The 54429-nt window shown below is 62.5% G+C and carries 62 protein-coding genes and 2 tRNA genes (1 of these 64 only partly in view); 33 read left to right on the top strand and 31 right to left on the bottom strand.

What is annotated here, in order from left to right; genetic code table 11:
- The 4 genes from LMTR3_RS09715 to LMTR3_RS09700 form a co-directional block, all read left to right on the top strand.
- Nucleotides 1-48: the 3' end of an LL-diaminopimelate aminotransferase gene (locus LMTR3_RS09715; protein WP_065744855.1), read on the top strand. Its footprint begins 1173 nt before the window's first position; the window shows 48 of its 1221 coding nt (coding positions 1174-1221); its start codon lies beyond the left edge, outside the window; its stop codon occupies nt 46-48.
- Between the two features lie 27 nt (nt 49-75).
- A complete protein-coding gene (locus LMTR3_RS09710) occupies nt 76-1395 on the top strand; it encodes a homoserine dehydrogenase (RefSeq protein WP_065744854.1) in 1320 nt (439 codons plus the stop codon).
- A 77-nt stretch (nt 1396-1472) separates the two neighbouring features.
- Nucleotides 1473-2474, top strand: coding sequence for a class II fructose-bisphosphatase (glpX, locus tag LMTR3_RS09705; RefSeq protein WP_065729535.1), 1002 nt, complete (start codon nt 1473-1475; stop codon nt 2472-2474).
- Between the two features lie 132 nt (nt 2475-2606).
- The gene (locus LMTR3_RS09700; RefSeq protein ID WP_065744853.1) at nt 2607-3326 is read left to right on the top strand and encodes a haloacid dehalogenase type II; all 720 of its coding nucleotides are present in this window, start codon (nt 2607-2609) and stop codon (nt 3324-3326) included.
- A 130-nt stretch (nt 3327-3456) separates the two neighbouring features.
- On the opposite strand, the gene LMTR3_RS09695 is transcribed toward LMTR3_RS09700, so the two are convergent.
- Nucleotides 3457-4551, bottom strand: coding sequence for a methyl-accepting chemotaxis protein (locus tag LMTR3_RS09695; protein WP_065745562.1), 1095 nt, complete (start codon nt 4549-4551; stop codon nt 3457-3459).
- Between the two features lie 303 nt (nt 4552-4854).
- On the opposite strand from LMTR3_RS09695, the gene recJ reads away from it, so the two are divergent.
- Complete coding sequence (recJ, locus tag LMTR3_RS09690) at nt 4855-6696, top strand: single-stranded-DNA-specific exonuclease RecJ (RefSeq protein ID WP_065744852.1); 1842 nt, start codon at nt 4855-4857, stop codon at nt 6694-6696.
- Nucleotides 6697-6729: 33 nt separating this feature from the next.
- Nucleotides 6730-7539 carry an SDR family NAD(P)-dependent oxidoreductase gene (locus LMTR3_RS09685; protein WP_065744851.1) on the top strand — a complete coding sequence of 270 codons (810 nt, stop codon included), beginning with the start codon at nt 6730-6732 and terminating at the stop codon, nt 7537-7539.
- Between the two features lie 46 nt (nt 7540-7585).
- Here LMTR3_RS09685 and LMTR3_RS09680 read toward each other — a convergent pair whose 3' ends face one another.
- On the bottom strand, nt 7586-8482 hold the full coding sequence (locus LMTR3_RS09680; RefSeq protein WP_065744850.1) for a LysR substrate-binding domain-containing protein: 897 nt from the start codon (nt 8480-8482) through the stop codon (nt 7586-7588).
- Nucleotides 8483-8592: 110 nt separating this feature from the next.
- Here LMTR3_RS09680 and LMTR3_RS09675 point away from each other — a divergent pair, with 110 nt between their 5' ends.
- Nucleotides 8593-9282, top strand: a complete 690-nt coding sequence (locus LMTR3_RS09675) for an FMN-dependent NADH-azoreductase (RefSeq protein WP_065744849.1) — start codon at nt 8593-8595, stop codon at nt 9280-9282.
- Between the two features lie 189 nt (nt 9283-9471).
- Here the strand turns inward: LMTR3_RS09675 and LMTR3_RS09670 are convergent, their stop codons facing one another.
- Together LMTR3_RS09670 and LMTR3_RS09665 are read right to left on the bottom strand one after the other, a co-directional pair.
- A complete protein-coding gene (locus LMTR3_RS09670; protein WP_065744848.1) occupies nt 9472-10698 on the bottom strand; it encodes a lytic murein transglycosylase in 1227 nt (408 codons plus the stop codon).
- A 68-nt stretch (nt 10699-10766) separates the two neighbouring features.
- Nucleotides 10767-11216, bottom strand: a complete 450-nt coding sequence (locus LMTR3_RS09665) for a MarR family winged helix-turn-helix transcriptional regulator (protein ID WP_502686616.1) — start codon at nt 11214-11216, stop codon at nt 10767-10769.
- A 191-nt stretch (nt 11217-11407) separates the two neighbouring features.
- Here LMTR3_RS09665 and LMTR3_RS09660 point away from each other — a divergent pair, with 191 nt between their 5' ends.
- Entirely contained in the window at nt 11408-11887 is a 480-nt protein-coding gene (locus LMTR3_RS09660) for a carboxymuconolactone decarboxylase family protein (RefSeq protein WP_065744847.1), read from the top strand.
- A gap of 137 nt (nt 11888-12024) precedes the next feature.
- On the opposite strand, the gene LMTR3_RS09655 is transcribed toward LMTR3_RS09660, so the two are convergent.
- The 3 genes from LMTR3_RS09655 to efp all read right to left on the bottom strand — a co-directional run bounded on the left by LMTR3_RS09655 (nt 12025) and on the right by efp (nt 15761).
- On the bottom strand, nt 12025-13482 hold the full coding sequence (locus tag LMTR3_RS09655; protein ID WP_065744846.1) for a restriction endonuclease: 1458 nt from the start codon (nt 13480-13482) through the stop codon (nt 12025-12027).
- Between the two features lie 71 nt (nt 13483-13553).
- On the bottom strand, nt 13554-15047 hold the full coding sequence (locus LMTR3_RS09650; RefSeq protein ID WP_502686615.1) for a M23 family metallopeptidase: 1494 nt from the start codon (nt 15045-15047) through the stop codon (nt 13554-13556).
- Between the two features lie 147 nt (nt 15048-15194).
- Nucleotides 15195-15761: an elongation factor P gene (efp, locus tag LMTR3_RS09645; protein ID WP_065745560.1), complete on the bottom strand. Its 567-nt coding sequence runs from the start codon at nt 15759-15761 to the stop codon at nt 15195-15197.
- 440 nt (nt 15762-16201) lie between these two features.
- Between efp and epmA the strand changes: the two genes are divergently transcribed.
- The 4 genes from epmA to LMTR3_RS09625 are packed head-to-tail and all read left to right on the top strand — an operon-like array spanning nt 16202 to nt 18839.
- Entirely contained in the window at nt 16202-17254 is a 1053-nt protein-coding gene (gene epmA / locus LMTR3_RS09640; protein WP_065745559.1) for an EF-P lysine aminoacylase EpmA, read from the top strand.
- Nucleotides 17251-18342 carry a lysine-2,3-aminomutase-like protein gene (locus LMTR3_RS09635; RefSeq protein ID WP_065745558.1) on the top strand — a complete coding sequence of 364 codons (1092 nt, stop codon included), beginning with the start codon at nt 17251-17253 and terminating at the stop codon, nt 18340-18342. Before epmA ends, LMTR3_RS09635 begins: the two co-directional genes overlap by 4 nt.
- A 6-nt stretch (nt 18343-18348) precedes the next feature.
- On the top strand, nt 18349-18561 hold the full coding sequence (locus LMTR3_RS09630) for a hypothetical protein (RefSeq protein ID WP_065744844.1): 213 nt from the start codon (nt 18349-18351) through the stop codon (nt 18559-18561).
- 26 nt (nt 18562-18587) lie between these two features.
- Nucleotides 18588-18839 carry a hypothetical protein gene (locus LMTR3_RS09625; protein WP_065744843.1) on the top strand — a complete coding sequence of 84 codons (252 nt, stop codon included), beginning with the start codon at nt 18588-18590 and terminating at the stop codon, nt 18837-18839.
- Between the two features lie 126 nt (nt 18840-18965).
- Here LMTR3_RS09625 and LMTR3_RS09620 read toward each other — a convergent pair whose 3' ends face one another.
- From LMTR3_RS09620 to LMTR3_RS09590, 7 genes are all read right to left on the bottom strand, one after another.
- Nucleotides 18966-19157 carry a hypothetical protein gene (locus LMTR3_RS09620; RefSeq protein WP_035725866.1) on the bottom strand — a complete coding sequence of 64 codons (192 nt, stop codon included), beginning with the start codon at nt 19155-19157 and terminating at the stop codon, nt 18966-18968.
- Nucleotides 19158-19992: 835 nt separating this feature from the next.
- The gene (locus LMTR3_RS38395; protein ID WP_156908475.1) at nt 19993-20169 is read right to left on the bottom strand and encodes a hypothetical protein; all 177 of its coding nucleotides are present in this window, start codon (nt 20167-20169) and stop codon (nt 19993-19995) included.
- Nucleotides 20170-20397: 228 nt separating this feature from the next.
- On the bottom strand, nt 20398-21486 hold the full coding sequence (locus tag LMTR3_RS09610) for a 3-deoxy-7-phosphoheptulonate synthase (protein ID WP_065744841.1): 1089 nt from the start codon (nt 21484-21486) through the stop codon (nt 20398-20400).
- Nucleotides 21487-21708: 222 nt separating this feature from the next.
- The gene (locus LMTR3_RS09605) at nt 21709-22287 is read right to left on the bottom strand and encodes an HdeD family acid-resistance protein (RefSeq protein ID WP_065744840.1); all 579 of its coding nucleotides are present in this window, start codon (nt 22285-22287) and stop codon (nt 21709-21711) included.
- A gap of 112 nt (nt 22288-22399) precedes the next feature.
- Nucleotides 22400-23443, bottom strand: a complete 1044-nt coding sequence (locus LMTR3_RS09600; protein ID WP_065744839.1) for a PrsW family glutamic-type intramembrane protease — start codon at nt 23441-23443, stop codon at nt 22400-22402.
- Nucleotides 23444-23552: 109 nt separating this feature from the next.
- On the bottom strand, nt 23553-24767 hold the full coding sequence (locus LMTR3_RS09595) for an MFS transporter (protein ID WP_065744838.1): 1215 nt from the start codon (nt 24765-24767) through the stop codon (nt 23553-23555).
- A gap of 18 nt (nt 24768-24785) precedes the next feature.
- Nucleotides 24786-26018: a Zn-dependent hydrolase gene (locus LMTR3_RS09590; protein WP_065744837.1), complete on the bottom strand. Its 1233-nt coding sequence runs from the start codon at nt 26016-26018 to the stop codon at nt 24786-24788.
- 66 nt (nt 26019-26084) lie between these two features.
- Here LMTR3_RS09590 and LMTR3_RS39770 point away from each other — a divergent pair, with 66 nt between their 5' ends.
- A complete protein-coding gene (locus LMTR3_RS39770) occupies nt 26085-26213 on the top strand; it encodes a hypothetical protein (protein ID WP_283809277.1) in 129 nt (42 codons plus the stop codon).
- A gap of 704 nt (nt 26214-26917) precedes the next feature.
- Here LMTR3_RS39770 and LMTR3_RS09585 read toward each other — a convergent pair.
- Nucleotides 26918-26992, bottom strand: a tRNA-Glu gene (locus tag LMTR3_RS09585).
- A gap of 251 nt (nt 26993-27243) precedes the next feature.
- Here LMTR3_RS09585 and LMTR3_RS09580 point away from each other — a divergent pair.
- Together LMTR3_RS09580 and LMTR3_RS09575 are read left to right on the top strand one after the other, a co-directional pair.
- A complete protein-coding gene (locus LMTR3_RS09580; protein ID WP_065745557.1) occupies nt 27244-27504 on the top strand; it encodes a PilZ domain-containing protein in 261 nt (86 codons plus the stop codon).
- Between the two features lie 36 nt (nt 27505-27540).
- Nucleotides 27541-27804 carry a porin gene (locus LMTR3_RS09575; protein WP_065744836.1) on the top strand — a complete coding sequence of 88 codons (264 nt, stop codon included), beginning with the start codon at nt 27541-27543 and terminating at the stop codon, nt 27802-27804.
- Nucleotides 27805-27816: 12 nt separating this feature from the next.
- On the opposite strand, the gene LMTR3_RS09570 is transcribed toward LMTR3_RS09575, so the two are convergent.
- Together LMTR3_RS09570 and LMTR3_RS09565 are read right to left on the bottom strand one after the other, a co-directional pair.
- Entirely contained in the window at nt 27817-28488 is a 672-nt protein-coding gene (locus LMTR3_RS09570) for a glutathione S-transferase family protein (RefSeq protein ID WP_065744835.1), read from the bottom strand.
- A 440-nt stretch (nt 28489-28928) separates the two neighbouring features.
- The gene (locus LMTR3_RS09565) at nt 28929-29381 is read right to left on the bottom strand and encodes a VOC family protein (protein ID WP_065744834.1); all 453 of its coding nucleotides are present in this window, start codon (nt 29379-29381) and stop codon (nt 28929-28931) included.
- 582 nt (nt 29382-29963) lie between these two features.
- On the opposite strand from LMTR3_RS09565, the gene LMTR3_RS38390 reads away from it, so the two are divergent.
- Complete coding sequence (locus LMTR3_RS38390) at nt 29964-30119, top strand: hypothetical protein (RefSeq protein WP_156433807.1); 156 nt, start codon at nt 29964-29966, stop codon at nt 30117-30119.
- Nucleotides 30120-30288: 169 nt separating this feature from the next.
- Here LMTR3_RS38390 and LMTR3_RS09560 read toward each other — a convergent pair whose 3' ends face one another.
- The 3 genes from LMTR3_RS09560 to LMTR3_RS37400 form a co-directional block, all read right to left on the bottom strand.
- On the bottom strand, nt 30289-30483 hold the full coding sequence (locus tag LMTR3_RS09560) for a hypothetical protein (RefSeq protein WP_028346212.1): 195 nt from the start codon (nt 30481-30483) through the stop codon (nt 30289-30291).
- Nucleotides 30484-30805: 322 nt separating this feature from the next.
- Nucleotides 30806-30952, bottom strand: a complete 147-nt coding sequence (locus LMTR3_RS38385; protein WP_176721851.1) for a hypothetical protein — start codon at nt 30950-30952, stop codon at nt 30806-30808.
- Nucleotides 30953-31579: 627 nt separating this feature from the next.
- Complete coding sequence (locus LMTR3_RS37400; RefSeq protein ID WP_141686539.1) at nt 31580-31885, bottom strand: hypothetical protein; 306 nt, start codon at nt 31883-31885, stop codon at nt 31580-31582.
- A 38-nt stretch (nt 31886-31923) separates the two neighbouring features.
- On the opposite strand from LMTR3_RS37400, the gene LMTR3_RS09550 reads away from it, so the two are divergent.
- From LMTR3_RS09550 to LMTR3_RS09520, 7 genes are all read left to right on the top strand, one after another.
- The gene (locus tag LMTR3_RS09550; RefSeq protein ID WP_065744832.1) at nt 31924-32163 is read left to right on the top strand and encodes a hypothetical protein; all 240 of its coding nucleotides are present in this window, start codon (nt 31924-31926) and stop codon (nt 32161-32163) included.
- A gap of 169 nt (nt 32164-32332) precedes the next feature.
- Nucleotides 32333-33094 (top strand): SIR2 family NAD-dependent protein deacylase, encoded by a 762-nt coding sequence (locus LMTR3_RS09545; RefSeq protein ID WP_065745556.1) that lies wholly within the window; start codon nt 32333-32335, stop codon nt 33092-33094.
- 198 nt (nt 33095-33292) lie between these two features.
- Nucleotides 33293-33958, top strand: a complete 666-nt coding sequence (locus LMTR3_RS09540) for a cold-shock protein (protein WP_065744831.1) — start codon at nt 33293-33295, stop codon at nt 33956-33958.
- 130 nt (nt 33959-34088) lie between these two features.
- Nucleotides 34089-34589 (top strand): DUF192 domain-containing protein, encoded by a 501-nt coding sequence (locus tag LMTR3_RS09535; RefSeq protein WP_502686614.1) that lies wholly within the window; start codon nt 34089-34091, stop codon nt 34587-34589.
- A 62-nt stretch (nt 34590-34651) separates the two neighbouring features.
- Nucleotides 34652-34728 (top strand) — tRNA-Pro (locus tag LMTR3_RS09530).
- A gap of 115 nt (nt 34729-34843) precedes the next feature.
- The gene (locus tag LMTR3_RS09525; protein WP_502686629.1) at nt 34844-35389 is read left to right on the top strand and encodes a CAP domain-containing protein; all 546 of its coding nucleotides are present in this window, start codon (nt 34844-34846) and stop codon (nt 35387-35389) included.
- Nucleotides 35390-35603: 214 nt separating this feature from the next.
- Entirely contained in the window at nt 35604-35828 is a 225-nt protein-coding gene (locus LMTR3_RS09520) for a hypothetical protein (protein ID WP_065744829.1), read from the top strand.
- Between the two features lie 382 nt (nt 35829-36210).
- On the opposite strand, the gene LMTR3_RS09510 is transcribed toward LMTR3_RS09520, so the two are convergent.
- Nucleotides 36211-36786 carry a UbiX family flavin prenyltransferase gene (locus LMTR3_RS09510; protein WP_065744827.1) on the bottom strand — a complete coding sequence of 192 codons (576 nt, stop codon included), beginning with the start codon at nt 36784-36786 and terminating at the stop codon, nt 36211-36213.
- On the bottom strand, nt 36783-38279 hold the full coding sequence (locus tag LMTR3_RS09505) for a UbiD family decarboxylase (protein ID WP_245319818.1): 1497 nt from the start codon (nt 38277-38279) through the stop codon (nt 36783-36785). The genes LMTR3_RS09510 and LMTR3_RS09505 overlap by 4 nt, the downstream gene beginning before the upstream one ends.
- Nucleotides 38280-38509: 230 nt before the next feature.
- On the opposite strand from LMTR3_RS09505, the gene ubiT reads away from it, so the two are divergent.
- The 4 genes from ubiT to LMTR3_RS36155 are packed head-to-tail and all read left to right on the top strand — an operon-like array spanning nt 38510 to nt 41288.
- Nucleotides 38510-39025, top strand: coding sequence for a ubiquinone anaerobic biosynthesis accessory factor UbiT (ubiT, locus tag LMTR3_RS09500; RefSeq protein ID WP_245319817.1), 516 nt, complete (start codon nt 38510-38512; stop codon nt 39023-39025).
- The gene (gene ubiU / locus LMTR3_RS09495) at nt 39016-39993 is read left to right on the top strand and encodes a ubiquinone anaerobic biosynthesis protein UbiU (RefSeq protein WP_065744825.1); all 978 of its coding nucleotides are present in this window, start codon (nt 39016-39018) and stop codon (nt 39991-39993) included. The genes ubiT and ubiU overlap by 10 nt, the downstream gene beginning before the upstream one ends.
- Before the next feature lie 39 nt (nt 39994-40032).
- The gene (gene ubiV, locus LMTR3_RS09490) at nt 40033-40953 is read left to right on the top strand and encodes a ubiquinone anaerobic biosynthesis protein UbiV (protein WP_065744824.1); all 921 of its coding nucleotides are present in this window, start codon (nt 40033-40035) and stop codon (nt 40951-40953) included.
- Nucleotides 40953-41288 (top strand): DUF2249 domain-containing protein, encoded by a 336-nt coding sequence (locus LMTR3_RS36155; protein WP_084029505.1) that lies wholly within the window; start codon nt 40953-40955, stop codon nt 41286-41288. The genes ubiV and LMTR3_RS36155 overlap by 1 nt, the downstream gene beginning before the upstream one ends.
- On the opposite strand, the gene LMTR3_RS09485 is transcribed toward LMTR3_RS36155, so the two are convergent.
- Genes LMTR3_RS09485 through LMTR3_RS09465 form a run of 5 tightly spaced genes read right to left on the bottom strand, consistent with a single transcriptional unit; the run spans nt 41212 to nt 45176 of the window.
- Nucleotides 41212-41979, bottom strand: a complete 768-nt coding sequence (locus LMTR3_RS09485; protein ID WP_065744823.1) for an ABC transporter permease — start codon at nt 41977-41979, stop codon at nt 41212-41214. The two genes, LMTR3_RS36155 and LMTR3_RS09485, sit on opposite strands and share 77 nt — an antisense overlap.
- Entirely contained in the window at nt 41976-42740 is a 765-nt protein-coding gene (locus tag LMTR3_RS09480; RefSeq protein WP_065744822.1) for an ABC transporter permease, read from the bottom strand. The genes LMTR3_RS09485 and LMTR3_RS09480 overlap by 4 nt, the downstream gene beginning before the upstream one ends.
- The gene (locus tag LMTR3_RS09475; RefSeq protein WP_065744821.1) at nt 42737-43540 is read right to left on the bottom strand and encodes an ABC transporter ATP-binding protein; all 804 of its coding nucleotides are present in this window, start codon (nt 43538-43540) and stop codon (nt 42737-42739) included. Before LMTR3_RS09475 ends, LMTR3_RS09480 begins: the two co-directional genes overlap by 4 nt.
- A 4-nt stretch (nt 43541-43544) precedes the next feature.
- A complete protein-coding gene (locus LMTR3_RS09470; RefSeq protein WP_245319816.1) occupies nt 43545-44210 on the bottom strand; it encodes a GntR family transcriptional regulator in 666 nt (221 codons plus the stop codon).
- 42 nt (nt 44211-44252) lie between these two features.
- Nucleotides 44253-45176, bottom strand: coding sequence for an ABC transporter substrate-binding protein (locus LMTR3_RS09465; protein ID WP_245319815.1), 924 nt, complete (start codon nt 45174-45176; stop codon nt 44253-44255).
- A gap of 88 nt (nt 45177-45264) precedes the next feature.
- Between LMTR3_RS09465 and LMTR3_RS09460 the strand changes: the two genes are divergently transcribed.
- The 3 genes from LMTR3_RS09460 (at nt 45265) to LMTR3_RS09450 (ending at nt 48210) form a co-directional block, all read left to right on the top strand.
- Complete coding sequence (locus tag LMTR3_RS09460; protein ID WP_065744819.1) at nt 45265-46248, top strand: fumarylacetoacetate hydrolase family protein; 984 nt, start codon at nt 45265-45267, stop codon at nt 46246-46248.
- A gap of 48 nt (nt 46249-46296) precedes the next feature.
- On the top strand, nt 46297-47073 hold the full coding sequence (locus LMTR3_RS09455) for a cyclase family protein (protein WP_065745552.1): 777 nt from the start codon (nt 46297-46299) through the stop codon (nt 47071-47073).
- Nucleotides 47074-47202: 129 nt separating this feature from the next.
- Nucleotides 47203-48210: an amidohydrolase family protein gene (locus tag LMTR3_RS09450; RefSeq protein ID WP_176721850.1), complete on the top strand. Its 1008-nt coding sequence runs from the start codon at nt 47203-47205 to the stop codon at nt 48208-48210.
- Between the two features lie 131 nt (nt 48211-48341).
- Here the strand turns inward: LMTR3_RS09450 and LMTR3_RS36150 are convergent, their stop codons facing one another.
- Complete coding sequence (locus LMTR3_RS36150; RefSeq protein ID WP_084029503.1) at nt 48342-48626, bottom strand: hypothetical protein; 285 nt, start codon at nt 48624-48626, stop codon at nt 48342-48344.
- A 335-nt stretch (nt 48627-48961) separates the two neighbouring features.
- On the opposite strand from LMTR3_RS36150, the gene LMTR3_RS09445 reads away from it, so the two are divergent.
- Nucleotides 48962-50773, top strand: a complete 1812-nt coding sequence (locus LMTR3_RS09445) for a carbamoyltransferase family protein (protein ID WP_065744818.1) — start codon at nt 48962-48964, stop codon at nt 50771-50773.
- Between the two features lie 177 nt (nt 50774-50950).
- Here the strand turns inward: LMTR3_RS09445 and LMTR3_RS09440 are convergent, their stop codons facing one another.
- Entirely contained in the window at nt 50951-52096 is a 1146-nt protein-coding gene (locus LMTR3_RS09440) for an OpgC domain-containing protein (protein ID WP_065744817.1), read from the bottom strand.
- 229 nt (nt 52097-52325) lie between these two features.
- Between LMTR3_RS09440 and LMTR3_RS09435 the strand changes: the two genes are divergently transcribed.
- Entirely contained in the window at nt 52326-52631 is a 306-nt protein-coding gene (locus LMTR3_RS09435; protein WP_065744816.1) for an ETC complex I subunit, read from the top strand.
- A gap of 255 nt (nt 52632-52886) precedes the next feature.
- On the opposite strand, the gene LMTR3_RS09430 is transcribed toward LMTR3_RS09435, so the two are convergent.
- The gene (locus tag LMTR3_RS09430; RefSeq protein WP_065745550.1) at nt 52887-53384 is read right to left on the bottom strand and encodes an Lrp/AsnC family transcriptional regulator; all 498 of its coding nucleotides are present in this window, start codon (nt 53382-53384) and stop codon (nt 52887-52889) included.
- Between the two features lie 7 nt (nt 53385-53391).
- On the bottom strand, nt 53392-54060 hold the full coding sequence (locus tag LMTR3_RS09425; RefSeq protein ID WP_065744815.1) for a TetR/AcrR family transcriptional regulator: 669 nt from the start codon (nt 54058-54060) through the stop codon (nt 53392-53394).
- Between the two features lie 185 nt (nt 54061-54245).
- Here LMTR3_RS09425 and LMTR3_RS09420 point away from each other — a divergent pair.
- Nucleotides 54246-54429, top strand: a 184-nt coding sequence (locus tag LMTR3_RS09420) for an acyl-CoA dehydrogenase family protein (protein WP_176721849.1), incomplete at its 3' end; no start/stop codon positions are given.

Below are 54429 nucleotides of genomic sequence, written 5' to 3'. Positions count from 1 at the left end.
GGCATTGAAACGTTGCACAACGTGGTTCCTCTCGCCAACCGGCGCTAATTCCTTTTATTGCAGGTTCTCTCATTCATGGTCGCACCCCTGAGAGTGGGTATCGCGGGGCTCGGCACTGTTGGTGCCGAAGTCGTCCGCCTCATCGAAGAGCAGTCGCGGATGCTTGCCGAGCGCAGCGGGCGCGGTGTGCGCGTCGTTGCCGTCACCGCGCGCTCGAAAGCAAAGAAGCGTTCGCTCGATCTGCGCGGCATCGATTGGGCGAAAAGCCCGCTTGATCTGGCAAACGATGCCAACATCGATTGCTTCGTCGAACTGATGGGCGGCTCCGGCGAGCCGGCGCTGTCGGCGATCGAGGCTGCGCTGAAGGCCGGCAAGTCGGTGGTAACAGCCAACAAGGCGCTGATAGCCAAGCACGGCGTGCGGCTGGCGAAGGCGGCCGAGAAGCACGGCGGCGCGTTCAACTACGAGGCGGCGGTCGGCGCCGCCATTCCCGTCATCAAGACCTTGCGCGAAGGGCTTGCTGGCACCGGCGTCAACCGCGTCTATGGGATTCTCAACGGCACCTGCAATTACATCCTGACCCGGATGGAGCAGGAAGGCCTGTCGTTCGCCGAATGCCTGAAGGACGCGCAGCGGCTGGGCTATGCCGAAGCCAATCCGTCCTTCGATGTCGATGGTCATGACACGGCGCAGAAGCTCGCGATTCTGGCGAGTCTTGCCTTCGGCACCAAGGTGGCGCAGAGCGCGGTCTATGTCGAAGGTATCTCCTCGATCGCGCCGGAGGATCTTCGCGCCGCCGAAGAGCTCGGCTACCGCGTAAAACTGCTCGGGGTCGCGGTGCGCACCGCCAAAGGCATCGAGCAGCGCGTGCATCCGACCATGGTGCCGAAATCGTCCTCGATCGCGCAGGTGATGGGCGTCACCAACGCGGTGACCGTCGACGGCGAGGGCATTCCCCCGATCACCCTGGTGGGGCCGGGCGCCGGTGGCGCCGCGACGGCGTCCGCCGTCGTCGCCGACATCGCCGACGTGGCGCGCGGCATTCGCGCAAAACCGTTCGGACGCCCGGTGGAACGGCTGCGCGACACCACCAAGGCGCCGATGGAGCGGCACGAGGGCGGCTACTACATCCGCCTGATGGCGCGCGATCTCGCCGGCACCGCCGCCACCATCGCCACCCGCCTTGCCGAGCAGAAGATTTCGCTGGAATCGATCGTGCAGCGCCACCCCGAGGGCGTCGATGCGAACGGCGCGCCGAAGAAAGCCGCACCGGTTCCGGTCATCCTGATCACCTACGCGACGTCCGAGGACGCGGTCTATCGTGCGCTGGAGGCGGTGCAGCGCGACAAGGTGATCAGCGGCCGGCCGCAGGTGATACGAATAGAAAAGAACTGACGCAAATCCGAACGGATTGCGTGCCAAAGGATTGAATGCGGGCCGAGAGGCCTGTGCAGGTTTAAAGGAGTGAGCCGATGTCGACCCATATTTCCGTTCCGCCGCAATTGCTGCTCGAGCGCATCCTCACGCTTGAAATCGTGCGGGTGACGGAACGTGCAGCCGTTTCGGCCGCGCGGCTGCGCGGCCACGGCCAGGAGAAGGCGGCGGACCAGGCCGCAGTGGACGCGATGCGCCGCGAGCTCAACAAGCTGCCGATCGAAGGCACCATCGTGATCGGCGAGGGCGAGCGCGACGAGGCGCCGATGCTGTTCATCGGCGAGAAGGTCGGGCTGAATGCCGGTCCGCAGGTCGATATTGCCGTCGACCCGCTGGAAGGCACCACGCTCTGCGCCAAGAACATGCCGGGCGCGATTGCCACCATGGCGATGGCCGATGGCGGCACGCTGCTGCACGCACCCGACGTCTATATGGAGAAGCTTGCGATCGGCCCAGGCTACGACAAGGGCGTGGTCGAACTCGATGCGTCGCCTGCTGACAATGTCCGCCGGCTTGCCAAAGCCAAAGGCGTCGAGCCTGGGGCGATCACGGTGCTGGTGCTCGATCGGCCGCGCCACGCCGACATCATCGCCAGCATCCGCTCGACCGGCGCAGCGGTGCGGCTGATCACCGACGGCGACGTGGCCGGCGTGATCCATTGTGCCGATCCCGATAATACCGGCGTCGATATGTATATCGGCACCGGCGGCGCGCCCGAGGGCGTGTTGGCTGCGGCCGCGCTGCGCTGCATCGGCGGCCAGATGCAGTGTCGGCTGATCCTCGACAGCGAGGAGAAGCGCGAGCGCGCGCACAAGATGGGCGTAACCGATCCGAAAATGATCTACGGCATCGAGGACATGGTGCGGGGCGACTGCCTGTTCGCGGCAACCGGCGTCACGACCGGCTCGCTGCTGACGGGCGTCAAATTCCGCAAGGATGACGTGATCGAGACCGAAACGGTGGTGATGCGCTCGGTGACGGGCACGGTGCGCTATATCAAGGCGGAGCACCGGCAGTTGGATAAGTTTCATCTGGATTGAGGGATGTCATTCCGGGACGCGCCTCTTGGCGCGGGCCCGGAATCCATTCATCCGTGGAGTCAGAGGCCGAATGGATTCCGGGTTCGCGCTGCGCGCGCCCCGGAACGACAACAAGAAAAACGGGAGGCCCGCATGTCCGACATTTCCGCAGTAAAAGCGCTGGTGTTCGACGTGTTCGGCACCGTCGTCGACTGGCGCACCAGTCTCATCAACGATTTCACACAGTGGTCGAAAACCTCCGGCATCAAGGCCGACTGGACCGCGCTGGTCGACGGCTGGCGCGGCGTTTACATGGCCTCGATGGATGAGGTGCGCAAACATCCCGAACGCGGCTATCAGATCCTCGACACGCTGCACCGGCGCTCGCTGGAAAAACTGGTCGCGCAATTCGCGATCAAGGGGCTGAGCGACGCCGATCTGCACTACCTGACGATGGGCTGGCACCGCCTGCATCCGTGGCCCGACAGCGTGCCCGGGCTGACACGGCTGAAGACAAAATACATCATCTCGCCGCTCTCCAACGGCAACGTCGCGCTATTGACCAACATGGCAAAATTCGCCGGCCTGCCGTGGGACCTCATCATGTCGGCGGAGTTGTTCGAGCACTACAAGCCCGATCCCGAAACCTATCTCGGCGCCGCCAAGCTGCTCTGCCTGCCGCCGGAGCAGGTGATGATGGTCGCCGCCCACAACGGCGATCTGAAAGCCGCGCAGCAGAACGGCCTCAAGACCGCCTTCGTCGCGCGACCGACCGAATACGGCCCGCACCAGAAGTATGATTTCGAGGCGACGGGCGACTGGGACATCGTTGCCGAGGATTTCGGCGGCATCGCCGACCGGCTGGGGTGTTAGCGATTTCCGTAGGGCTTAGCTCGTAGGATGGGTTGAGCCCTTGCGAAACCCATCACCTTCGCGCACCGCAGTTGATGGGTATCTCTTCGCTCCACCCATCCTACGCGCTACGCTGTCGCAATCGCGCTGCCTATCCCGCGCCGGCCTGGATCACGCCGAACCAGCCGAGGCCCCTGTAGGTCTCATAGCCGGGCGTGGCGTGGAAAGCGACCATCGCTCCGGAGCGGTCCTGGTAGAAGCCGGAGCGCTTTCCTTCGAGCTGCAGTGAAATACGTTCGGTGAGGAGGCCCTGGCCGTCGGACGCCGCGATCACCCGGAAATTCGAATCGACCAGCAGCACGCGCGCCCTGTCGGCCGCGCCGACGCGCACGCCCTGGACGATGGCGCGGGCTTGGGGTTCCCAGTCGAAATGAATCGCCAGCACGCCGGTCGGTTTGCCGTTCGCCTTGCCGCCTTCGCGGACGCTGGCGCAGTAGGTCACGACCTGAGCGTTGCCGAGCAAAGGCTGGCATTCGACGTCGCCGACGGCGTAGTCGTCGCCGGAGCGCAAGGCGCGCGCGGCGCGAAACCACTTGGTCTGCGCCACGTTCTGGCCCACGACGCCAAAGCGATCGGCGCGGCCGTTGGCCAGTACATTGCCGTCGAGATCGCAGAGCCAGAGATCGAGATAGACGGTATAGGCGCCGAGGATCACCGCCATCCGTTCCGACACATGGTTGACGGCGGCAGCCTGCGGCGCGGCCGCGCAATCGACCACGGCGGAATCGGTTGCCCACCAGCGCACGTCGCAGGTGCGCTCATAGAGGTTGCGGTCGATCAGCTCGATGGCGTTGAGCGACAGATCGACCATGCGCTCGCCGCGCGAACGGTCGGCCATCTGCGCGATCGAATTCATCAGATTGCCGGTCCGGTTGGTGAGCTGGCTTTCCAGCTCGCGGGCAATCGTCTCGACCTGCTGGCCGACGTTGCGGACTTCCTGCGCCACCACCGCAAAGCCCGCACCTTGCGCGCCGGCGCGCGAACTCTCGATCAGCGCGTTCAGCGCCAGCATCTTCATCTGGTTGGTGATCTTCTGGATCGACTTGGTCTTCTCGCAGGCGACCTGGTTGACCTCGGCGGTCAATCTCGCGATCAGCGCGGAAACGTCGGATTCGTCCTCGGTGCCCGCTGATTTGGCCGGCTGTTTTGCGGTCGTTGCGGTGTGGGAGCGAAGCGCGACGGACATTGGCGGGAATTCCTCAGTCTTTGTGCGGATGTCGATCTTCTGCGGATCGGCGGGACTCAAGCGAAGCGTATTCGACTCCTTTGTCGGGGATCATGGCTAACGATTGGTTTAAGTTCCGGCGGCTTGCGGGTAGTTTTACCTGATGAAGTTGCATCTTCTTTGTGCAAGTCGCATTTGTCGGCATGGCCCAGGGCCGCGGTGCCCGAGGCTGTGCCGGCGTTGCCGCATACGATTCGTTTGCCTGCCATCGTCGCCGTTTGCGTTTGCCGACAGCCCGCTTAGCCCCTATCTCTCGAAGGCATCATGATCCTTCCCGCATCCGCACTTCCCGTTGAATTGCCGCCGGCGTTTCTCGGCGTCTTGCGTTCGGCGACAGGCAAATTGTGGCGCGACCGGCTTGACGTCAGGGGAGCTGCGCGGGCGCTGGCGGTCACCCAGCGCTATCAGTTGCCGGAAATGCTGGCCCGCGTGCTGGCAGGCCGCGATGTCGGAATCGACGAGGTTCAGGACTTCCTCGATCCGACCATCCGCAAACTGATGCCCGATCCACACACCGTGACGCAGATGGAACAGGCGGCCAAACGCATCGCCGATGCCGCGATGCGCGGGGAAAAGGTTGCGATCTTCGGCGACTACGACGTGGATGGTGCCACGTCCGCGGCGCTGCTGGCCTGGCATCTGCGCCATTGCGGGCTCGATCCACTGATCCACATCCCGGACCGAATCTTTGAAGGCTATGGCCCCAACGTCGAGGCGGTGCGGGGGCTGGCCGCCAAGGGTGCAACGCTGCTGGTAACCGTCGATTGCGGCACCACCAGCATCGAGCCGCTGGCGGAAGCGCGAAAGCTCGGCCTATCCGTCGTCGTCATCGACCATCACCAGACCGGCGATGAGTTGCCGGAGGTCGACGCGCTGGTGAATCCGAACCGGCCGGACGATCTCTCCGGGCTTGGACATCTCGCCGCCGTCGGTCTCGTGCTGATCACACTGGTGGCGGTGAACCGGGAATTGCGCGGCCGCGGCTTCTGGAGCGCGGAGCGGCCGGAGCCGGATCTTTTGGGCATGCTGCATCATGTGGCGCTCGGCACCGTGGCCGACGTCGCGCCGCTGACCGGGCTCAACCGCGCCTTTGTCGCCAAGGGCCTGATCGCGATGCGCCGGCGCGACCATGTCGGGCATACCGCGCTGATGGATGTGGCGCGGCTGAACGGCCCGCCCGAAGCCTGGCATCTCGGCTTCATGCTGGGGCCGCGTATCAATGCGGGCGGCCGGATCGGGCGCGCCGATCTCGGCGTGCGGCTCTTGCTGGAGGGCGATGTCTCGGAGGCCGCGCGGATCGCGGCCGAACTCGATCGTCTCAACGGCGAGCGCCGCGTCATCGAGCAGGCGGCAGAGGCGCAAGCCGAGGCCGAGGCGCTGGCCTCGCTCGGGCTCGAAGACAAGGGCGCGGTGATCGTCACCGCCGCCGAAGGCTGGCATCCCGGCATCGTCGGTCTCGTTGCCTCGCGGCTGAAGGAGAAATTTGCGCGTCCCGCTTTTGCCATTGCGCTCGAGCCCGGCGGCATCGGCACCGGATCGGGCCGCTCGATCTCGGGCGTCGATCTCGGCAAGGCCGTGCGGCAGGCGGTGAAGGAGCGGCTTTTGATGAAGGGCGGCGGCCATGCCATGGCCGCGGGTGTGACTCTGCGCAAAGAGAAGCTCGCGGAGTTTCGTGCCTTCATGGAAAACGCGCTGGCCGAGGACGTCGCCAAGTCACGCCATGAGAACGAGCTGTTCATCGATGGCGCCGTTAGCGCGCGCAGCGTGACCGTGGAATTCGCCAATACGCTGAACCGCGCCGGGCCGTTCGGCGCAGCCAATCCGGAGCCGGTGATCGCGCTGCCGGCGCATCAGCTCGTCTATGCCGACGAAGTCGGCCAGGCGCATCTGCGCGTGCGCTTCAAGTCCGGCGACGGCGCCATCGTCAACGGCATCGCGTTCCGCGCGGTCGGACAGAAGCTCGGACACGCGCTGACGCAGAACCGCGGCCAGCTTCTGCACGTGGCAGGATCGCTCGCGGTTGACCGCTTCCAGGGTTCGGAGCGCGTGCAATTGCGCGTGCTCGACGTCGCCGTGCCGGATCCGGGACCGGCCGTGATCCGGTAATTCGAAAATCAATAACAACAAACGGGAGAAGAAATGGCTGGACAGGTTCAGGGCAAAGTCGCGCTGGTGACGGGCGGCGCATCGGGTATTGGCGAAGCGATTTGCGAATTGCTGGCGCGCGAGGGGGCGTCGATCGCGGTGACTGATGTCGACGATTTGAGAGGCCCCGAGGTTGTCGCGCGTATCAGGAAGGCCGGTGGCGAGGCAAGCTTTTGGCATCAGGACGTCACCAGCGAGGAACGCTGGATCGAAGTCGTGGCCGAAATCATGAAGCGCTACGGCCGGCTCGACGTGCTGGTCTCGAACGCCGGCATCGGCATTTCAGTGCCGTCGATCACCGAGATGACGCTGGCCGACTGGCGGCGGCAGACCGCGATCAATCTCGACGGCGTGTTTTTGTCGGTGAAGCACTGCCTGCCCGTGATGCGCAAGACCGGCGGCGGCTCCATCATTATGATGTCGTCGCTGGCGGGCCTCCGCGGCGCGGCCGGTCTTTCCGGCTACTCCGCAACCAAGGGCGGTGTCCGGCTGTTCGCCAAGTCGATCGCGATGGAGTGCGCGACATTCGGCGACGGCATTCGCGTCAACTCGGTGCATCCCGGCATCATCGACACGCCGATCTGGGGCAAGATTCCGGTTGGAGCCACCGGCAGCGGGCAGAACGCGCCGATTGATCCGGAGGAGCGCGCGAAAGTGGCAACGCCGCTCGGCCGCGCCGGGCAGGCCGAAGAGATTGCGCAGGGCGTGCTGTATCTGGCGTCCGATGCGTCGCGCTATGTGACGGGAACGGAGCTTGTTATCGACGGCGGCATGAACGCGGGTGGCGTCGCGCGACGGGCATAGACGAAAACGCGGGCAGCCGTGATCCACTGCGCTACGCGCGCGTGCATCAGCGTGGAGGTGAGCTTTTGGCGAATTGCGCGCGCAACCAGGCTTGCGTTGCTTCGATCGGTTCGGTCAGGGGTCTGCGGGAGCCGCGCGCAAGATGCAGGGTGAAGCCTTCGATTTGGGGGCCGAACGGTACGACCAGCGTTTTGGTCGCCAGTTCCTCCGACACCAGCAGCAGACTGTGCAACGCAACCCCGGTGCCGGCGACGGCGGCCTGGATCGCATGGGTCTCATCGCTGAAGCGGAGCCCGGCCCGTGCATCGATACCGTCCATGCCGGCGATCTTCAGCCAGCGCCGCCAGGTCGGATTGCCGCTATCGCTGCGGCGCCAGTCAAAATGCAGCAAGGTCGCTGACTGCAGATCGGCCGGCTTCCTCAGACCAAGACGCGGACTTGCCACTGGCGCAAAACGATCGATGGCCAACGGTTCGGCGCTCAGATCGGGATAAGGGCCAGGGCCATAGCGCAACGCGAGGTCCGCGACACCCGAATTAAGGTCCACGACCTCCAGGGTCGCCAGCAGCGTGAGATCGATGTCAGGTCTTGCGTTGTGAAAGCCCGCGATGCGCGGCACCAGCCACTTGGCGGTGAACGCGGGAGTGGCCGAAAGTGTCACCGTCGCGCGGCGCTGCCTGCGGCTCAATCCTTCGATGACACGTGCGAAGGAATCGAATCCGTCGCGCAGAACCGGCAGCAAGACTTGCCCTTCCGCGGTCAGCAGGACCTGACGCGTCCGCCGCTCGAACAGCGTCACGCCGATCACCTCTTCCAACTGCCGAACCTGATGGCTGATGGCAGTCGGCGTCACGTGCAGTTCCTGAGCCGCACGCTTGAAACTCAGATGCCGCGCGGCGGCTTCGAACGCCCGCAGCCCGGACAGCGGTGGAAGACGTCTCATCGGCAGGCCCCGATAGATGAATGTAGTTCATCCATGTGATGAGCAATTTGCGTTTGTCAATGCATTCTGCCCGATCCATCTAACCGAACAAGGATGAAAGGAAATATGCCATGAACCTGCTACAGATTAACGCCAGTGCGCGACCTTACCGATCGGACCGGTTCCCTCGCGGGTCGCACACGCGCCGCCTCACCGAACGCTTCGTGCAGCGTTGGCTGCGATACCGACCGAATGATCGCGTGACCGATCGGGATGTCGGCCAATCGCCACCACATCCCGTCACCGAGAAATGGATCGGTGCGGCCTTCACCAAACCCGAGCTGCGCGAGTCGTGGATGAATGATGTGCTGGCGGAAAGCGACGCATTGGTCGATGAACTCATCGCCGCAGATTTGATCGTGGCTGGCGTGCCGATGTACAATTTTGGAATGCCGGCGCAGTTCAAGGCGTATGTCGACAATGTCGTGCGGGTCGGTCGCACTTTCGGCTTCGACCGTGCCCGGCCAGACGATCCTTATTCGCAGCTACTGGCTGGTAAGGGTAAACGTCTCATCATGCTCAGTTCGCGGGGTGATTACGGCTACGATCCGGGCGGACGGATCGCGCACATCAACCATGTCGAAGGGTCGGTGCGTGACGTGTTCGGCTTCCTCGGCGTCACTGACTTCCACAGCATCGCGATCGAATATGACGAGTTCGGGGACGAACGTTTGAAGGCGTCGATCGCTGCGGCCGAACGCGCAGTGGATAATCTTGTGGATCGGCTGGCGAAGGAAGCCGAACCGCTGGAAGCAGCTTGAATGCAGACTCGATGGAGAGGGATCCTCGTCATTGCGAGCGAAGCGAAGCAATCCATCTTTCTTTTCGCGAAGGGATGGATTGCTTCCGCCTTCGCGCAAAGCGCTTCGGCGGACTCCCAGCCCTGCGAAGCTTGCGCAGCAAGCGGAGAAGGGTCGTCGCTACGCTCCTCGCAATGACGGGTGGGAGCGCTATCCACCCTGCCGCAATCGCGCCAGCACCTTCAGCCCGCCGTAGCCATCCGCCGGCAGCAGGCTCATCTTGGTCTGATAATCCTTCACCGCCTTCATCGTGTCGTTGCCGACGCGGCCGTCGGTGCCGCCGGTATCGAAGCCTGCCTTGGTCAGCCGGGTCTGCAGCTCCTGCACTTCGGCGAGCGTCAGGGCGCGCTCCGAGCCGGGGAAGGGCTGGATGAAGGGCGGCGCGCCCAAGATGCGATCGCCGAGATGGCAGATCGCCAACGCGTAATTCATCGAGGGGTTGTAGCTCTTCACCGAATAAAAATTCGGGCCGAGCAGGAACGAAGGTCCTCCGGCGACCGGCACCCACATCTGCGCCGACGCGTTCGGCTGCGGGAACGGCTTGCCATCGGCGCGCGTGACGCCGGCGCTGGCCCATGCCGCATAGGTACGGCTGCCGCTCGAAGCCCCTCCGGATGGGCGCACCTCATAGCCCCAATGCTCGCCGCGGTGATACTTGCCGCGGCTGAGCAGATAGCGTGCGCTGGAGCCGAGCGCATCGTCGGGCTTGCCGAACGGCGAGACGCGGCCGTCCTTGTCGTAGTCCATGCCGACATTGAGCCAGACTTCCGGCATCCATTGCGTGTGACCCATCGCGCCGGCCCAGGATCCCCGCATTTCCTCCGGCGTGCCCCAGCCGCGGTCGACGATCTTGAGCGCGTTGATCAGCTCGGTCTCCCAATAAGCGCGGCGGCGCGGCTCGTTCCAGGCAAGCGCGGCGAGGGCCGGAAAGATCGGGCGCATATGGTTCTGCTGCACCAGGGGATCGCCATAGGCGGACTCGACGCCCCACAGCGCCAGCAGCGTGCCGCGCTCGACGCCAAAATCCTGCTCGATCCGCGCGAACAGCGCCTCGTGCTTCTTCAAGGCTTCGCGGCCGTTGATGATGCGCCAGTCCGAGACGCGGCGGTTGACGTATTGCCAGATCTGCTCGTGGAATTCCGGCTGCTTCTGCATCTGCCGGAACACCGTCATGTCGGGCTCGATGCGCCCCATGACCCGGGTCCAGGTCGCATCCGAAATGCCTTTTGAAGTTGCACGCGCGCGGAAATTGTCGCGCCACTGGTCGAAGCCGGCCGGCGCGGCCCAAGCGGGAAGCGTCGTCGCGAGCAGAGCGCCGGTACCGAGGCCCAATACCGCGCGACGGGTTGGTGCTTTCTGGGAATCAGGCTGTTTCATGCCCCCCAGTCTAACGGCACGGCGGGCCTGCGCCAAAAGCCATGACGTCGCGGGAACCGGCGCTTTCTTCACAAATCCGCGGCGATTCTGGCTAGCCAGCGGCGGATCAGGCGCTGGGCGTTGGCGGAGAGCCCCGCCGCCAGCCGCCGCTCGATCGCCTGCGCGTGCCGCCGGCATTTGTCGAGTAGCGCAGCGCCCCGCCGCGTCACCGTCCATTGCAGCACCCGGCCATGGACCGGGTGCGGGGTCTTCTTGATGGCCCCGTCGCGCTCGAGATTGCGGATGATGACGCCGACCGTCTGCGGCGTCAGCATCGCCACCCGCGCGAGCTCCGCGCCGGACAGGCCGGGATAGGCGCGCAGCATCGTCAGGACGACGAATTGCGGCGAGGTGACGCCGAGCTCAGCCAGCGACCGCTCCATCGCCAGCCGCGTCGCGCCCTGCGCCTGCCGCAGCAGATAGGCGAGATAGCCTTGCTCGCCGCGCTTGCCCTCGCCAGGCGGCGGCGGCCGCAGCATCAACGGCGCGGGATTTTCGGCAGATTTTTGCCGCGACCGTCGGCCGGCTTTTCCGGCGGTGGGCTTTTGCCTCGCTTGTGGTTTTTTCGTCGATACGTTTTGCGATCGCGCTGCCGTGTTTCGTGGTGCCTTGCGCAGCATATCAGTACTCTTATAATCAATCAGAGCACTGATAACATGAGGCACAAAAGATGTCACACGCCCGCAAGGAGTACAAAGATTTCATGTCGCTGACGCCGGACGCCTACGCGGCGGTGCTGGCGCTTGGCCAGGTCGCGGGCAAGGCGGGCATGGACAAGCAACTGCTCGAGCTGATCAAGCTGCGCGCCTCGCAGATCAACGGCTGTGCCTTCTGCGTGCAGTATCACATCCTCGAGGGCGAGAAGCTCGGCGTGCCCACCGACAAGCTCAATCTCGTGGTGGTCTGGCGCGAGGCGCCACAGTTTTCCGCGCGCGAGCGCGCCGCGTTGGCCTGGACGGAAGCGTTGACGTTGCTTAGCGACGGCGTCAATGACGAGGTCTACGCGCAGGCGAGCGCGGAATTTTCCGAGAAAGAACTCGCCTATCTCACCTCCGCGGTCGCCTCGATCAACGTCTGGAACAGATTCGGCGCCGCGTTTCGCTGGACACCGCCGGCGCGGAAGACGGCTGTGGGCGTGGCGGCGTCATGAGACCATAGCAAGAATTTATAAAGTAGACCCTGCGAAGGGAGACGTTCGATACCCGATATCTCCTTAACAGCGGCGCGGAAAAGGGACATCACCAAAGGTCCCAGTCGGGCCAAACGCGAATGGAGAGAGAAAGTTGCTTATCTATGAGATGGGTGCTTCGCGCCAAGGCTGTGGAAGATGAGCCCGTGGCGTTCGGGATAGCTAATGATCGCTACGTCATCGACGACCACAACTGCCCTCGGGCCGTTTGGGGCATCACCTAGGAATGTTGCGCTTTCAACGCGTCCTAACTGCTTGTCGAGCACAACGAGTTCGCAGTTGTTTCGGTTTATGGAGAGGAGCTTGTCGCGATAAAGCGCTTGAGAGAGTGGGTCGACCCATGCGAAGTGCCTGTTTATAGCGTTTGGTGCAAAGCGAAAGTTCGTTAAGATTTTTCGACCATACTCATCTACGCGGCAAATACCTCGCTGCGATTGAAACATCCCCACAAAGAGGCATTCGTCGTTAGCATCGTAAGTCAAACTAGCCGGTGTTGAATCGTCGCTTCGGTCATTCTCGACCTCTGCAAGATAGAGATAGCCGACGTACCGTCGCTCGGTCAGATCGTAAGTTGCGAGGAAACAGTTGCCGCCAGTGTGGTATCTACCGTCAAGGCTACCGCCGCGCTGGATGCCAATGTAAACCAACGGCTTTGATGGATGGCAAAGAACGCAAATACTACCTCGCCCGCCTGCTGGGTAGTCAACTTCCTGATATTCGTACGTAGCGCTGTCGATAATGAATAGGCGGTTGACTCGGTTGCTCGCGAAGTAAATAGACCTACCATCATTTGAGGCCGCCATCGCGCCTTCGCCGCCGCCAGGAATGACGATTCGTCTGACAATGGATTGTGTGCCTATGTCGATGACGAGAACGAATTCGGAAAAGACCTGTCCAACGAAGAGTTTACCGTCTGCGCATGCCATCTCGCCAGCTGGATACTGCCTGATCGTCCGGCCGCCATCGGGTCTAGATGCGGTTTCATACTTATCTAGATCGATGACGTGCTCGATCGATTTAGTGGTGGGATTGATCAGCGCGATGTTTCCGGTTTGCCAGTTGGCCACGAACACACGGCCGCCATATGACAGAAGATGCTGCGGACAGTCGTTATTCGGGAATACATGGATCGGCGGTGCTCCGAGTTGGTCGGAATTCCGATAAACGAACTCTATACGCGCTTCGTTCAAGCTAACAGTGCGCTTGAATTCTTCGAAGGACGTTACAAGCAAGATGTTTGTGTGACGAGTAGCGTTTCGTGCACCAAGTTGGAAACCATTCTCGCAGAAAATGATTCCCCGATCGGCCCCGACATCTTCAACGACCGCCTTCAACGCCAGAACGTTTTGTTTTTCTACGCGCTTCTTCCACAGTTTACACTCAACAATCCAGCGACATTCAATTCCGTGCTGGAGAAATGTTACGTACACATCAATCCGATGCTCTGCACGAGCACCTGTTATGCGCGCCTCGATAGTGGCGACGCAGCCTCGTTCTTTGAAGAACGCGGCAACGGCCTCCTGGTAATCGCGCCAGTCTCGATGGATTGAATTCATCACTTGAGCGTGCTGGATCGGAGCATGAGGATCAATGTCTGCTTCGGGTCGGAATAGCGTGCTCTGTCGAGCTAATTCTCGTTGCCTTCCCGCCCGCTGTGACGCAGCCCGTCCCTCGACACCGCATGCGCCACGGCGGCCGGCGGCTCGGTGCCGATTTCGTGGCCGCGGCCGCGGATCAGCCGTTCGTAGGAGGCGATCAGGGTGGTGTAGGGGTTGACCCAGATCCAGCCGTCACGCGTGAACACCTGCACGTCGAAGTGGAGGTGGTATGACGTGCCGTTCGGGAAATCGAGATAGTTGGAGACCACGCCGATCTTCTCGCCCTCGGCGACCCGGCGCCCGTTGAGGATACCGTCCGCATCCATGGCCGACGGGTTCATGTGCATGTAACGGAAACGGATGTGCTCGTTGCCTGTGTTGATCTGCAGCGTTGCCGCCTGTTGCTTCAAGGAACGGATGACGACGCCGTCGCGGACCGCGACCACCGCCTGTTTCCTCGGATGGCAGGCGTTGTCGGCGCTGCTGTTCGGCGGGCAGGGCGCGGGGCGGATGTCCTGGCCCTGGTGACCGAAGCCGGCCGCACATTGGCCGACCTGGAAACTGCGGGCTTCGCAAAAATTGTCGCGCCACGGATAGACGCCTTGATGGGTGCGTAGGCGTTCGCCGGATTTGCGCCTGGCGAACTGCTGCGAGCTGACCCGGGCCGGAGCTTTCTCCAGCGGAAAGCGGATCTGCGAATAGGCGACGAGGTCGGCGCGGCCGCCGCGCCTGCGCGCGCCGCTGTTGGCAATGATGTCACCGCTCGGACGATAGCTGAAGTCGGGCGAAAGGGTGGCCGGCCGTTCAGCAACCCCGGAGGGCACGTCGAAGCGCAGTCGCGCCGGCTGGCCTCCGGCGATGCGCAGCGCCTTCAGGAAGCGCTCAGCGATCGGGTAAGCCTCGCGGCAGGCCAGCCGCCGCGCCCGCGGCGCCGAATCGAGGCACTGGATCGACACCACATAGGGCACGCCGAAACGGGTGAAGGCGTAGCGCACATAACCTTCGCGAATGAAACGGCGCATGTCCGGAAATTGCGACGCCAGCGCCCTGACCAGCTCGCCCTTGCCGCTGAGCGGATCGGCGAGATCATAGACCACGACGGAGCCCGTAATCTGCACCTCGACCGGCCGGGCGAAAGTTCGAGACGGCAGGCCGTCACCGGCGCCGGGGTCGAGCGAAAACACCGCGTCGTAGCCGGAGGGGCCGGCGTGAAACAAGTCGACGGGGCGGAAGCCGGCCTGATGGCGTGACACTGCCGGGTGGCGCGTGCCACTGGCCTCGGCCTCGAGATAGGCTGCGGTATCAAAGGGCAACAGCACCGGCACCGGACTGCGGCCGATTCCGGCGAACATCACCGAATTGATCGCGTTCAACTGCACCAGCGCGGGCGCAGACCGCGGATCCCATGCCGGCACGCGCCGCTGGCTTGCGAAGGTGAAGCGCTGCGCGATCGCCGGCCGGGAACTGATCTCGCTGCGAAGCTGATCCAGAACGGCGCGCCATTCGACGCGAATGGCCGACATCGACGGCGTTCTGAACTCATTGGCGGAAACGCCTGATACCCCGGCGGGGAGCAAACAAAAGGCTGCCAGCCAACGCGAGAGCAAGCGGACAGCCCTTGTACCCAATGCATCGCCCCCCGGCGTATGCTCCGTAGCCTATGGCGCGGCTTAGTCCTTTGCGCGTTCGACGTAGGAGCCGTCCTCGGTCATGACCACGATCCGTGTTCCCGTTCCAATGTGCGGCGGCACCGAGGTGCGCACGCCGTTGGAGAGGATAGCAGGCTTGTAGGAGGAAGACGCGGTCTGCCCCTTGGTGACCGGCTCGGTCTCCACAACTTCCAGGGTTGCGCGCTGCGGCAACTGGATGGCGACCGGATTCAGGTCGTGCATCGATAGCTTCACGGTCATGTTTTCCTGCAGGTAGGGCGCGGACGAGCCCACGATCTCCTTCGACACTTGGACCTGGTCATAGGTGTCGGCATTCATGAAGTGGAAGCCGTCGGAATCCTCATAGAGGTAGTTGAAATTGCGGTCCTCGACGGTGGCCTTCTCGACCTGGTCGGTGGTCTTGTAGCGTTCCGACACCTTCACGCCGTCGCCAATGCGGCGCATTTCGATCTGGCTGACCGGGGTTCCCTTGCCGGGATGGATGTTTTCGGCCGACAGGACGACATAGAGCTTTCCGTCTTGCTCGATGACGTTGCCCTTGCGAATAGAACTGGCGATGACTTTCAAAGCTGTTTTCCCGAATTTCTGGCCTTTGGCCAAACCGGACATTTGTGTCCGCAGGGCCAATCAGGCGGTTTCGGGCTGCAACATACTGATTTTGCCCGTCGATGCCAGCGTTTTACGGCCGTCCCGGCGAGCTGCTTGAAGCCGCAAATAGCCGGGATTTCGTCGTGTTATGATGACGCGTCTGGCAAGCAAACTGAACGATGGGCCGACCGTTGCTGACGGGCTTGAAAGCAATGGTTTAAGCGGTTCGCGAAGACCCGCAGCTTCAGCGGGACGCGGCGACATCGATCGGGCGAATGGACAAGCAGGGCGTCTTTCGACATGAAATGACCGAGCTGGAGCTGAATCTTGCCGCTTCCTCCGGTTCGCCATGTCGGACGCAAAGAAAGTCGAACAATATCAATGGTATTTGCCGATTCCCTGGATTCGGAACCGCTGTGATGGCTGATGTCGACCAGCCCTCGCCTTGGTGGTCGGCCACGCGGCATGCCGATCGAAAGCCGTTCCTGATGGCGCGAGCCGCGATCACGAGGGCAGTGCGAGGTTGGTTCGACGAGCAGGGTTTTACCGAGGTGGAAACCGGCATCCTGCAGGTCTCGCCGGGCAACGAGACGCATCTGCATGCCCCACGTACCGAAATCATCAGCCACGATGGCACGCGCGCGACGCGCTATTTGCGAACGTCGCCGGAATTCGCCGCCAAGAAACTGCTCGCCGCCGGCGAAGCCAAAATCTTCGAATTGGCGCGCGTGTTCCGCGACCGCGAGCGCGGCGATCTGCATCTGCCCGAATTCACGATGCTGGAATGGTATCGTGCCGACGCGGGCTATGATGCTGTTATGGCCGACACCATCGTCGTGATCGCACATGCGGCGCAGGCGACCGGGATCGGGCGGTTTTCGTTCCGGGGCAGAACGGCCGATCCCTTCGCCGAGCCGGAACTGCTGACGGTGGCATCCGCGTTCGACCGCTTTGCCGGGATCGATCTGTTGGCCACAATCAGCAATGGCGAGGGCGATCGCGCGGCGCTTGCGGCGGCAGCAAGGCCGCGGGTGCGGATCACCGATGACGACACCTGGTCGGATATTTTCAGCAAAGTGCTGGTCGAGCATGTCGAACCGAACCTGGGGCAGGGGCGTTTGACTGTCTTGTTCGAATATCCGGCGCCGGAAGCAGCCCTTGCTCGGGCGAAAGCGTCCGATCCGCGCGTCGCCGAACGCTTTGAGGTCTATGCTTGCGGCGTCGAACTCGCCAACGGATTTGGCGAATTGACCGATGCCGGCGAACAGCGCCGCCGTTTCGCCGCTGATATGGACGAGAAGGAGCGGCGCTACGGCGAGCGCTATCCGCTGGATGAGGATTTTCTCGCAGCGGTCGCCGCGATGCCGCCGTCGAGCGGCGTGGCGCTCGGTTTCGATCGGCTGGTGATGCTGGCAAGCGGCGCGCTGCGGGTGGACCAGGTGGTGTGGACGCCACCGGCAGGAGAGACATGAACAGGATCGATCCGAAACTTTTGGCAACGCTGCGGCAGCCCGCCGATCTCATCGAGCGGGGGTTGGCGAAGCCGGCCGATCTCGTCGACCTCGAGCGGGTCGCCGCGCGCTACGCCATCGCCGTGACGCCTGATATCGTCAACCTGATCGACACGGAAAATCCTGACGATCCGATCGCGCGGCAATTCATTCCGAGCGCGCTCGAACTAATGAATGCGCCGGGTGAAAATGCCGACCCGATCGGCGACGACGCGCATTCGCCGGTCACCGGCATCGTGCATCGCTATCCGGATCGTGTGCTGCTCAAGCTGGTGCATGTCTGCGCGGTGTATTGCCGCTTCTGCTTCCGCCGCGAGATGGTCGGGCCTGGCAAGGCAACGGCGCTGTCAGACGCCGCCTATCGCGACGCGCTGGACTATATCCGCAAGAACAGCGAAATCTGGGAAGTCATCCTGACCGGCGGCGATCCGCTGATGCTGTCGCCACGGCGGCTGACTGAGATCATGACGGACCTCGCCGCCATCGATCACGTCAAGATCGTTCGCATCCACACCCGCGTGCCGGTGGCTGCGCCTGCGCGCATCGATGGCGACATGATCAGGGCGTTGAAAGTCGAGGGCGCAGCGACCTGGATAGCCGTTCACGCCAATCATCCGCGCGAACTGTCGGGTGAGGCCCGCGCCGCCTGCGCGCGGCTGGCCGACGCCGGCATTCCGCTGGTGAGCCAGACGGTGCTGCTTCGCGGGGTCAATGACGATGCCGCGACGCTGGAAGCGCTGATGCGGACCTTTGTTGAAAACCGAATCAAGCCCTATTACCTGCATCATGGCGATCTGGCGCCGGGGACCGGACATCTGCGCACTACCATTGCAGAGGGAAGGGAACTGATGCGCCACTTGCGCGGTCGTGTCTCGGGCCTGTGCCAGCCGGATTACGTGCTCGACATTCCCGGCGGCCATGGAAAGGCGCCGATTGGACCGAATTATTTGTCGCATGCAAGTTCCGGGGAATGTGAACTATCCTCGGAAGCGCAGTATCGTATCGTAGACTATTGCGGAGACGTTCACCTCTATCCGCCAAAGCCGTGATCGGCGATGACGGAGCACGGCGAGGAGAAACGGGAGCCGCCGGAAGACGAGGGCCATCGCGGAATCGAAAACGCCGTTCTGCTCGGCTTCTTCGTGCTGCTGGTGGCCGCCGGAATCTGGTTGCTCGGCACCATGGCCGATGTACGAAAGGCACAGGACTGCGCTGCCCAGGGACGGCGAAACTGCGCAACGATCGACGTGCCCGAACGGACACGATAAAGGAATCTAAAAGGCGGAGAATCGGGATGCAAAGAACAATCTTGTCAGTCGCACTGATGGTCCTGATCGGCATGCCTGCCGCGTTCGCGCAGGGCGGGACGTCGACGATGCCAAAGAGCAATCCGAGTGCCGGAGGGGTTCCGGAGGCGCCGATTGGACACCGTCAGCCCCGCCGCAGCGACGTGCCCGAAAAGAACCAGAACGATCCGAACGATCCGCTGAGCAAGGAAAACGCCGCGCTCGACCGCAAGATCAAGAGCATCTGCCGCGGCTGTTAGGCATGATGAAGCAAGCCTAACTCTATGTGATCGGTGACCCTGAGGCGGCTGTGCGTAGCGCGGCCCTCGAAGGGCGACGGCCGGCAGCCGGGCCATGGGAGTTTCATGTGGTGGTCGGCTTCTGTCCTAGCGATGCCGTTGACGTCCCGACCCGGTTTCGTCATCTGCAACGCCTATGACCTCGTACTCGAAGACGATGCCTTCTGGATCGTTCACCACGAACCACTCATCGGCGAGATCCGAGTTTGCAAACACCTTGAGATGGTCACGGTCGCCGACCTTTTTCTTTGTATCGACGTAAATCCAGACCGTTTTCATCGATCTCGCGCCAGCTTGCGGCGTCCCCAGTGAGGGTCCTTGCGAGATAGGTTAAACTCCCGAACGTGGCCCCGGTTCAATGCTTTCATGACACCAACGCGCGAACATCGTCGGGCCGCCGAGTCCACCAACAGCATTAGACTAGCGCCTCGATCGCGCCTGCCAGCCCGATTTGCGTTTAGACATCTCCCCGGCCTGCGAACCATCCAATCGCAGGCGAGGGGAGGGCGCAAGCGAGAACGGCCACGGCCACGGCTATCACCCGTTGATGGGAACTAATCGATCATTGTCGGCTTAGTAGCCAAATGATGAGTGACTTCACGTCCAAGAATCGCATCAACAGCGAGCCAGGACGACCGCGCCGCATACTGCCGTGGATTTTACTTGTTCTCCTCGCGGTTGCCATTGCGGCAGTGCTTTGGGCCGGCAATCGAATCGGATCCGAGTCCTCGCCATTAGCGGCTGTTCACCCCGATGGTGAGCCGTCTCTGGCTGCCGAAATCGCTGACCAGACGGCTAGACATGCTGTGGCCAATCTCCAGCAAACGATCCAAGAGCTCCAGGCAGCACAGGAACGTGCCGCGGAACAGATCAGCGGTCTACAGCGGCAGATATCGGCTGAGCAGGGCCAACGTAAGTTGCTTTCGGAACAGTTGGGTGGGCTTTCCGCTCGCGTGGATAGTCTCCAAGGATCGAATGCAGCAGCGCCACCCGGCCCGCCGCCACCTGGCAGGAAAGGGCGCGGGCAATGAGGTGAGGGCTCAGCTTCGCCGCGGCTGCTGGACCTTCGGCAGGTTACGGCCGGTCAGGATCGTCATGAAGCTGCGCGGCATACCTAGTAAGTCAAGACCAGCAGTCGTTGCACAATCGCGCCTAAGCAGACGAGCACAACCAGTAATTTTAGAAGGTTTGCTAGCTTCCTATCGGGGGCAAACTTTTCGATAGCCCAAAAACAAATTGCCCCCACGACAACAATGACCAGAACCCCAATCAGAACTGAAATGATCGCCATGTCGGCATCCCCCGAGCACTGCCTCTAGCGGGGTCGAGCATCCTAGTGCTGTGGGCCCACGTCAAGGGCTGGCTGGCTCATGCCGTTTAGTCATCGATTAGGGAGCCGATAGGCTTCAGCAGCGCTTGGTGTTCTGGGCCGTTGGCACCGTCTCGGAGAAACTACCAATGTCCGTGTGGGCAGGGCGCGCCGGTCGCGCCCTGCTTCGCCATCATTCGACCCGGGTGGCTACGCCGAGCGCTCCTCCCGGAAACTGCGCGATGGCACGTTCCGGCGCGTCGCCACGGCATCAGCCAGCATGTTCAGCGCCGACACGGTCGCCTCCCAGTCGATGCAGCCGTCGGTGATGCTCTGCCCATAGGCGAGCTGTTTGCCCGGCACGACGTCCTGGCGGCCGGCGACCAGATTGCTCTCGATCATGACGCCGGTGATGCGCTGCTCGCCTTCCGATATCTGGCGCGCGATGTCGGCGACCACCAGCGGCTGGTTCTCCGGCTTCTTGTTGCTGTTGGCGTGGCTGGTGTCGATCATGATCCGCGGGGCGACGCCGGCGCGGGCAAGTTCGACGCAAGCGGCATCGACGCTTTCCCGGTCGTAGTTCGGCTTGTTGCCGCCGCGCAGGATGATGTGGCAGTCCTCGTTGCCGGTGGTTGCCGCAATCGCCGACCGCCCGCCTTTGGTGACAGCCATGAAATGATGCGGATGCGAGGCCGACTTCACCGCATCGGCCGCGATGCGGATATTGCCGTCGGTACCGTTCTTGAAGCCGACCGGGCAGGAGAGACCGGAAGCGAGCTCGCGATGGATCTGGCTCTCGGTCGTGCGCGCCCCGATCGCCGCCCATGCCATCAGGTCGGCAATGTATTGCGGCGTCGTCATGTCGAGGAATTCGGTCCCGGCCGGCAGGCCGAGATTGTTCACTGCCGACAGCACGTTGCGGGCGAGCCGCAGGCCCCTGTTGATGTCGAAGGAGCCGTCGAGATTGGGGTCGTTGATCAGTCCCTTCCATCCGACCGTGGTGCGCGGCTTTTCGAAATAGACACGCATCACGATTTCGAGGCGGTCGGCGAGCTTTTCGCGCAACGCAACGAGCCGCTCGGCGTAATCAACGGCCGCGGCTGGATCGTGGACCGAGCAGGGGCCGACGACCACCAGCAGGCGGTCGTCGGTGCCGTGCAGGATGGCGTGGATGGCATTGCGCGCCGCCATCACGACGCGCGTCGCGGTCAAGGTGCGCGGTATCTCGCCCATCACCTCCTGCGGCGTACTCAGCTCTTTCAGTTCGCTAATTCGAAGGTCGTCGGTGGTGCTCAACACGGCTGTGGCTCCTGTTTGAAAGGAAACCTGCCGGCCAACAAAAAAGCCGCCAGGTTTGGCGGCTGTTCGGACTTCTTGGCTTCAATTCGTCAGATTGAGCGCGATCCTCCCACCGCCAGCGAGCTGTCGTAGCTAAAATACCAAAAGTTGCTGGCGGCGATCATGATCATGGCCGGCTCTATAGCGCACCAGCCGGGTCTTGTCATCCCATAATCGGCGACGTCAGGACTTGCGCGCGGCGAGCGCTATGCCGACCAGTGACGCACCGCCGAGCACGAGATTGATCCCGACCAGCAGGCCGATCGCCCATTCCGCCGAACCCGGCAGGCCGGCGATGATGATGGATGCGATCAGGAGGTCCATCACGCCTGAGATCAGCAGCCAGGACCAGCGCTCCGACAATTCGCGGCGGTGGTTCAGCGCGTACATGATGCTGACGACGCCCTCGGCGAGAAAATACGCACCGACCACGATGGTGAGCGTGAGGACGCCCTGCGCGGGCCGTGCCAGCAAAATCCCGCCGGCGAGAACGGCCAACGCCGCCGAAAACAGCGACCACCAGAAGCCCGGCATCTGCCGCGCCCAGTAAGTGACGAACAGCCCGGCAATGCCGCTGATCAGAAACATCCAGCCGAGGAAGATGGCGACGGCGAGGCTCGCCAGTGGCGGCACGATCATCGCAGCCAGGCCGAGCAGGGCGAGCACGATGCCTTCGAACAGGAAGGCCTTCCAGTGCGCCTTCACCGCGGCGTTCATTTCGGACTGCAGCTTGCCGATATCAGGGGGAATATCTTGGGTCATGGGAAACTCCCGATGCCTGCCGCGCCGAGTGTCCAACATACCCGGTACGCCGGTTGCGGGCAAAATTGTTCGCTGGGCTTTTTAAGCGAGATCAACGACTGAAGGATGACGTTCAGCCCGGCTCAGGCGCGGACGAAAATCCGTCCGAGGACGTTCTGATGCGATTGCGGCCGAACACGTAGACGGCCGAGGTCGCCAGCAACAGCGCCAAGCCTATCAAGATGGAGGTCATGCCGAGCGGAATGAGAAGCAGCGAGGCGTTGCGCTCCGGACTGACGAACCAGTGATGAAGCGAGGTCAGGACGAAAGCCGCGCCCGCGAAGCCCGCACCGCTGCCCACGAGCAGCAGGGCCCACATCCGCCGCAACTGGCTCAGCCGCTCACGCGCGATCTCGGTGCGCGGCGCATGATGGCGGCCGACGCGCCGTACCAGCCGAATGGCAAACCCGATCGAACTGAAGCCGATGAGCAGGCTCGCCGCCCCCAGCAGCATTCGCACGTTGGGGCCGAGATCTGGATGTTTCTGCAGCGTCAGCAGCGGAAAATCGAATGCCGCATGTAGCGCGACCGGCGCGAACAGCGCCAGCGCCCAGCTCGAGATCCGCGCCCAGTCGCGATGATGGCGATGCGCACCCAGCGCGGTGCCGGCGCGCGCGATCGCGATATAGGCGCCTGCGATGATGCCGAGTGCGCCGTGAAACGGCACCGTCAATACGCTGCGCAAGGCGGCCAGCGACCGCCACATGTCGGCGTGCTGCACGAGATAGGCGAGGTTTTCGTAGGCCGCGAAGCCGAGGCCCGCGGCCGCACCGTAGACCACCGTGTCCATTGGGTCCGCAAACGCACGGCGGCGCACCGGCAATGACACTAGAATGATCACGAGAACCTTCACGATCTCTTCGGGCGCGGCGACCCCGAAGATCGAACGCAGGCCTTGCGTCAGCCAGGGGTTTCCAGGCACCGCAAGGATCGCGGCAAACGGGGCGCGCGCAACGCCCAACAGAGAAATGCTGGCGGCCCCGAGTACGAAAGCGAGCCATACCCGCGCGGGTGGACCGGGGCGCTCGTCCGCGGCAATGACGAGCCAAAGCACCAGCAACGCCGGCGCGATGGCGGCAACGCCGATCGATGTAGGGAGAGCCTGCAGCAGCAACATCTGGAGAAATTTACCTCGCGCGAGCGTAAATGGCCGCAAACCCAGCGGTTTGCAAGAAAGTCAGACGCGACTCCTTGTCACCAAGGAACCCGGCCGAACCCGGCATCGCTCAGGCGGCCGCCTGTTGACCGATCTTGCCCTGTACCACCAGCAATCCTGCCAGCGCGACCAGCGCGAAGCCGGCGCCGGCCAGGAACGTGACCTGAGGCCCTGCGATATCCCAGAGTGCGCCGGCAATGACGCTGGCCGCGAGCATCGCTACGCCGCCGAGCAGGTTGAAGAATCCGTAAGCCGTGCCGCGCAACTCGGCCGGCGCAGTATCGGCAACGAGCGCGGCCAGCAGCCCCTGCGTCAGTCCCATGTGCAGGCCCCAGAGAATGACGCCCAGCGCAACACCGCCCACCGACGGCAGCAAGGCCAACGCGATGTCGGCGGCAACCAGCACCAGTATGCCGCTCGCCAGCACGGCCGTACGGTTCATGCGATCCGAGATGACGCCGGCGGGGTAGGCCGCGAGGGCATAGACGATATTCATGGCCACCAGCACGGCGGGCACGAGCGCGATCGGCACTCCGACATTCTGGGCGCGGAGAACGAGGAAGGCCTCGCTGAAGCGCGCCAGCGTAAACACGCTCGCGACCGCCACCACCCACCAATAGGCCGACCCCAGGTTTTTGATCTCGGCCAGGCTGATCGGATTGCGCACGGTGCGCAGCGCCCGCGGCCGCTCCGGCTCACGCACGGCGAAGACGATCAGCGCCAGCGCCAGGAAGGCAGGAATTACGGCAACCCAGAACACCGCCTTGAAGTTGTCCGATGTCCACCACATCAGGGCGATGGCGAGCAGGGGGCCGACGAAGGCGCCGATCGTATCGAGCGATTGGCGCAGCCCGAAGCTCGCGCCGCGCAGATCGGCCGGCGAGAGATCGGCCACCAGCGCATCACGCGGGGCGCCGCGAATGCCTTTGCCGATCCGGTCGACGAAACGCGCGGCCACCAGCCAGCCGACGGTTGGCGCCAGCGGAAACACCGGCTTGGTGAAGGCCGCGAGACCGTAACCGATGGCAGCTAACCATTTGCGTTTGCCGAGCCAGTCCGAGAGCGCGCCGGAGAATATCTTTGTGATGGAGGCGGTCGCCTCGGCGATGCCTTCGATGACGCCGACCGTCACCATCGATGCGCCGAGGACCGAGACCAGGTAGATCGGCAGCAGGGCGTGGATCATCTCCGACGAGATGTCCATCAGCATCGAGACGAAGCCCAGCACCCATACGCTGGCCGGAATGTCCCTGATCGAATAGGCCGGCCTGGTTTCAGCAACCATGTCGCATCTCGCGTCGCCTCATTGCGCCAACAGCCGCCGGCAGGCGTCAACGAAGACCTCTGCCCCGGTAACGATGTCGGCGTCGGCGGTGTTCTCGGTCCAGTGATGCGAAATGCCGCCAATCGAGGGCACGAACAGCATGCCGGCCGGCATGACGGTTGAGAGAATCTGGGCGTCGTGGCCGGCGCCGCTCGGCATGCGAAGCGACTTGCCATCGGCAAAAGCTGCGCTGGCAGCCTCGATGGCCTGCTGGAATGAGCCATCCATCCGCGCGGGCGTCCCGGTGCGGATGCGCTCCACCGCGACCGCGCAGCGGCCTTGGGCGTTGACCTCTGCGGCCATGCCGTGGAGCAACTCCTCCAGCCGCGCAATCACGGCAGGATCGTCGTCGCGAATCTGGAACAGCATTTCCGCCGCGCCCGGGATGATGCTGGGCGCGCCGGGGGCGAGCGTGATGCGGCCGGTGGTCCACACCGTGCGTGGGCCGCAGGTGGCGGGGAAACGATTGTCGATATCGACGCAAAATCTGGCGAGTGCCAGGCCGGCGTCCCGGCGGATGGCCATCCGCGTGGTGCCGGCGTGGTTTTGTTCACCCGTAAAGGTGATGCGATATTGCCATATCCCGACGATGGACGTGACGATGCCGATTTTGAGGCCACTACTTTCCAGCGTCTCGCCCTGCTCGATATGGGCTTCCAGATAGCCGACATGCCGCCCTTGTCCGCACCGCACGCGGGCGCGGCCGGCAAGGCCCGCGTCGCGTAGCGCGTCACGCATGCTCCTGTCATTGTTGCGATCGCGCGCGGTGTCGATATCGGCTTCGGTGACGCCGCCGGCATAGGACCGGCTGCCGAGGAAGTGTCCGAAATGGCCTTCCTCATCGCACCACGCCGCGACTTCGACGGCGCCCCCTACATTCGGGTCGGGATTGATGACGCGGGCGGCTTCGAGCGCATAGACCACGCCGAGCGGTCCATCGAGCCAGCCGGCGTGGTTCTGGCTTTCCAGATGCGATCCCGCCAGCAGCCTCAGTCCGCTTTTCGTGCTGGTGCCGAGCACGTTGCCGATGCCGTCGATCTCGCCCGTGAGGCCGGCCTCGGGAAGCCGCTGCACCAGCCACGCCAGCGAGCGCAGATGCGGTTCGGAGAAAGTCGGCTTGTGAACGCCGGTCTTGTAGGCGCCGATGGCGCGCAGCGCGTTGAGATCGGCGAGGACGCGGTCGCCGTCGACGCGCGAGGAAATGTCAGCCATGCTTCCCGTAGTTCTCCGGAGTAGAACAAAGTTCCCGCTACCGTTCTCGGAGTAGAACAAAGTTCCGTGAACGTCGCCAGCAGCTTTACTTATCTTCCGGAAAGCAACGTCAATGCAATGATTGCTGGCCATGCCACGATCATGCGCGCCGCCGCCCGCGTCAGCGGCATTCTGGTCTTCTCCTTAAACGTGTAGTCACGCATTCTTTTCGCATAAGCTGTGGAGTATCCAGACGCTTTGCGTCCGAGAGTCACCGAATATTATGGCTGCAGCAGTTATCGCGACGGCCGTTTCGACCTGTCCGGTCCGGAAAACTCGACGGCTGGTTCGAATCGAAAAGCGCCTTCGTCTCAGGCGTCGAAAGTCGCGCCGACGGGCTAGGAGACGTGGTTTCGCTCATGCGGTTTTTCATGGCGACGACATTGTTTGCGAACGCAATTTGAGGATGGATTAGTGCCGGACCTTCATGATCGGTCGATGCCAGGCAATGCCTTCGATGGCTTCGCTGCGAGTTAATTTTTCGTGGGCCGTCCATTGGCGAAAAGGCCGCCACAAGTGGCGGCCTTTCGACGTTCTTTCGGTCGTCGGCAACTTGATCGTGCCGACGACGATGCGTTTCGCGTTTTTTGCCGCCAGGATGATCCCAAAAACTCGCGCCGACCGTCCGTCAGGTATCCGGCGGGAAGTAGAACCGCAACGTAAAGCGGAGTGCGAGGTAAAGCGCGACGCAAGTTGTAAATGCAATAGCAGCCGTATCCATTTCCCTGTCCTCGTTACTGACGCGCCACGGTCCGTTTGCCGGAACCTGCGGACGATGGGAACTTGGGCTGTGAAAATGGTTGCCTTAAGCCTCGAACGTGGTTGGCTCAGGTCTTGAATTTGTTGGCAACGTGGTGGGATGGCGCTCCCTAGCGGAATCGAACCGCTCTCTCCACCGTGAAAGGGTGGCGTCCTAACCGATAGACGAAGGGAGCAAGAACAACAGGAAAATCAAGGTGTTAGCGCTTGATGGGCCGTGTCGGCCGCCGGCCGTCCATATTTGATGGGGGCGGCGACGGGCGAACGTATAGTGGCGTTTGGGCGGGTGGGCAAGCCGCTCGGAAAGACGTTTCTGCAGCCGCTTTGCGCCTCCATCAGCGTCCCGGCCGCGCGACGAGACACGCCGCGCCGAGCAACGGATTCTAAAGCCTCATGGTGTAGGGCTGTGTCCGGGGAGCTTTTCGACATGGCTTTGTTATCAAGCAAGAAGCGCGACGCGCGCAAATCATTGAGTCAACCCGGGTGGATCACGCTCGAAGGCGGTTTTGCCGCGCGCCAATGCGTGGTGCAGGATATGTCCGCGACGGGGGCAAAGATCACGATCGACGATCCCAACACGTTGCCGGCGAAATTGCGGCTGGCGTTTTCACGCGACGCCAGAACCGGGCGCCGCTGCGAAGTGGTCTGGCGCCGCGGCAAATCGGTCGGCATCAAGTTCACCCGCTAATCTGGCACTGATCCGCGAGAGACGATAAAAGGCGGGATGCGAAAATCCCTCCTGGTAATCATCGCCATAATGATCGCCTTGGCGCTGTCTTCGGTTGCCTCGGCCGCGGAACAAGCCCGTCCTCAGAAGCTCGACAAAGCTCCCGCCTCGGGCAAGTCGCTTTCGCTGAAGCGCCCGAGTTCGGCCAATGCATGCGCGGAATACGGCGCGGGCTTCGTCAGGATCGACGGCACCAACACCTGCATGAAAATCGGCGGCGCGGTGAGCGTTGGAGCAGGGGTGTCCGGCGGCTCGCGTTGAGAAGATTCGCGCTTACGTCATCGGTGGCGCGATGAATTGCGTGAACCCTGGCCGGACGGCGAGCTGCGAAAACCAGCGTTCGAGGTTAGGCAGCTTCGGTTTTGTCACGCCTTCAACGCCGAACCAGCGCCGCGCAAAGGCGCCGAGCGCGATGTCGGCGATGGTGAACTGATCGCCCTCGATGAAGCGCCGCGTCGCCAGGTGCGCCTCGACGACCCGCCACACCACGGCTTCCGCATCGACATCCTTCTGGATCGCGACCATGTCGCGCCTTTCGATGGGCGTGCGCACCAACGCCCAGAACACCGGCCGGTCGACCGGCTGCAGCGTCGACAGCGTCCAGTCGAGCCAGCGATCGACGCCGGCGCGCGCCTTCGGCTGCGAGGGATAGATCGGCGAACCTCGTTCAGATCCTTGTTCAGATCCTTGGCCATAGGCCATGCAGAGATAGCGCATCACGGAATTGGATTCCCACAGCACGTAGTCGCCATCGACCAGCGTGGGTACGCGGCCGTTCGGATTCATCGCCAGATAAGCAGCCTCGTTGTTTTTTCCGAACTGCATGCCGGCATCGATACGCTCATAGGCGAGATCGAGCTCGGCGAGGCACCACAGCACTTTTTGCACGTTGACCGAATTGGCCCGGCCCCAGATGGTGAGTTGTTGTTTGTTGTCGTCGGCCACGCGCGTTGCTCCCGCTGATTTTTCGATTGGCCGTTAATAGCCGAAGATCGGCAAAAAAGCGCGCTCTTGCATGGGCTCAAGCCCAACAAAATCGGGGCTCCGCCGCAGTGCGACAGAGCCCCGATTTCCGCGTCATGCGCGAGTGGATACCGGTCCGCGTCAAAAGAAACGCGTCAAAAGAAAAATCTAGAGCCCGGTTCTGAAAAGGCTCTAACGTCAGCCAATCAGTTGCCGAAGAACAACCACAACAGAATGATCACCGGAATAGGCACGCCCAGCAACCAAAGCAGAATTCCTCGTCCCATCATCTCCTCCTCAAAATGTATTGAGGAGAAAACGCGTCATGTCGTGGCCGGTTCCTGTGCAGAAAAGAACCCGGGGGTGAGGGAACGTTTATGCCAACTCGGATGACGGACGTGGACGAAGAAATTGTACGAGGCCTACCAGTGACCGGTGTTCGGCATCGACGTCCACGGTTCGGCCGGCGGCTTCGGTTCGCCCTTCTGCAATAGCTCGATCGAATGTAGATCCGGCGAGCGGACGAAAGCTATGTTGCCGTCGCGCGGCGGGCGATTGATGGTGATGCCGGCCTTCATCAGGCGGTCGCAGGTCGCGTAGATGTCGTCGACCTCGTAGGCGAGGTGACCGAAGTAGCGGTCTTCGCCGTATTTCTCCTCGTCCCAATTATAGGTGAGCTCGACTAGCGGCGCGCCGCGGTTCTGGGGAGCGGCCTTGAACAGGCCTTCGTCCTCCGGCGCACACAGGAACACCAGCGTGAACCGGCCCTTGTCGTTGTCGACCCGGCGTACTTCCGTCAGCCCCAGCGCGTCCCGATAGAACTTCATCGCGGTATCGAGATTGCGGACGCGCAGCATGGTGTGGAGATAGCGCATGTTTGTTGTCCTCCTGAGAGCGTGTTGAGATCTTGTTTGGGTTGGGCGGTTCGGGCGGAAAATAGCAGCAAAGTGCACCAGAGGTCACCGATAACGTGCGGATAAAGTGCGGGTTCGTTCCTGCAGCCGTTCGCGCACCGAGCGCCCTGTGGCCTCAGAAGGCCATCGATGCAGGCGAATGCGAAAAGATTGGAAGCGCTCGTTGCTGTCGATAAATTTCGAACCCTGGTTCCGAGGAACGAAACCGCTACGCCGGTTTTGAGTCACAGAGGTACTGCCATGAAACAAGATCATCCGGCTGAAGAGAATGCGGCGCGGGAAGATCTGCCTACAAGGTCCGAGCGAAAGTTCGGGACTTTGACCGCTGGTGCCATTGCTCTCATTGTCGTTGGAACAGCAATCTATTGGATCGCGTAGCCATCTGCGCGAAGGTCCCGCTCAGCAGGCTCCCTACCCAGCCGAAAAGGCGTGGGCGCCGGGCGATCTCTTTTGGTGACCCGGAACGGCGCGTTGCCTGCGTGATCCCCTACACATACGCGGTTGGCTCCTCCGTCCATTGTGGCGGCAACGGAGGGATCGACCATGTACCTGCTTTATGGCGTGCTCATAGTTGCGATGGTTTTCTTCTTCGTGCTCCCGATTACCGATGCCAGGACGGCCCGGATGAAATTGTCCGTGGTGAGCAGCCTCGGCGCATTGCTGGCGGTATCGGTTATCGTGCCGCGCCTGATGCATTAACGAAGGATATGCCTGCCTCGACGCGCAACGAGCATGTCGAGCGCTGCCGCTGGGATGGGGCTGCTGACGCTCGACGTCGTGCACGCACAACAGCTCGCATGGCGAGCGTGAGAGAGCCGGGCCGGACGCAGTCTGGCCCTCGCGTGCAAGATTGGTACTTCCCGTCAGGTCAGACTTTAACGTCCACCAGCGACGGCTCGTCGGTCTGTAAATCGGCCAGGGCCGCTTCGATGGCGGCTGCCTTGGCATGGTCGACGGCCCTTAGATCCTGATTGATCGTATGCGGTGGCGCCTTGGCGGCCTGATCGACGACGAGCTGGATTCTGGCTTGTGTCACTTCAACCGGTATGGGGTAAATGACCATGGGTGCAACCCTCCTGATCGAAACTTGTCAGGCTCGCGTTTACGTCTTGTAAAGAGGTTGGGTTAACGGCGGGGTGCTACAGCGCAGAGCGGTAAACAGAAGCTTAAAGCCTCTATGCCATACACGTCCCGCGCAATCGCGCTAATCGTGCTGCGAGCCCCTCATGGCGAGGAGCGCCAACGGGTCCGCGCGAAGCGCGGCCCGATGACAGGCTCAGCGCGTCTCGAACCATGAGGCCCCGTCTGTGGCCTACATCCTTCGAGACGCCCGCTTCTCGCGGGCTCCTCAGGATGGGGGTTTGAGCGGCCGTGACGCAGTAGAACTAATGTATCTGTTCCAGTCGCTCGGCGTAGAGGCGGAATTCCTCGGCCATCTCGATCAATTTCTTCGAAGCTTCCGGATCCTTGACGGCTTCAGCAAGCCGTCGGGCTCTCTCGGATTGTTCTCGGTAGTGGTCGGCCTGGGTCATCGCAGCACCTTTTTTAGATAGGTACGGGCTGCGCCAAAAAGGTTCGACGGCCGGGGAGGGCGAGTAACGGTATCTTAAGAAGGCAATCGTGATCGAGATGCACCCCCTGTTCGTTCCAGGAGAACAAAGGGAGTCTGAGCCGCAAACCGAAAGCGGCCAGGCGTTGGTCAAGGCCGATCAGCTCGTTCGCACTGCGGGTGAACCACACAAGGCGAACTCGTGCCTGGCCAGAAGGCACTCAACGGTCCGGCAATTTTTCGTCCGGCGACTTGTGATAGGTCGCGATGGCGATGAAGCCGGCATAACCGATCAAATTGATCAGAATTTCCATCCACGCAGGCATGATGCACCTTCCGGTAGTGAAACACCGAACGGATCGTCTTCGTTCCGCGCAATTCGATGGTCAGGTCCGCGGGATCGCATAGCTCGCAATACCGCCCTCCAAACCGGCAAACGAAAACCCCGCCTACATCCGAAGATCTAGACGGGGCTTTCGTGCTTTCACCTCTCGCAAGATTGCTGCACTTGTTAGCAAAACGTCGAGGCATCGGCTTGGTTCCGTTCCGCGCGCGATATTTTCGTCGGCGATAACGCGGAAGTCGAACAGGTGCTCTTGCCGGTTCTGCCTCAGCGCCAGAATGATGGTCGGCTGGATCCATTCAGCGCGTTGGCCAAGGTCGTTTCGTAATATTCTTCGCGCTCGCGTTCGAACTTCTGCTGGGTTTGCCTGAAGCTCGCGACGCGTGCTGCTATTTCGGCACGGTCGCGCGCGAGTCTTTCTTCCCTCTCCGTCATCACCATCCGTTTGGTTGTTTGATTCGCGCCCCGCCATGATTGGCGCTCGCGAATGGGGCGCGAATGGGGAAGTATTGTGATCGCGTGCCGCCTGAAGCGAAGGTGGTGGATAAGGTGTGGCGCATTCTTGTCGCTCATGCGGGTTCCCGTTAGCGAAGGGCAAACGGGAGGTTCCAGTGGCAAAGATCGATTTGGATTCATTGAGCATCGAAGAACTCGCAGGCCTGCGCGAGCACGCCACCGACAAGTTGTTTGAGAAAGTCGCTGCGCGCCGCGCCGAACTCGAAACGGAACTGGAAAAGTTGGCCCAATACGGCAAGCCACAGGTGAAAAAGACGGAAAGCGCACCCGCGCCCAAGGCGAAGAAGTCGGACGAAGCCAAGGAGCCGAAGGAATCGGTGGCCAAGGCAGCATGATGAGGCAGCATGACGCGTCGGTGTTACAAGGCGGCGCGGCATAAGGCGGCCTGATCAGGCCGCCTTGCCGGACGTTCGCGCTGCGCTGCCGGGCAACGCGCATCGGTCTGGCAATCCGAACGACCGTGCTATAATCCCGCGCGGCCCAACAATTCGGAAAATGTCAGCGGTGATCGCCAAGGATTTGCGCAGCGGCGTCGAGCAGCTCGGCAACATGATCGCCGAAGCCGCATGTATCGTTCCCTTTACCGGGGCCGGCATTTCCACCGAATGCGGCATTCCGGATTTCCGCTCCCCGGGCGGCCTCTGGACCCGCAACCGCCCGATCGCGTTCGACGAATTCGTTGCAAGCGCCGACGCGCGGGCCGAGGCCTGGCGGCGACGCTTTGCGATGGAGGCAACTTTTGCTGCGGCCAAGCCCGGTCGCGGGCATCGCGCGCTGGCCTCGCTCTACAAAGCCGGCAAGACGCCGGCGATCATCACCCAGAACATCGACAATCTGCATCAGGTGTCAGGCTTCAAGGCCGATGACGTGATCGAACTGCACGGCAACACGACTTATGCTCGCTGCATCGGCTGCGGACATGCCTATGATCTTCCGTGGGTAAAGCAGCGTTTCGAGGAAGCCGGCAGCGCACCCGACTGCACCATCTGCGACGAGCCGGTAAAGACGGCCACGATCTCGTTCGGACAGGCGATGCCGGAAGACGCGATGCGCCGCGCCACCGAACTGGCCCAGCATTGCGACCTGTTCCTGGCAGTCGGATCGTCGCTGGTGGTTTGGCCGGCCGCAGGTTTTCCGCTGATGGCCAAGAACTGCGGCGCGAAGCTCGTCATCATCAACAATGAACCTACCGAACAGGACGACGTTGCCGATCTGGTGATCCGTCACGACATCGGAGAAACGCTCGGACCGTTTGTAGGCAATTGATCTCCAACTGATTCGCGGCTGTGCAAGCCTGTTCATAGTTGCAGGCCAATTTGTTTTTTTAGCTATGCGCCACAATCGGGAGTGTTATCTTTGATTCGAGAGATTCGCGCTGCGTTATCATGATGGTCATGGTAGGGCGCGTGTTCCGGTCCGCTACGGCGACAGTGGACCGCTTTTTGAAGTGTGAGGTCCGGGGTCATGGGGTCGGACGAATTTGGGTCCAAGAAGCTTGGGGGGCCGCTGACAGGCGGGACTGGGCAGAACAGGCTTGGACCAGGTGAATATGCAGCCGGCGCACAGCGCGACCCGGCGGCGGACGCGTTGTCGGGGCTCGGCGATGCTGCAGCTAACCTTGTCGAAATATCGGGCATCATCAAATGGTTCGATGCTTCGAAGGGTTACGGTTTCATCGTGCCGGACAATGGCTGGCCCGATGTGCTGCTGCACGTCACCGTGCTCAGGCGCGACGGCTACCAGACCGCCTATGAGGGCGCGCGTGTGGTGGTCGAATGTGTGCAGCGCGCCAAGGGCTATCAGGCGTTCCGGATCGTCTCGATGGACGAGTCCACGGCGATCCATCCGGCGCAGATGCTGCCGCCTCGGACTCATGTCAGCGTTACGCCGACCAGCGGTCTGGAGCGGGCCCAGGTCAAATGGTTCAACCGGCTGCGCGGTTTCGGCTTCCTGACCTGCGGCGAGGGCACGCCGGACATCTTCGTCCACATGGAAACGCTGCGCCGCTTCGGCATGACCGAACTGCGGCCGGGCCAGTACGTGCTGGTGCGCTTCGGGCCCGGGTCCAAGGGGATGATGGCGGCGGAAATTCATCCGGAGACTGGCCCGTCGGCTCTGTCGTCGCATTGACCCTGCCGTACCACTGACGCAAACGTGAGCCGGCCGTCGCGCCCCAGCGCGGCGGCCTCTGGCATTTGCCGCAATCCTCGGGTTAGGGTTCCCGGCAATTTCTCCTGAGATATCCGGCGTGAGTGCTTTGATGAATTTCGCTTTGATGGTTGCGCGGCTTCGCATCCCGGGCCGCCTGGTGACGTCGTCGCTGGCCGCTGCGTCTGCCGTGCTCCTCGTCCTCTGCGCCAATCCTGCCGCGCGGGCCGCGAGCGTTCAGCCGCTCGAGATCGCCACCAAATCAGGCGTACGCGTATTCCTGGTCGAGATGGCGACGACGGAGGAGGAGAAGACCCAGGGGCTGATGCACCGGAAAGAACTCCCCGACGGCAAAGGCATGCTGTTCGATTTCTCGCCGGAGCAGCAGATCTCGATGTGGATGAAGAACACCTACATTCCGCTCGACATGATCTTCATCCGCGCCGACGGCCGCATCCTGCGAATCGCGGAGAACACCGAGCCGTTCTCCACCAAGATCATTTCCTCGGGCGGGCTTGCCAGGGGGGTCCTGGAAGTGATTGCCGGCACGGCGCAAAAATACGGCATTCAGCCCGGCGACCGGGTGGCGCACCCGCTGTTCAGCAAGCGCTGACCGGTTTCCATCGCCTTGATGGCTGCGGGTTTAGCGTGTATCGAGCATTTCCAGCGTCGGATCGGGGTATAGCGCAGCCTGGTAGCGCGGCAGTTTTGGGTACTGCAGGTCGTTGGTTCGAATCCAGCTGCCCCGACCAATAAAATCAATGACTTGCGACGTCTTTTTCGGATTGAGTCTTCCCAGCACAATTGGGGAGGGGCAGGGGAACAATTGTGGCTGGTAGGAAGACAGTCATTCTGGTGCGGCAGGCCCTGCTGCTGGGGCTGGTGATTTGTTTTGCCGCCGCAGCGAGCCGGCCGGCGGCGGCCAATCCCGCGCAGATGATTTCTGATTTTCGGCTAAAGCACGGGCAGAAGCGCGTAGCCCTGGATGCGACTCTCACACGGATCGCACACGATCAAGCCGAGGCGATGGCCGCAAAGGACAAACTGGATCACGATGTCCTTGGCCGGTTCAATACGCGTGTCGGCCCGGCGGGCGCAGGCCGGGCCGCAGAGAACATTGCGTACGGCTACGACGGCTTTCCCAAAACCCTCGACCAGTGGATCAATTCGTCCGGGCACCGGAAGAACCTCCTGTTGCCCGGCGCAACGCGCGTAGGTGTTGCCAGCGTAAAAAGCGCGCGGACCGGTCGTACGTACTGGGCCATGGTGATCGCAGGCGACTATGAGCGTCCCAAGACGCCGAAGAGTTCGCCGAAGAGTTCGCCGAAGGATTCAAAGCAGGCAAACGCTGCGAAGTCCAAATCGCGCGCGGCGGAGGCCTGCCGACTGAAGATTCTCGGCCTCTGCATTTAGAGTTGAAACCGAGATCTCGGAGTGGCTGCCTTCGCGGCGCTCAGTGATGGTTTATCCGAGGCGTGACGGACGCCGTTATCGATAACGCCCACGCGTGCGCGCGATCTTTCGATTTTGCAATTTCGCTTTCATGACTTGTGACACCGGCCGCGAATTCGTGGCTTGCAATATCGTTCCTGTTATGTTCTCTTTGGTCGTTGTTTGGAGGTGACCAATGGATGTCGAGAAGCAACGGGAGATCATCCGGCTCTGGAATCGCATGCGTCGGGTCGAAGGCCCGCTCGCGGAGGAAATCCGCATTCAGATCCTTGAGTGCTTTGCGCAGCCGGATTCGCCGAGCGAGCGCATGAACGAGCGGCGCGCGGTGCTGGGTCGCATGCCGGTTCGGACCGCGCAACTGTATCGCATCGGCGAACGCAACAACAACGCAACGCTCTGACGGCTTTCGTATCCCGGCGAGGTTGATTCGACGGCCGTCAAGATTGACGAAATCGATCCGCGGTGCATGCTGCACGCATGTTGTCGCGTGTGCGCAATCATTTTCGAGATGCGAAGTTCGCCCGCATGAGCAGCGGGACGTACTGCATCATTCGCGATCTCGGGCTGGTCAAGGGCGGCAAGGGGATGCGGCACCACGAGGTGCTCGTCACCTTCAGTCTCCGGGCGTTGTGGCGCTGGGTCGGACGTGTCGGCAGAGATCTACTGAGCGCAGAGAGGCGGCGATCCTGGCTTCAGCAGGAACCGCAGCGCCTCCGGGCGAGCGTCTCGTCGTCGGCCGTTCCGGAGCGCGCCTCGCAGCCCTAGTTCCGGCGGGTCTGCCGTTAGCCTTGCCATTCGCGCATGGAAATGCCGAGATCAATATCGAGTAAGCCGATCGCGCGGCGCGCGATGTGATCGGTTGCTTCCGCCAAGGTCGCCGGCCGGGCGTAGAACGCCGGCACCGGCGGCGCCACGATCGCGCCGAACTCCGTCACCGCCGCCATCGCCCGCAGGTGACCGAGATGAAGGGGGCTCTCGCGCACCATCAGCACCAGCCTGCGCCGCTCCTTCAACTGGACGTCGGCAGCCCGTACCAGCAGATTGTCGGTGGCGCTGGCTGCGATGGCGGACAAGGTCCGGATCGAACACGGCGCGACGATCATGCCTGCGGTTCGATATGAGCCGCTGGCGATGCTGGCGCCGATGTCGGCACTCGCATGATGGCGCGCCACCATCGCTGCGATGCGTGGCAGGGCACCGTCGCCGACCTCATGGGCCAACGTCCGCTCGCCGGCGGGCGTGACCACGAGATGCAATTCGCATTGGCCGGTCGCGGCCAGCAGTTCGACGACGCGCACGCCAAGGGCTGCGCCCGACGCGCCGCTGATGCCGACGACGATCCGCCGCCGCGCCGTCATGGCGCCCTCCCTTGCGAAAGCGCCCCTTGCGACAGCGCCTGGGTCAGGCCGAGGCGTTGCCATAGCTCATCGACGCGGGTGACGACGGCCGCGTCCATCTCAAGGACGCGGCCCCATTCGCGCGTCGTCTCGGCGCCGGTCTTGCGGGTCGCGTCGATTCCGAGCTTGCCGCCAAGGCCCGCCTTCGGTGACGCGAAGTCGAGATAGTCGATCGGTGTGTCGGCAAGCGTGACGAGATCGCGGGAGGGATCGGAGCGGGTCGAAATGGCCCAAGCCACATCCGCCCACCGACGCACGTTGATGTCGGCATCGACGACGATCAGGAACTTGGTGTAGGTGAGCTGCGGCAGCAACGACCACAGCGCAAGCATGATGCGGCGTGCCTGGCCCGGATAACGCTTGTCGATCGACGCGATCGCGACCCGGTAGGAGCAGGCGTCCGGCGGCAGCCAGAGGTCGACGATTTCAGGCAATTGCTTCCTGACCAGCGGAACGAACAGCTCGTTGAGCACTTCGCCGATGCGCGATGGCTCGTCCGGGGGCCGGCCGGTGAATGTCGACAGGTAAACCGGATTGCGGCGCATCGTGACGGCGGTCACCCGCATCACCGGAAAATGCTCCACGGCATTGTAGTAGCCGGTGTGATCGCCGAACGGCCCTTCCGGCGCGGTCTCGTTCGGCGAAACCAGTCCCTCGATGACGATCTCGGCGTCCGCCGGCGCCATCAGAGGCACGGTGATGCAGGGCGAGAGCCGCAGCCGTTCGCCGCGGATCAGCCCGGCGAAACGGAATTCCGACAGCGCTTCAGGCAGGGGCAGGACGGCAGAGAGGATGGTCGCGGGATCGGCGCCGATCGCCACCGCCACCGGCATGTCCGCTCCTCGCGCCTGCCACCGGTGATGGTGGCGCGCCCCGCCACGATGGGCGAGCCAGCGCATGATGGCGCGGTCGCGGCCGATCACCTGCATCCGGTAGACGCCGACATTGATCTCGTCTCCGCTCTCATCGTCCGGCGGCCGGGTAATGACCAGTGGCCAGGTGAGCAGGGGTGCCGGTTCGCCCGGCCAGCAGATTTGCGCCGGCAGGCGGGTGAGATTGATCTGTTCGCCGCGCCATACGATCTCCTGTACCGGCGGCGCATGAATCGTCTTAGGCCGCATCGTCATGGCGGCCCGCGCGAGCGGAATTTTCGACATCGCGTCGGCGAAATCGCGGGGCGGACGCGGCTCCCGGAGCTCCGCCAGCATCTCTCCGAGCGCGCCGAGCCCCGCCGGATCGACGCCGAAGCCCCAAGCGGTCCGCTCTTTCGTGCCGAATAGATTGACCAGCACCGGCATTTCGCCCGGGGCTCCATCGGGCATGATCGGCGCTTCAAACAGCAGAGCCGGGCCGTCGGCACGCAAAGTCCGCCGGTGAATCTCGGTCATGTCGTGCACGACGGACACCGGTTCGCGAATTCGGACCAGGCGTCCCTCGCGTTCCAGATGGGACATGAAACTTCTGAGATCGCGGAATGGCGGCAAATCGCGTCGGGGCACGGACACCTCACTTAAAAGCGAACCCCTCCACGAGATTTTTGCGGCCGTCCTTGTTCCAGGACAAAGATGGGGCGTCGGCCCCGACGCTATGCAGCACGACGATGGACGTGCCATTCCGGTCGCCACGTGCCCCCGCAAATGAGGCTGACTGCGTAAGAATGCCACCAGTACCGACGCTTCCGCGATTGATTACCCGCACCCTGCAGCCGTTGCCGCTTGGCCCATTGCAGTTGCCGTTATCACTGGTGCTGCGGTCGGTGGTGGCGCGCCATCCGCATATTTTTGAGCGGCTCGGCGAGCATGCGCACAAGCGCTTTGGGCTCGAGCCTTCCGATCTGCCATTTTCGTTCGTGCTGGCGCCGCACCCGGAAACGCCGAGCCTGGTCGCGGTACGGAGTCTTCCCGCCGGCATTCCGGTCCGGATTGCCGGACCCCTGTTGGCCCTCCTGGGACTCATCGACGGCTCCTATGACGGCGATGCGCTGTTCTTCTCGCGCGATCTCGTGGTCGAGGGCGACGTCGAGGCGGTGCTCGCGTTGCGCAACGCGATCGACGATGCGGGCGTGGATCTCGTCGCGGACACGGCCGCCCTGTTCGGACCGCTGGCGCCCTTGAGCGAAAGGCTGCTGGCCGGAGCGCTCCTGCGGTTGAAGGACGTCGCGGGTGCCGCGAAACATGAGGGGGCGCGAACATGGAATTGATCTGTCCGGCGGGGACGCCGGCCGCGCTGCGCACCGCCGTCGATGCCGGCGCCGATGCGGCCTATTGCGGTTTTGCCGACGCGACCAACGCGCGGAACTTTCCAGGCCTGAATTTCAGCCGTCGCGAACTGGCCGAGGGGATTGCCTATGCCCATCGGAGCGATGTCAAGGTACTGGTCGCCATCAACACATTTCCGACGGCTGGTGCCCAGGCGCTCTGGCATCGCGCAGTCGACGACGCGGTGGCTGCGGGCGCGGACGCGCTGATTATCGCCGATGTCGGCCTGATCGACTATGCGGCGCGCACCCACCCGGATCAGCGCTTGCATCTTTCCGTCCAGGCCGCGGCATCAAATCCCGATGCGATCGGTTTCTATGTGCGCCGTTTCGGCGTCAGGCGTGTCGTACTGCCGCGCGTTCTCACGGTCTCGGAAATCGCGGCGATCACCCGCGCGATCGATTGCGAGACCGAAGTCTTCATCTTCGGCGGATTGTGCGTGATGGCGGAGGGCCGCTGTTCGTTGTCTTCCCACGTGACGGGGCAGTCGCCAAACATGAATGGCGTCTGTTCTCCGGCCAGCCATGTCACCTACCGCGAGGAGGGGGGAACGCTGGTGTCGCGACTTGGCGATTTTACGATCAATCGTTTTGCCAAAGGTGAGCCCGCGGCCTATCCGACCCTCTGCAAGGGCCGCTTCAAGACTTCGCTCGGGTCGGGCTACCTGTTCGAGGATCCCGTCAGCCTCGACGCGGCAGCCATTCTGCCCGGTCTGCGCGCCGCCGGCGTGACCGCGCTGAAGATCGAGGGGCGACAGCGCAGCCGAGCCTATATCGAGGGCGTCGTGCGCGGTTTTCGCGAACAACTCGATGCGCTCGATGTGGGCGAGAAGCCGCCGGCCGATCGCCTGGCCACCCTGACCGAAGGGCAGAGCTCGACACTCGGTGCCTACCGCAAGAACTGGCGATAGCGAAGAATCGGTGATGCAGACATGACGACGACAACTCCGATGAAGCTCACGTTGGGCCCCGTCCTGTTCAACTGGGAGCCGGACGTCTGGCGCGACTTCTATTTTCGCATCGCCGACGAGTCCGCGGTGGATGCGGTGGCGGTGGGGGAGGTGGTCTGCTCCAAGCGGATGCCGTTCTTCGACGATCATTTTCCGGCGGTGCTCGAGCGGCTGACCGCGGCAGGGAAGGAGGTGCTGGTGAGTTCGCTGGCGCTGGTCACGCTGGAGCGGGAACGCAAGCGTACCGCGGAGCTGGCACAAGCCGGCGAATGGCTCGTCGAGGCCAACGACATTTCCTGCATCTGCCATCTCGCCGGGCGGCCGCATGTCGTCGGGCCGTTCGTAAACGTCTATAATGAGGGCACGGCGCAATGGTTCGCCGCGCAGGGCGCGCGGCGCATCTGCCTGCCGCCGGAATTGCCGCTAAAATCGATTGCGGCCATTGCGGCAGCGACACCGCAGGCCGAGATCGAGGTGTTCGCGTTCGGCCGGGCGCCGTTGGCAATCTCGGCCCGGTGCTATCACGCGCGCCTGCACAAGCTTGCCAAGGACAACTGCCGTTTTGTCTGCGCCGCCGATCCGGATGGCTTACCGGTGGACACGCTCGACGACGAGCGTTTTCTGGTGGTGAACGGAGTTCAGACGCTCGCCCACGCCTGCACCAACCTGATCCTGGATCTCGACGATCTCGTGCAGGCCAACGTTGCTTCGTTGAGGCTGTCGCCACAGCATTGCGACATGGTTGCCGTGATCCGCACGTTCCGTGAAGTGCTCGATGGCAAGATGCCGCCGGAGCGAGGTTTCCGGGAGTTGGCGGCGATTTATCCAGACGTTCCGACGACCAACGATTTTCTCAGAGCGCGCGCCACCACGGCGAAATCGCCAGGGCTGGTGAGCGCCAACACCGTCAGGAGCCTTTAATGTCGCAACCCAGCAGTCCATCCGAACGCGTCATCGACGTGCGGGAAATCGAGCCGAGATTCCGCCATGAGATCATCGTCCGGCTGTTCGAAAACCTGATGCCCGAAGCAACGCTGCAACTGATTGCAGACCATCCGCCACGGCCGCTGCGCCATCAGTTCGAGATGCGCTACGGCGATCGTTTTCGATGGACCTATCTGGAGGAGGGGCCGGAGGTCTGGCGGGTTCGGCTGGAGCGCCTTGGTCAGGGGGCATCGATTAGCGTTGCGCCGCTTGCCACGCCAATAGCCGATGCTCCGCCAGCGACATCGCTACCGACGTCACGTAACCGGTGACGCCAAGCAGGATGACACCGGCGAACAGGTCGGCCGAGCGGAACGCGCGGGCTGACAGCAGAACCCAATGGCCGAGCCCGTCGAGGCCGGCCAGGATTTCGCAGACGACCGACAGGATCAGCGCCACCGTCAGGCTGAGGCGCATGCCGGCGAGGATGTCGGGACTGGCGGAGGGCAGCGCGATCTTGAAGATCACGGCGAGGCGCGACATCTGCAGCGACCGCGCGACTTCGTAGAGCCGCGGCTCGACCGCCGCAAAACCGTGGATGGTCGCCAGCATGATCGGCCAGATCGCACCGAAGGCGATCACGAACAGCGCCATCGCCTGGGTCAGCCCCAGCATGGCGATCGCCACCGGAATGATCGCCGAGACCGGCAGCGGCCGTAAAAACTCCAGCGACGGCGCGACATAGGTCCGCATCCTGCGCGACGATCCAATGATTGCGCCGATCGCGATGCCGGCAATGGAGGCGGCGAGCCAGCCATAGGCCATGTGTTCGAGCGTGCCGGCGAGCTTGCTCCAGAGATCGCCGGAGGAAAACCCGCGCACCAGCGAGGCCCAGGCCCGGTCCGGTCCCGGCAGGAACACCGGCGAGACCAGTTTTAAATTGGCGATCAATTGCCATAGCGCGACGAAGCCGGCAGCAACTGCAAAGCTTGCCACGCGCCAGAGGAGGGCCGCGCGGTTCATGCGCCGTCTCCGCTCAACGCGGCGCGGCCGAACAGGCGGTTCTGGGCGACGACCAGCAGGATATTCAGCGCGTAGCCGATGGCGCCGATCCAGACCAGATAGGCCAGCATCAGGTCCGGGCGCAGCGCCTGCTGCGCCAGCATGATGCCGGCCCCGAGGCCCAGCGGGTTGATCGCGATTTCGACCGTCACGGCGACGATCAGCGCGATGCCGGCCGACAGGCGGAAGGCGACGAAGATCCGCGGCAGCGCCGCCGGGATGATGATCTTCCAGACCCGCTGTGCCGGCGGCAGCCGCAGCGCCCGCGCTATCTCCATCAGCCGCGGCTCGATGCTGCGCACGGCGGCGCGCGAGAGGATCAGGACCGGCCAGACGCAGGCGAACGCCACGATCACGATTTCCATGCGGTAGCCAAAACCAAGCGCGATCAGCGCGATCGGTAACAGTGCAATCGAGGGGATCGGCCTGATGGCCTCGACGGTTACTTCCATTAGTCGATCGAGCGTATCTGAAATCCCGAAGGCGATGCCGAACGCCAAGCCGATGGTGGTACCGATCGCAAGTCCAGCGAAAGCTGAAAACAGCGTGTCGCGCGTCGCCGCCAGGATCGAGAGATCGGCGAAGGCGCCGAACAGCGCCATCACGATCTCGCTCGGCGGCGCAAGGCTGTCGCTCTGCAGATGGGTGGCGCGTGCCCAGACTTCGAACGCGACCAGCACGGCGAGCGGCAGCACGAGCGCTTTGGCGGAATTCGCCCTCACTGCTCGGTGGCCTTGATGAAATCGAACAATTGCCGCCGCAGCCGCAGGAATTCCGGATGCTCGCGGGTCGACAACTGATCGCGCGGGCGCGGCAGGTTGACTGGCAGTTCGATGCCGATCCGTCCCGGATGCGGCAGCAGGCCGATGACGCGGTCGCCGAGATAGATGGCTTCGTCGAGGTCGTGGGTCACGAAGATCACGGTAGCGCCGCTGGCTGCCACTAGCGATAGTACCTCATCCTGCAATCCCTGCCGCGTCATCGCATCCAGCGCCCCGAACGGCTCGTCCATCAGAAGCGTCTTCGGCTCCTGCGCCAGGCAGCGGGCGATCTGCAGGCGCTGCTGCATGCCGCCTGACATTTCTGACGGGTATTTGCTGGCATGGTCGGGCAGGCCGACCGTGCGCAAAAGTTCCTCGATGCGGGCAGGGCGCTCGGCCGACGTCATGCCGCCCGCTTCCAGCGCCAGCGAGACATTGCCCGCCGCGGTGCGCCACGGCAGCAGTGCCTTGCCGTAATCCTGAAACACGATCGCGATCTCGCGGCGCGGCTCGCGCATCGGCTGGCCGTCGAAATTCACCTTGCCGCTGGTCGGCTGGTAGAGACCGGCCGCCAGCCGCAGCGCCGTGGTCTTGCCGCAACCGGAGGCGCCGACGATGCAGAGGAATTCACCGGGCTGCACGCCGAGGCTCAGATTCTCGATGATGGTCTTGCCGCCGAGGACGAGTGTGACGCCGTCAAATGCGATCTGCGGCGTGGCAGCGCCGGATAAGACTTCGAGGCGTTTTGCGGCGCTTGCCATGATGTCAGCTCTCGTTGCCTGGAGGATAAACGAAATCCATCGTCGAACGCAGATGTGCCGTCAGCATGGCCTGAGACCCGGGAATATCGCGCGCGATGATCCGATCAGCCAGTAATTGATGGGCGCGGACGAACTTCTTGCCGCTGTCGACGGAACGCATCATCACGCGGCGGTAGCGATAGGCTTGGTCGTAGAGATCGGAATGGGCCGCCAGCAAGCGCTTCGAGCCGCACGCCGCCAGCAGGGCGGTGTGAAAGCCTTTGTGCAGCCGGTCGAAATCCTCCGCGCCTTCGCGGAATTCATCGCCGGTCCGTTCGATGTGGCGGCGCATCTGGTGCAATGCGCTGACGATGCCGGCCTCCCAGGCATCGTCGCCGTGGCTAATGGCGAGCCTGATGGCCTCGACCTCGACTGCCGTGCGCATGGTAGTGATGTCGAGCAGATCCTCGCGACTGACGTCGGCGACGCGAAAGCCACGCTGCCCGATGCCCACGATCAGTCCCCGTGACATCAGCCGCGATAATCCCTCGCGCAAGGGGGTGGCGCCGATCTCGTAGCGCTGAACTAAATCGACGATGCCGAGCCGCGATCCCGGCGCCAGATGACCGGCAAGAATGTCCTGCTCGACCAGCAAGGCCGCGCGCTCGCTCAGCGTGGCGGCCTCGGTCATCGGTCGGTTTGGTTGGCGCTCGGAGGCTGGCATCGCGATCCGTTACTTCAAAACCAATTTCGATGTATCGAGCTTCGACTGCAGCATCTTCTGCGACGACATCACCTCGATCCACCAGGAGAGCTGCTCGGGCTTCAGTGCCGGTTCGGAGCGGTTTGGCGGCGTCGCCTTGACCAGTTCGATCGGCTGCTTGGTGAACTTGGCAATCGAGTTCGACGCCTTTTCGCGGTCATTGTTGACGATCGCGGCGGATTCGGCGAGCGCATCGCGGAATTTCTTGACTGCCGCGGTGTTCTTTTCCGCCCATTCGCGCGAGGCAGCATAGAAGATGATCGGATCGGTGCGCGCCAGTTCGACCGCATAGCGCGCCCCGACCGAGCCCAGGCCGGCATTGGTCATGCGCGTTACGAACGGTTCGGCGGTCAGCACGGCATCGACGCCGCCGGACTTGATGATGTCGGCCATGGTCGGGAAGGTGACCTCGACGAAATTGACGCCCTTGGGATCGACGCCTTTCTCCACCAGCCATTTCACGAACAGCACATGCAGGAAGGCGTTTAGCCCCGGCGCGCCGACTTTCTTGCCGACGAAATCCTTCGGCTCCTTGATGGTGATGCCGTTGCGGACGAAGGCGGTGATGTTGCCGTTCGACACCGGGTTCATGATCGTGGCACCCGCGATGGCGACGAGATCGAGCCCGCCGTCGACGGCCTGCAAAAACACCGTCGAGGTCGGACCGCCGATCTGAATCGAATTCGACAGGATCGCCGCCGGGATGTTCGAGTTGATGCCGATCGGCGTCATCTCGACCTCGAGCCCGTGCTTTTTGAAGATGCCCTCGTCGATCGCGATCATTGCCGAGGCGCAATCCGAAGTCGCCGTGCAGCCGACCTGGATCTTGGCTTGCGCAAAGGCGGTGCCGGTCAGCGCCACGCTGACCGCAAGGGCGGCAAGGACCTTTTTCACGGTGTTCTCCCCACTACACATTTTTCTGTCTTGTTTATCGATATTTTTTTTGATCATATATTTCGGAAGAAAACAAGGGGTGCATCCAGTGAAACTCGCGACATTCAAATCCGGCAGTCAGGAAAAGATCGGAATCGTGCATGGGGGCGACACGCTTCTGTTTGACCTCGCGGCCGCTGCCAACCGCAGCGGGAGCGCCAACCCGGCCTTCGCATCGATGCTGGCGTTGATCGATGCCGGCGACGCCGCGCTCGAATGGGCGGCGAAGGTGTTCGACGAGCACGGCAAGGACGTGAGCTTGTCGCTGCCGGTGGCGACGGCGGAAATTCTTGCGCCGGTCCCGGAGCCGCGGCAGATGCGGGACGGCATGTCGTTTCCGCTGCATATCCTGCAGGCCCCGCGCGGGCAGCTCAAGCTCGCCGCACGCGCCAAGGGCGACATGGCGGAACTGGCGCGGATCGAGGCCGAGCCGCTCGGCGAACTGCCGGAGGTCTATCGCAAGCAGCCGATCTACTACATTACCAACCGCTTCAGCGTGCGCGGCACCAACACCACGGTGAAATGGCCGCGCTACAGCCAGGTAATGGACTATGAGCTCGAATTCGGCATCATCACCAAGAACAAGGGCGCCAATATCTCCGCGGCCAAGGCCAAAGATCACATCTTCGGCTACACGATCTTCAACGACTTTTCCGCACGCGACGCCCAGCGCATTGAAATGGAAGGACGGCTAGGCCCGGCGAAAGGCAAGAGTTTCGACGGCGGCAACGTGATGGGCCCGTGGATCGTGACGCCAGACGAAATCGGCGATCCCTACAAATTGAAGATGGAAGCACGTGTCAACGGTGAGATGCGCTCGCAAGGGGTGACCGAGGGCATGCTATTCTCGTTTGAGGAGATCATCGCCCATGTCAGCAAGGACGAGACCCTGATGCCCGGCGAATTCATCGGATCCGGCACCGTCGGCAATGGCTGCGGGCTCGAACTCGGCTGGTATCTCGAACATGGCGATACCATCGAACTCGAAGTCGAAAAGATCGGCATCTTGAAGAACCGGGTCGAGCGGCAATAGTTGCTTCCGGCGACGCTACCCAAAAAGAACATCCAGCGAGGAACCGCCATGGCGCGCAGATTGATCGACATTTCCGTCCCCCTGCAAAACGATGTGCCGGCCGATCCGCCCGGCAACCACCCGACCATCCAGTACATCGATCACCAGCAGGGGCTGCCGCGCATGCTGCAGTTCTTCGAAGGTTTGAAGGCGGAAGATCTGCCTGATGGCCAAGGCTGGGCGGTGGAGCAGGTATCGCTCTCCACCCACAACGGCACGCATCTGGATGCGCCCTGGCATTTCCATCCTACCATGAACCGCGGCGAGCGTTCATGGACCATCGACGAGGTGCCGCTGGAATGGTGCTTTCAGCCGGGCGTGAAGCTCGACTTCCGGCATCTTCCGGATGGTTACGTCGCGACCGCCAAGGATGTCGAAGCGGAGCTGAAGCGCATCGGCCATACGCTGTCGCCGCTGGAGATCGTCGTGGTCAATACCAGCGCCGGCGCCAAATATGGAAGGCCCGATTACGTCATCTCCGGCTGCGGCATGGGCTACGAGGCGACCATGTATCTACTGGAGCGCGGCGTGCGCCTGACCGGCATCGACGGCTGGAGCTGGGATGCGCCGTTCGTCTACACCGCGAAGAAATATGCCGAGACCAAGGACGCCAGCCTGATCTGGGAAGGCCACAAGGCCGGGCGCCACATCGGCTATTGCCATCTCGAGAAGCTGCACAATCTCGAACAATTGCCGTCGACCGGCTTCATGGTGTCGTGCTTCCCGGTGAAGATCGAGCGCGCATCCGCCGGCTGGACCCGCGCGGTCGCCATCCTCGATGGCTGAAGGCTGCACGCAACAACAACAAAATCGGGGAGAGAACGAATGACGGATTTGCGCGCGGCCCCGCTACGGGGGTGCTTCTGCTGTGGTCAATCAAATCAGTCATTCGCCGCACCGAGCCGGCGCAGCTTCATGCTCGGTGCCGGCGCACTGGCCCTGACGACGGCGGTCGGTGGCGGCCGGGCGGAGGCACAAACCGCCGACGCAAAGCCGTTCCGGATCGACGTTCACCATCATCTCTCGCCGCCAACCTACGTGACCGCGTCGAACGACAGCGGCTTCGGCGATCCCCTGATGAAGAACTGGACGATCGAGAAATCGCTCGCCGATATGGACAAGGCCGGCATCGCCACTGCGATGCTGTCAGTCACCACGCCCGCGGTCAATTTCACCAAGGGCGATACGGCACGAAGGCTCTGCCGCGAGTCGAACGAATATGCCGCAAGGCTGGTCGCGGATTATCCGGGTCGGTTCGGCAATTTCGCGATGCTGCCGCTCACCGACGCCGAAGGCAGCCTGCGCGAGCTCGCCCATGCGCTCGACACGCTCAAGGCCGACGGCATCGCCTTGATGACGAGCTATGGCGACAAGTGGCTCGGAGATGCGGTGTTCCTGCCGGTCATGGAGGAGCTCAATCGCCGCAAGGCGCTGGTCTACACCCATCCCACCGCGGCCAATTGCTGCGTGAACCTGGCGCCGACGCAGCCGCCCGTCATGATCGAGTTCGGCACCGACACGACGCGCACGATCGCCGATATCGTCTTCTCCGGTAACGCGAGGCGCTTCCCCGATATCCGATGGATCTTCTCGCATGCGGGCGGGACGATGCCGTTTCTGATCGAGCGCTTTGTGCGGCACCCTCTGCTGGTACCCAAGGCCAAGGACACCGTACCTGACGGCACGCTCGCGGAGCTCAAACGTTTCTTCTACGACACCGCGCAGACGTCCAACCACGCCGCGATGTCGGCGCTGGCGTCGCTCATTCCGCCGTCGCAGATCGTGTTCGGGACGGATTTCCCATACCGGACCGGCAGCGATCACGTAAAGGGATTGCGCGAGGCGGGCGTGTTCACGGACGAACAGATCACGTCGATCGAACGCGGCAATGCGCTCAAGCTACTTCCGCGGCTGGCAAGCTAGTTCGAGGCCACGCCGCCTGCTTATCGCGTGGTCGGAATCATTCCGCCCGAAACGAAAAGGCGCGCCGGTGGTCCGGCACGCCTGAATCTTGTCTCGGATCCCGCCTGAAGCGACGACGATCGAGTCTAATATCAATACCTGCAGACGCGCTGGCCGTAGGCATTCCACCAGCAGCGGCCACGGGCACGGGGCGCCACGATAAGCGGAGCACCATAGAAGCCATAGCCGCGACCGCGGCCCCAGCCTCTGCCATAGCCGCGCCCGTATCCGCGACCATAACCTCTACCTCTGCCTCTGTACGCCTCTGCGGACGTGGTTGTCCCGCCCACCAGAATGGCAGAGGTGCTCGCCACGTAGACGAACAACAAGGCCAGCGCTGCGAGGCAGCGGGTCAGGATATTGTAGCGTTTAGCCATTCGAGAGTCTCCCGGTCACTTCCAAACATCTGGACTTCGGCACTATCTCACTTAGACGCGCGAGAATGCTTTCCGTTCAGATGCGCTAACACAATATTTTCACAAGGTTCTTTCGAGCTGGGACTTTATTAAGAAGGGCAGGTAAGGTCAAGTTACGGTGGGTTTTGCTGCGGATTCTTGCGGCGCGCATTCATCTTCCTGAATGTTGGATGAACACTTGGGATTGTGCACTGCAGAACTTCGATTGAAAAAAATCCGCAACGCCACGCCAATAACTTGATGTCGACACGATCTCCATTTTTCAGCGCAAGACGATCCTCTCCTGACGAGTACCCATGCCAGAAAAACACACTTATGTCCTTGGTCTGAACACCTATGACCATGATGTCAGCGCCTGCTTGTTGCGCGACGGCGCCATTGCGTTTGCGATCGCCAAGGAGCGGATCACGCGGGCCAAGCACGCCTCGGGCTTCTACAAGGAAGTGATCGACTATTGCCTCGAAGCCGAAGGCATTACGCTCGACGACGTCGATCTGGTGGTGCGCAATTGCTACATCCTGCCGGTCCCGGAAATGGAAGAGCGGCTGGTCTATTTCGACGCGCCGGGTTTTCTCCCGGAGTTCGAGCGCGGCGACGCAGCCAAGCACCCGCTGTATTTGTCGCGTCAGGACAAGGTGGTCACGATCTCCCATCACTTGGCGCACGCCTACAGCGCCTTTGCGGTATCGCCGTTCGAGCAAGGCGTCGTGATGATCGTCGATGGCGTCGGCAGCTACCGGTCCGACGTCATGGAATCCTTTCCCGCCAGCGACACCGCAACACCGCTCGCGCGCGAATCCGAGAGCTATTACAGCTTCAACGGAACGACGCTGGAATGCCTGAAAAAGGTCTGGATGGAGCCGGACCGCGGTTTCCTGAGCGATGAATTCTACAACATGCCCGGGCTCGGCGCGCTCTACAGCCGTGCCTCGACCTACATTTTCGGTGACTGGAACAAATGCGGCGAGCTGATGGGACTGGCGCCCTATGGTCGCCGCGACCAGGTCAAACATCTGCTCGAACTCAATGACGGCAAGCTGCACGTGCCGCAGTGGACCGCCGAATTCAAGCAGCCTTACGTCTTCGACGGCAGCAGCAACTGGGAAAAGCACCCCGCGATGCGGCACTGGGAAGACCTGGCCTGGCGCACGCAGGACGACACCGAAAACGTGCTGCTTGCCCGCGCCCGCTGGTTACGCGAAACCACCGGCGCGAAGAACCTCTGTATGGCCGGCGGCGTTGCACTGAATTGCGTGGCGAATGGGCGCGTCGCCCGCGAAGCCGGCTTCGAGAACGTCTGGGTCCAGCCGGCGGCCGGCGATGACGGTATTGCAATTGGCTGCGCTTACTACGGCTGGCTCGAAATCCTGAAGCAACGCCGCGCCTTCGTGATGGATCACGCCTATGTCGGCCGGCGCTACAGCGACCAGGATGCCGCGAAGGAGTTGCAGAAGTTTCTGGTGCGGATCCAGGTCGACGCCGTCAGGAGCGACGATGTCTGCCGCGACACCGCCAAACTGCTCGCCGACCAGAAGGTGATCGGCTGGTTTCAGGACCGTTCGGAATTCGGGCCGCGCGCGCTCGGCAACCGTAGCCTGCTGGCCGATCCACGCAAGGGTGAGATGAAGGACATCCTCAACAGCCGCGTGAAGCACCGGCAGGCGTTCCGGCCGTTTGCGCCGATCGTGCTGGCCGAGCGCATGAAGGAAATTTTTGAAGGCGAGGAAGACTCGCCCTTCATGCTGATCGCCAAGCCGGTTCGCCCTGAATGGCGCGACAAGATCCCGGCGATCGTGCATGTCGATGGGACTGCACGCGTCCAGACCGTCCGCGAAGAAACCAATCCGATGCTGTATCGCCTGCTGAAGGAATTCGAGGCCTTGACCGGCGTTCCCGTGCTGATCAACACCTCATTCAACATCAAGGGCGAGCCCATCGTGGAAACGCCGCAGGATGCCGTGAACTGCTTTCTGACCACCGGCGTCGATCATCTCGTCATGCACGACACGATCGTATCGAAGAACGCGATGCACAAGGTGGTCGCACCGCTGGTCAACATCTACACCGACGTGCGAACGCTGGTGGCCTCGACCGCGCAGCCGGCCTGAACTGTGCGGCTCCAGCTCGCGTAGGGTGGGCAAAGGCGCACTTCGCGCCGTGCCCACCATCTATCCGAGATCGTCAGTGTGAATGGTGGGCATGCGGAGCCTGTCATCGGGAGCGCATTCGCGCGACCCGGTGGCTTTGCCCACCCTACGGCCAGCCACGATTCAGCCGAAAGCCGCTCAGGCGGCTTTCGGCGCTGCCGGCTTCAGCGGCTTGTCCTGCCGCTTCGACCAGGAAATGTAATAGGCCACGATGGTCATGATGGCGATGCCGGTCATGCTGACGAAGATCTGTGCGAACAGCGAGCCTGAGCTCATCGACAGTTCGAAGTGCCCGACGAACGACAGGAACACGCCGACGCAGAACACGGCGAGCGACTGCTGGCCGCAGACCACCAGCGGATCGAAAATCTTCCACTCCAGCCCCGGCCATTCCTTCGGCACGAAACGGATCACCAGGATCACGATCGCCACGAAGTGCAGGAAGCGGTAGGGCGCGAGGTTGGTCTTGTCGTTCGGGTTGAACATCGAATAGAGCCACTGCGGGAACAGCTCGCCGAAGGTCGGAAACCGGCCGGCCATTGTCATGACGAGCGCCAGGATCAGGTAGGCGATGCACAGATACAGCGTGACCGGCGCGTTGATGATGTGCATGTTCTTGCGGGCACCGCCGAGCGCGCACCATGCGCCGAACACGAACAGCAACTGCCAGGCGAACGGGTTGAAGTACCAGGTGCCGACCGGGTAGGCGGGCAGGTTCCATCCCGTCTGCCGCGACACCAGCCACAGCACGATGGCAGCCGCCAGGGTCCAATTGGGCTGCCGCAGCATGATCCACAGCACCGGCGGGAACAGCCCCATCAGCACGATGTAGAGCGGCAGCACGTCGAGATTGACCGGCTTGAACTTCAGGAACAAGCCCTGCCGCAGCGTTTCGGTCGCATTGTCGACCAGGACGGCGACATTGAAATCGTTGACCAGCTCCGAGTCGCCAAAGCGCAAGGCGAGGTAGCTGATCGAGGCGATATAGATCACGAACAGGATGATGTGGGCGACATAGAGCTGCCAAACCCGCTTGGTCAGCCGCGTAGCGCCGACAATGAAGCCGCGTTCGAGCATCATCCGCGCATAGACAAACGAGGCAGTATAGCCGGAAATGAAGACGAACAGGTCGGCGGCGTCGCTAAACCCGTAATTGCGGACGGTGATCCAGTTTACGACGTTATCCGGGATATGATCCAGATAGATCCACCAGTTCGCGACCCCGCGAAACAGGTCGAGCCGAAGGTCGCGTCCTTTGTCAGGCAGGGTGGCGTTGATTTTCATGGGTGCCGCTTCGTGATGCTTTCGGTAAGATCGCGCCGCAAGACCGGGTCCCGGGCGCCGGATAGCCCTGGATTGTCACAGTACGGCATAATGACTATACCGGCACGGAAATGGTACATCCGGGCTTCCGGAATCACCGATCAAATTCCTGAAAGGTGTCTCTATACTATCCCGGCCGTTTCCACCAAACCCTTCCATGTCGCATATCGCTTGAGGACCCGACCATCCAATGACCGCCCGCATTTTCAAGCCTGCCAAGAACGCGATGCAATCGGGAAGGGCAAAGACCCAGGAATGGCAGCTCGACTACGAGCCCGAGCAGCCGCGGGCGATCGAGCCGCTGATGGGCTGGACCTCGTCCTCCGACATGAAGCAGCAGCTCACCTTGCGCTTCGACACCAAGGAAGACGCGATCGCCTATTGCGAGCGCAAGGGCATCGCCTACCAGGTGATCGAGCCCAAGGATTCGGTGCGCCGGCCGGCCGCTTACGCCGACAATTTCGCCTTCAAGCGCGTCGAGCCCTGGACCCACTGAGCCCGGCCAGCACGCTTTCCGGTCGCGACGCGGCCCAGGCGAGGGCTCGTTCTACTGCGTCATAGCTCCTAAAAACCCTCATCCTGAGGAGCCCGTAGGGCGGGCGTCTCGAAGGATGTAGGCCACAGATGGGGCCTCATGGTTCGCCCGGCGATGCGAAGCGTCGTCCGGAGACGCGCGGAGCCTGTCATCGGGCCGCGCTTCGCGCGGACCCGTTGGCGCTCCTCACCATGAGGGGCTTTTGACGCAGTAGAGCTAGCGTGCCGGGTCGGATGTTGCCGGATTTGGGGATATCGGCAGCGGCGCATCCTTGGCGACGCCAAGCACCGGGAAGGTCCTGATGTTGCGGACCTCGGGCATCGCTGAAAATTGCAGAAGCTGCTGGTGCATGCCCTCGACGTTTCGCGCCACGCATTTGAGCAGATAATCGGCGTCACCCGAAATGCGCCAGCTCTGCTGGACGAGCGGTATTGCCGCGATCGATTTTTCGAACGCCTGCAACGTCGTCTGAGCCTGGCTCTGCAACTGAATCAATACGTAGGAAATAACCTCGTAACCAAGGAGCTTTTCGTCGAGCGTGGCTCGGATGGCACTGACATAGCCGCGCTCGCGCAAGGACCGAACACGCCGCCGGCACGGAGGCTCCGAGAGTCCGACCCTGTCCGCAAGCTCATTGTTGCGGATGCGTCCGTCCTTTTGCAACTCGGACAGGATTTTCAGGTCGAATTCGTCAAGGGGTTGACGTTCCGTCATCGGCACCTCATCCGCCCTCCGGCCTGCCGTGAGCCGTGACATCAGGGGAGGGCGCGCGCTTGGTTTGCGCCCGCTCAGGCGTCGCGCCAGGAGCGACGCCCGATAGTACCAGCTTCTCATGGGCGGCGACGATCGCCTCCTTGGTGAGCCGCCCGCCGGGCCGGTACCAGGCAGTGAGGCCGGTCAGGAGTGACAGAATCGCAAACGTCGCCACCTGGATGTCGACGACCTCGAACTCGCCTTCTGTGACACCCTCGGTGAGAATTTCCGCAAGCCGCCGCTCATAAGCGCCGCGCAGCGCCACGATCTCCTCGTAGTTCTTCGGCTCCAGGCTTCGCAGCTCGGAATTGGCGATGAAGACCTCGCGCTTCTTGGTCATGTGGTAGCTGACGTGAAACGCGACGAAGGCACGAAGCTTGTCGGCCGGCCTCTGTTTCCCCTGCAAGGCGCGATCGAGCTGGCGCAGCAACTCGTTGATGTGGTCCCGTATCAGGACGAACAGTAACTCCTGCTTGGTCGAGATGTGGTTGTAGAGCGACCCTGACTGGATCCCGACTTCGGCCGCGAGCTGGCGCAGGCTCATCGCGGCGTAGCCGTGCTCGAAGATCAGGCGCAGCCCGGCCTTGCGGATCGCCTCCATCGTCTTGGGGCCGTGTGAGCCGATCGTCCGCGCCATTGGGCCTCTGAGAGTGAAAGGTGTTCGTCGTCCCTGGAAACGAGCAAGCGATCGTATAATTCTGGCACGAAAAGATAGTAATTTCAATCTGCTGAAGCGTTTATTTGAGCCTCAATAGGTCCCGCTTGCGAGAATAGTAAAAAAACGTATGATCGTTTAATTCGAGGAAACGCAAGGGTGGAACGATGGCCTCAAACAGGGCGCTGCTTCTCAACTTCGATCTTGGCGAGACTGCGGACGCTATCCGCGAGACGGTGCATGCGTTTTCGCAGAATGAAATCGCCCCGCGCGCCGCCGAAATCGACCGCAGCAATCAGTTCCCGCGCGACCTCTGGCCCAGGATCGGCGCGCTCGGCCTGCACGGTATCA

This window comes from Bradyrhizobium sp. LMTR 3, assembly GCF_001693485.1.
In the GTDB taxonomy this organism is placed as follows: domain Bacteria; phylum Pseudomonadota; class Alphaproteobacteria; order Rhizobiales; family Xanthobacteraceae; genus Bradyrhizobium.
The sequence above is the reverse complement of the archived record's forward strand: the minus strand, read 5'-3'. Positions and strand labels throughout refer to the sequence as shown.

Coding starts and splice junctions, on each gene's coding strand:
- LMTR3_RS37400 (WP_141686539.1), bottom strand. CDS start 31,885: ATGAGCGACAAGAATGCGCCACACCTTATCCACCACCTTCGCTTCAGG.
- LMTR3_RS09520 (WP_065744829.1), top strand. CDS start 35,604: ATGGATGTCGAGAAGCAACGGGAGATCATCCGGCTCTGGAATCGCATG.
- LMTR3_RS09670 (WP_065744848.1), bottom strand. CDS start 10,698: ATGAAACAGCCTGATTCCCAGAAAGCACCAACCCGTCGCGCGGTATTG.
- LMTR3_RS09455 (WP_065745552.1), top strand. CDS start 46,297: ATGGCGCGCAGATTGATCGACATTTCCGTCCCCCTGCAAAACGATGTG.
- LMTR3_RS09665 (WP_502686616.1), bottom strand. CDS start 11,216: ATGCTGCGGCCGCCGCCGCCTGGCGAGGGCAAGCGCGGCGAGCAAGGC.
- LMTR3_RS09650 (WP_502686615.1), bottom strand. CDS start 15,047: ATGTCGGCCATTCGCGTCGAATGGCGCGCCGTTCTGGATCAGCTTCGC.
- glpX (WP_065729535.1), top strand. CDS start 1,473: ATGTCGACCCATATTTCCGTTCCGCCGCAATTGCTGCTCGAGCGCATC.
- LMTR3_RS09635 (WP_065745558.1), top strand. CDS start 17,251: ATGAACAGGATCGATCCGAAACTTTTGGCAACGCTGCGGCAGCCCGCC.
- ubiU (WP_065744825.1), top strand. CDS start 39,016: ATGGAATTGATCTGTCCGGCGGGGACGCCGGCCGCGCTGCGCACCGCC.
- LMTR3_RS09470 (WP_245319816.1), bottom strand. CDS start 44,210: ATGACCGAGGCCGCCACGCTGAGCGAGCGCGCGGCCTTGCTGGTCGAG.
- LMTR3_RS09710 (WP_065744854.1), top strand. CDS start 76: ATGGTCGCACCCCTGAGAGTGGGTATCGCGGGGCTCGGCACTGTTGGT.
- LMTR3_RS09540 (WP_065744831.1), top strand. CDS start 33,293: ATGGGGTCGGACGAATTTGGGTCCAAGAAGCTTGGGGGGCCGCTGACA.
- LMTR3_RS09600 (WP_065744839.1), bottom strand. CDS start 23,443: ATGTTGCTGCTGCAGGCTCTCCCTACATCGATCGGCGTTGCCGCCATC.
- LMTR3_RS09440 (WP_065744817.1), bottom strand. CDS start 52,096: ATGAAAATCAACGCCACCCTGCCTGACAAAGGACGCGACCTTCGGCTC.
- LMTR3_RS09590 (WP_065744837.1), bottom strand. CDS start 26,018: ATGGCTGACATTTCCTCGCGCGTCGACGGCGACCGCGTCCTCGCCGAT.
- epmA (WP_065745559.1), top strand. CDS start 16,202: ATGGCTGATGTCGACCAGCCCTCGCCTTGGTGGTCGGCCACGCGGCAT.
- LMTR3_RS09655 (WP_065744846.1), bottom strand. CDS start 13,482: ATGAATTCAATCCATCGAGACTGGCGCGATTACCAGGAGGCCGTTGCC.
- ubiV (WP_065744824.1), top strand. CDS start 40,033: ATGAAGCTCACGTTGGGCCCCGTCCTGTTCAACTGGGAGCCGGACGTC.
- LMTR3_RS09680 (WP_065744850.1), bottom strand. CDS start 8,482: ATGAGACGTCTTCCACCGCTGTCCGGGCTGCGGGCGTTCGAAGCCGCC.
- LMTR3_RS09435 (WP_065744816.1), top strand. CDS start 52,326: ATGACCGCCCGCATTTTCAAGCCTGCCAAGAACGCGATGCAATCGGGA.
- LMTR3_RS09625 (WP_065744843.1), top strand. CDS start 18,588: ATGCAAAGAACAATCTTGTCAGTCGCACTGATGGTCCTGATCGGCATG.
- LMTR3_RS09685 (WP_065744851.1), top strand. CDS start 6,730: ATGGCTGGACAGGTTCAGGGCAAAGTCGCGCTGGTGACGGGCGGCGCA.
- LMTR3_RS09450 (WP_176721850.1), top strand. CDS start 47,203: ATGCTCGGTGCCGGCGCACTGGCCCTGACGACGGCGGTCGGTGGCGGC.
- LMTR3_RS09700 (WP_065744853.1), top strand. CDS start 2,607: ATGTCCGACATTTCCGCAGTAAAAGCGCTGGTGTTCGACGTGTTCGGC.
- LMTR3_RS09475 (WP_065744821.1), bottom strand. CDS start 43,540: ATGGCAAGCGCCGCAAAACGCCTCGAAGTCTTATCCGGCGCTGCCACG.
- LMTR3_RS09560 (WP_028346212.1), bottom strand. CDS start 30,483: ATGGTCATTTACCCCATACCGGTTGAAGTGACACAAGCCAGAATCCAG.
- LMTR3_RS09430 (WP_065745550.1), bottom strand. CDS start 53,384: ATGACGGAACGTCAACCCCTTGACGAATTCGACCTGAAAATCCTGTCC.
- LMTR3_RS38390 (WP_156433807.1), top strand. CDS start 29,964: ATGTACCTGCTTTATGGCGTGCTCATAGTTGCGATGGTTTTCTTCTTC.
- LMTR3_RS09565 (WP_065744834.1), bottom strand. CDS start 29,381: ATGCGCTATCTCCACACCATGCTGCGCGTCCGCAATCTCGATACCGCG.
- LMTR3_RS09575 (WP_065744836.1), top strand. CDS start 27,541: ATGCGAAAATCCCTCCTGGTAATCATCGCCATAATGATCGCCTTGGCG.
- LMTR3_RS36155 (WP_084029505.1), top strand. CDS start 40,953: ATGTCGCAACCCAGCAGTCCATCCGAACGCGTCATCGACGTGCGGGAA.
- LMTR3_RS09605 (WP_065744840.1), bottom strand. CDS start 22,287: ATGACCCAAGATATTCCCCCTGATATCGGCAAGCTGCAGTCCGAAATG.
- LMTR3_RS09660 (WP_065744847.1), top strand. CDS start 11,408: ATGTCACACGCCCGCAAGGAGTACAAAGATTTCATGTCGCTGACGCCG.
- LMTR3_RS09620 (WP_035725866.1), bottom strand. CDS start 19,157: ATGAAAACGGTCTGGATTTACGTCGATACAAAGAAAAAGGTCGGCGAC.
- LMTR3_RS09595 (WP_065744838.1), bottom strand. CDS start 24,767: ATGGTTGCTGAAACCAGGCCGGCCTATTCGATCAGGGACATTCCGGCC.
- LMTR3_RS38385 (WP_176721851.1), bottom strand. CDS start 30,952: ATGACCCAGGCCGACCACTACCGAGAACAATCCGAGAGAGCCCGACGG.
- LMTR3_RS09510 (WP_065744827.1), bottom strand. CDS start 36,786: ATGACGGCGCGGCGGCGGATCGTCGTCGGCATCAGCGGCGCGTCGGGC.
- LMTR3_RS09445 (WP_065744818.1), top strand. CDS start 48,962: ATGCCAGAAAAACACACTTATGTCCTTGGTCTGAACACCTATGACCAT.
- LMTR3_RS09695 (WP_065745562.1), bottom strand. CDS start 4,551: ATGTCCGTCGCGCTTCGCTCCCACACCGCAACGACCGCAAAACAGCCG.
- LMTR3_RS36150 (WP_084029503.1), bottom strand. CDS start 48,626: ATGGCTAAACGCTACAATATCCTGACCCGCTGCCTCGCAGCGCTGGCC.
- LMTR3_RS09675 (WP_065744849.1), top strand. CDS start 8,593: ATGAACCTGCTACAGATTAACGCCAGTGCGCGACCTTACCGATCGGAC.
- LMTR3_RS38395 (WP_156908475.1), bottom strand. CDS start 20,169: ATGGCGATCATTTCAGTTCTGATTGGGGTTCTGGTCATTGTTGTCGTG.
- LMTR3_RS09580 (WP_065745557.1), top strand. CDS start 27,244: ATGGCTTTGTTATCAAGCAAGAAGCGCGACGCGCGCAAATCATTGAGT.
- LMTR3_RS09485 (WP_065744823.1), bottom strand. CDS start 41,979: ATGAACCGCGCGGCCCTCCTCTGGCGCGTGGCAAGCTTTGCAGTTGCT.
- LMTR3_RS09630 (WP_065744844.1), top strand. CDS start 18,349: ATGACGGAGCACGGCGAGGAGAAACGGGAGCCGCCGGAAGACGAGGGC.
- LMTR3_RS09535 (WP_502686614.1), top strand. CDS start 34,089: ATGAATTTCGCTTTGATGGTTGCGCGGCTTCGCATCCCGGGCCGCCTG.
- LMTR3_RS09425 (WP_065744815.1), bottom strand. CDS start 54,060: ATGGCGCGGACGATCGGCTCACACGGCCCCAAGACGATGGAGGCGATC.
- LMTR3_RS09505 (WP_245319818.1), bottom strand. CDS start 38,279: ATGTCCCATCTGGAACGCGAGGGACGCCTGGTCCGAATTCGCGAACCG.
- recJ (WP_065744852.1), top strand. CDS start 4,855: ATGATCCTTCCCGCATCCGCACTTCCCGTTGAATTGCCGCCGGCGTTT.